Annotated in this window: 62 protein-coding genes (2 of these 62 running past the window's edge); 36 read left to right on the top strand and 26 right to left on the bottom strand. The window is 65.6% G+C overall.

Features of this window, described 5'->3' with window-relative positions:
• The 3 genes in view from VN706_02360 to VN706_02350 are tightly spaced (at most 12 nt apart) and all read left to right on the top strand, a layout consistent with a single transcriptional unit that may run on beyond the window.
• Positions 1-127, top strand: partial view of a tail fiber protein gene (locus tag VN706_02360; GenBank protein ID HXT14444.1) — the final stretch only. 398 nt of this gene lie to the left of the window's left edge; the window shows 127 of its 525 coding nt (coding positions 399-525); the start codon falls outside the window, past its left edge; the stop codon is at positions 125-127.
• A gap of 12 nt (positions 128-139) precedes the next feature.
• Positions 140-694, top strand: coding sequence for a tail fiber protein (locus VN706_02355; protein ID HXT14443.1), 555 nt, complete (start codon positions 140-142; stop codon positions 692-694).
• Position 695: 1 nt separating this feature from the next.
• Entirely contained in the window at positions 696-1,199 is a 504-nt protein-coding gene (locus VN706_02350) for a GNAT family N-acetyltransferase (protein HXT14442.1), read from the top strand.
• On the opposite strand, the gene VN706_02345 is transcribed toward VN706_02350, so the two are convergent.
• Both VN706_02345 and VN706_02340 read right to left on the bottom strand, forming a co-directional pair.
• Positions 1,196-1,492, bottom strand: coding sequence for a hypothetical protein (locus VN706_02345; protein ID HXT14441.1), 297 nt, complete (start codon positions 1,490-1,492; stop codon positions 1,196-1,198). The two genes, VN706_02350 and VN706_02345, sit on opposite strands and share 4 nt — an antisense overlap.
• 27 nt (positions 1,493-1,519) lie before the next feature.
• Positions 1,520-4,552, bottom strand: coding sequence for a prolyl oligopeptidase family serine peptidase (locus VN706_02340; GenBank protein HXT14440.1), 3,033 nt, complete (start codon positions 4,550-4,552; stop codon positions 1,520-1,522).
• A gap of 95 nt (positions 4,553-4,647) precedes the next feature.
• On the opposite strand from VN706_02340, the gene VN706_02335 reads away from it, so the two are divergent.
• From VN706_02335 to VN706_02320, 4 genes are all read left to right on the top strand, one after another.
• A complete protein-coding gene (locus VN706_02335; protein HXT14439.1) occupies positions 4,648-5,637 on the top strand; it encodes a M20/M25/M40 family metallo-hydrolase in 990 nt (329 codons plus the stop codon).
• Positions 5,594-6,973, top strand: a complete 1,380-nt coding sequence (locus VN706_02330) for a carboxypeptidase-like regulatory domain-containing protein (GenBank protein HXT14438.1) — start codon at positions 5,594-5,596, stop codon at positions 6,971-6,973. Before VN706_02335 ends, VN706_02330 begins: the two co-directional genes overlap by 44 nt.
• An 86-nt stretch (positions 6,974-7,059) precedes the next feature.
• Positions 7,060-7,479, top strand: coding sequence for an antitoxin Xre/MbcA/ParS toxin-binding domain-containing protein (locus tag VN706_02325; GenBank protein HXT14437.1), 420 nt, complete (start codon positions 7,060-7,062; stop codon positions 7,477-7,479).
• A gap of 19 nt (positions 7,480-7,498) precedes the next feature.
• Positions 7,499-8,215 carry an RES family NAD+ phosphorylase gene (locus tag VN706_02320; GenBank protein ID HXT14436.1) on the top strand — a complete coding sequence of 239 codons (717 nt, stop codon included), beginning with the start codon at positions 7,499-7,501 and terminating at the stop codon, positions 8,213-8,215.
• 57 nt (positions 8,216-8,272) lie between these two features.
• Here the strand turns inward: VN706_02320 and VN706_02315 are convergent, their stop codons facing one another.
• Positions 8,273-9,376 (bottom strand): patatin-like phospholipase family protein, encoded by a 1,104-nt coding sequence (locus tag VN706_02315; protein ID HXT14435.1) that lies wholly within the window; start codon positions 9,374-9,376, stop codon positions 8,273-8,275.
• A 201-nt stretch (positions 9,377-9,577) separates the two neighbouring features.
• A complete protein-coding gene (locus VN706_02310; protein HXT14434.1) occupies positions 9,578-9,997 on the bottom strand; it encodes a hypothetical protein in 420 nt (139 codons plus the stop codon).
• Positions 9,998-10,125: 128 nt separating this feature from the next.
• Here VN706_02310 and VN706_02305 point away from each other — a divergent pair, with 128 nt between their 5' ends.
• The 11 genes from VN706_02305 (at position 10,126) to VN706_02255 (ending at position 22,653) form a co-directional block, all read left to right on the top strand.
• Positions 10,126-11,439 (top strand): amino acid permease, encoded by a 1,314-nt coding sequence (locus tag VN706_02305; protein ID HXT14433.1) that lies wholly within the window; start codon positions 10,126-10,128, stop codon positions 11,437-11,439.
• Positions 11,436-12,626 carry an aminotransferase class V-fold PLP-dependent enzyme gene (locus VN706_02300; GenBank protein HXT14432.1) on the top strand — a complete coding sequence of 397 codons (1,191 nt, stop codon included), beginning with the start codon at positions 11,436-11,438 and terminating at the stop codon, positions 12,624-12,626. The genes VN706_02305 and VN706_02300 overlap by 4 nt, the downstream gene beginning before the upstream one ends.
• Positions 12,627-12,691: 65 nt before the next feature.
• Positions 12,692-13,567 carry a serine hydrolase gene (locus VN706_02295; protein HXT14431.1) on the top strand — a complete coding sequence of 292 codons (876 nt, stop codon included), beginning with the start codon at positions 12,692-12,694 and terminating at the stop codon, positions 13,565-13,567.
• A gap of 116 nt (positions 13,568-13,683) precedes the next feature.
• Positions 13,684-14,109: a hypothetical protein gene (locus tag VN706_02290; GenBank protein HXT14430.1), complete on the top strand. Its 426-nt coding sequence runs from the start codon at positions 13,684-13,686 to the stop codon at positions 14,107-14,109.
• Complete coding sequence (locus tag VN706_02285; GenBank protein ID HXT14429.1) at positions 14,102-14,701, top strand: class D sortase; 600 nt, start codon at positions 14,102-14,104, stop codon at positions 14,699-14,701. The genes VN706_02290 and VN706_02285 overlap by 8 nt, the downstream gene beginning before the upstream one ends.
• Positions 14,702-14,735: 34 nt before the next feature.
• Positions 14,736-15,644 carry a pseudouridine-5'-phosphate glycosidase gene (locus tag VN706_02280; GenBank protein ID HXT14428.1) on the top strand — a complete coding sequence of 303 codons (909 nt, stop codon included), beginning with the start codon at positions 14,736-14,738 and terminating at the stop codon, positions 15,642-15,644.
• A gap of 194 nt (positions 15,645-15,838) precedes the next feature.
• A complete protein-coding gene (locus VN706_02275; GenBank protein HXT14427.1) occupies positions 15,839-17,002 on the top strand; it encodes a tetratricopeptide repeat protein in 1,164 nt (387 codons plus the stop codon).
• Positions 16,999-18,069 carry a tetratricopeptide repeat protein gene (locus VN706_02270; GenBank protein HXT14426.1) on the top strand — a complete coding sequence of 357 codons (1,071 nt, stop codon included), beginning with the start codon at positions 16,999-17,001 and terminating at the stop codon, positions 18,067-18,069. Before VN706_02275 ends, VN706_02270 begins: the two co-directional genes overlap by 4 nt.
• A gap of 227 nt (positions 18,070-18,296) precedes the next feature.
• Positions 18,297-19,202 (top strand): ABC transporter ATP-binding protein, encoded by a 906-nt coding sequence (locus tag VN706_02265; protein HXT14425.1) that lies wholly within the window; start codon positions 18,297-18,299, stop codon positions 19,200-19,202.
• The gene (locus VN706_02260; protein ID HXT14424.1) at positions 19,199-19,999 is read left to right on the top strand and encodes a hypothetical protein; all 801 of its coding nucleotides are present in this window, start codon (positions 19,199-19,201) and stop codon (positions 19,997-19,999) included. Before VN706_02265 ends, VN706_02260 begins: the two co-directional genes overlap by 4 nt.
• A gap of 17 nt (positions 20,000-20,016) precedes the next feature.
• Complete coding sequence (locus tag VN706_02255; GenBank protein HXT14423.1) at positions 20,017-22,653, top strand: pitrilysin family protein; 2,637 nt, start codon at positions 20,017-20,019, stop codon at positions 22,651-22,653.
• A 110-nt stretch (positions 22,654-22,763) separates the two neighbouring features.
• Here VN706_02255 and VN706_02250 read toward each other — a convergent pair whose 3' ends face one another.
• From VN706_02250 to VN706_02230, 5 genes are read right to left on the bottom strand one after another with little or no spacing between them, the layout of a single operon-like run.
• Entirely contained in the window at positions 22,764-24,302 is a 1,539-nt protein-coding gene (locus tag VN706_02250) for an alkaline phosphatase D family protein (protein ID HXT14422.1), read from the bottom strand.
• An 11-nt stretch (positions 24,303-24,313) separates the two neighbouring features.
• Positions 24,314-25,834, bottom strand: coding sequence for a hypothetical protein (locus VN706_02245; protein ID HXT14421.1), 1,521 nt, complete (start codon positions 25,832-25,834; stop codon positions 24,314-24,316).
• The gene (locus VN706_02240) at positions 25,831-26,169 is read right to left on the bottom strand and encodes an S-adenosylmethionine decarboxylase (protein ID HXT14420.1); all 339 of its coding nucleotides are present in this window, start codon (positions 26,167-26,169) and stop codon (positions 25,831-25,833) included. Before VN706_02240 ends, VN706_02245 begins: the two co-directional genes overlap by 4 nt.
• A 13-nt stretch (positions 26,170-26,182) precedes the next feature.
• Positions 26,183-27,679, bottom strand: coding sequence for a M28 family peptidase (locus VN706_02235; GenBank protein ID HXT14419.1), 1,497 nt, complete (start codon positions 27,677-27,679; stop codon positions 26,183-26,185).
• A gap of 39 nt (positions 27,680-27,718) precedes the next feature.
• Positions 27,719-28,297 (bottom strand): cyclic nucleotide-binding domain-containing protein, encoded by a 579-nt coding sequence (locus VN706_02230; GenBank protein HXT14418.1) that lies wholly within the window; start codon positions 28,295-28,297, stop codon positions 27,719-27,721.
• Between VN706_02230 and VN706_02225 the strand changes: the two genes are divergently transcribed.
• The 3 genes from VN706_02225 to VN706_02215 all read left to right on the top strand — a co-directional run bounded on the left by VN706_02225 (position 28,263) and on the right by VN706_02215 (position 30,134).
• A complete protein-coding gene (locus VN706_02225; protein HXT14417.1) occupies positions 28,263-28,784 on the top strand; it encodes a CDP-alcohol phosphatidyltransferase family protein in 522 nt (173 codons plus the stop codon). The genes VN706_02230 and VN706_02225 overlap by 35 nt on opposite strands.
• Positions 28,781-29,254 carry a hypothetical protein gene (locus tag VN706_02220; protein ID HXT14416.1) on the top strand — a complete coding sequence of 158 codons (474 nt, stop codon included), beginning with the start codon at positions 28,781-28,783 and terminating at the stop codon, positions 29,252-29,254. Before VN706_02225 ends, VN706_02220 begins: the two co-directional genes overlap by 4 nt.
• A gap of 121 nt (positions 29,255-29,375) precedes the next feature.
• Positions 29,376-30,134: a hypothetical protein gene (locus VN706_02215; protein ID HXT14415.1), complete on the top strand. Its 759-nt coding sequence runs from the start codon at positions 29,376-29,378 to the stop codon at positions 30,132-30,134.
• Positions 30,135-30,186: 52 nt separating this feature from the next.
• Here VN706_02215 and VN706_02210 read toward each other — a convergent pair whose 3' ends face one another.
• Positions 30,187-30,453 (bottom strand): hypothetical protein, encoded by a 267-nt coding sequence (locus VN706_02210; protein ID HXT14414.1) that lies wholly within the window; start codon positions 30,451-30,453, stop codon positions 30,187-30,189.
• Positions 30,454-30,544: 91 nt separating this feature from the next.
• The gene (locus VN706_02205; protein HXT14413.1) at positions 30,545-31,399 is read right to left on the bottom strand and encodes an alpha/beta hydrolase; all 855 of its coding nucleotides are present in this window, start codon (positions 31,397-31,399) and stop codon (positions 30,545-30,547) included.
• Between the two features lie 105 nt (positions 31,400-31,504).
• Between VN706_02205 and VN706_02200 the strand changes: the two genes are divergently transcribed.
• From VN706_02200 to VN706_02190, 3 genes are read left to right on the top strand one after another with little or no spacing between them, the layout of a single operon-like run.
• The gene (locus tag VN706_02200; GenBank protein HXT14412.1) at positions 31,505-31,813 is read left to right on the top strand and encodes a hypothetical protein; all 309 of its coding nucleotides are present in this window, start codon (positions 31,505-31,507) and stop codon (positions 31,811-31,813) included.
• Positions 31,810-32,562 carry a thioredoxin domain-containing protein gene (locus VN706_02195; protein HXT14411.1) on the top strand — a complete coding sequence of 251 codons (753 nt, stop codon included), beginning with the start codon at positions 31,810-31,812 and terminating at the stop codon, positions 32,560-32,562. Before VN706_02200 ends, VN706_02195 begins: the two co-directional genes overlap by 4 nt.
• Positions 32,559-32,993, top strand: coding sequence for a vitamin K epoxide reductase family protein (locus VN706_02190; protein ID HXT14410.1), 435 nt, complete (start codon positions 32,559-32,561; stop codon positions 32,991-32,993). The genes VN706_02195 and VN706_02190 overlap by 4 nt, the downstream gene beginning before the upstream one ends.
• 19 nt (positions 32,994-33,012) lie before the next feature.
• On the opposite strand, the gene VN706_02185 is transcribed toward VN706_02190, so the two are convergent.
• Positions 33,013-33,408, bottom strand: coding sequence for a hypothetical protein (locus VN706_02185; protein ID HXT14409.1), 396 nt, complete (start codon positions 33,406-33,408; stop codon positions 33,013-33,015).
• A 78-nt stretch (positions 33,409-33,486) separates the two neighbouring features.
• Positions 33,487-35,442, bottom strand: coding sequence for an acetate--CoA ligase (acs, locus tag VN706_02180; protein ID HXT14408.1), 1,956 nt, complete (start codon positions 35,440-35,442; stop codon positions 33,487-33,489).
• A gap of 252 nt (positions 35,443-35,694) precedes the next feature.
• On the opposite strand from acs, the gene VN706_02175 reads away from it, so the two are divergent.
• The 7 genes from VN706_02175 to hemC are packed head-to-tail and all read left to right on the top strand — an operon-like array spanning position 35,695 to position 40,933.
• A complete protein-coding gene (locus VN706_02175) occupies positions 35,695-36,138 on the top strand; it encodes a hypothetical protein (GenBank protein HXT14407.1) in 444 nt (147 codons plus the stop codon).
• A 51-nt stretch (positions 36,139-36,189) separates the two neighbouring features.
• Entirely contained in the window at positions 36,190-36,939 is a 750-nt protein-coding gene (gene ccmA, locus VN706_02170) for a heme ABC exporter ATP-binding protein CcmA (protein HXT14406.1), read from the top strand.
• Positions 36,936-37,625 carry a heme exporter protein CcmB gene (locus VN706_02165; GenBank protein ID HXT14405.1) on the top strand — a complete coding sequence of 230 codons (690 nt, stop codon included), beginning with the start codon at positions 36,936-36,938 and terminating at the stop codon, positions 37,623-37,625. Before ccmA ends, VN706_02165 begins: the two co-directional genes overlap by 4 nt.
• Complete coding sequence (ccsA, locus tag VN706_02160; protein HXT14404.1) at positions 37,622-38,320, top strand: cytochrome c biogenesis protein CcsA; 699 nt, start codon at positions 37,622-37,624, stop codon at positions 38,318-38,320. The genes VN706_02165 and ccsA overlap by 4 nt, the downstream gene beginning before the upstream one ends.
• Positions 38,320-38,454 carry a hypothetical protein gene (locus VN706_02155; protein ID HXT14403.1) on the top strand — a complete coding sequence of 45 codons (135 nt, stop codon included), beginning with the start codon at positions 38,320-38,322 and terminating at the stop codon, positions 38,452-38,454. The genes ccsA and VN706_02155 overlap by 1 nt, the downstream gene beginning before the upstream one ends.
• Complete coding sequence (gene cobA / locus VN706_02150) at positions 38,451-39,986, top strand: uroporphyrinogen-III C-methyltransferase (GenBank protein HXT14402.1); 1,536 nt, start codon at positions 38,451-38,453, stop codon at positions 39,984-39,986. Before VN706_02155 ends, cobA begins: the two co-directional genes overlap by 4 nt.
• Positions 39,983-40,933 carry a hydroxymethylbilane synthase gene (gene hemC / locus VN706_02145; protein ID HXT14401.1) on the top strand — a complete coding sequence of 317 codons (951 nt, stop codon included), beginning with the start codon at positions 39,983-39,985 and terminating at the stop codon, positions 40,931-40,933. Before cobA ends, hemC begins: the two co-directional genes overlap by 4 nt.
• Positions 40,934-40,978: 45 nt before the next feature.
• Here the strand turns inward: hemC and VN706_02140 are convergent, their stop codons facing one another.
• On the bottom strand, positions 40,979-41,530 hold the full coding sequence (locus tag VN706_02140; GenBank protein ID HXT14400.1) for a PadR family transcriptional regulator: 552 nt from the start codon (positions 41,528-41,530) through the stop codon (positions 40,979-40,981).
• An 86-nt stretch (positions 41,531-41,616) separates the two neighbouring features.
• Here VN706_02140 and VN706_02135 point away from each other — a divergent pair, with 86 nt between their 5' ends.
• Together VN706_02135 and VN706_02130 are read left to right on the top strand one after the other, a co-directional pair.
• Positions 41,617-42,039, top strand: coding sequence for a VOC family protein (locus tag VN706_02135; GenBank protein HXT14399.1), 423 nt, complete (start codon positions 41,617-41,619; stop codon positions 42,037-42,039).
• A gap of 23 nt (positions 42,040-42,062) precedes the next feature.
• Positions 42,063-42,365, top strand: coding sequence for a helix-hairpin-helix domain-containing protein (locus VN706_02130; GenBank protein HXT14398.1), 303 nt, complete (start codon positions 42,063-42,065; stop codon positions 42,363-42,365).
• On the opposite strand, the gene VN706_02125 is transcribed toward VN706_02130, so the two are convergent.
• Genes VN706_02125 through VN706_02105 form a run of 5 tightly spaced genes read right to left on the bottom strand, consistent with a single transcriptional unit; the run spans position 42,362 to position 48,354 of the window.
• The gene (locus VN706_02125) at positions 42,362-43,684 is read right to left on the bottom strand and encodes a hypothetical protein (protein ID HXT14397.1); all 1,323 of its coding nucleotides are present in this window, start codon (positions 43,682-43,684) and stop codon (positions 42,362-42,364) included. The genes VN706_02130 and VN706_02125 overlap by 4 nt on opposite strands.
• The gene (locus tag VN706_02120; GenBank protein ID HXT14396.1) at positions 43,681-44,490 is read right to left on the bottom strand and encodes a DUF4249 family protein; all 810 of its coding nucleotides are present in this window, start codon (positions 44,488-44,490) and stop codon (positions 43,681-43,683) included. Before VN706_02120 ends, VN706_02125 begins: the two co-directional genes overlap by 4 nt.
• On the bottom strand, positions 44,480-46,873 hold the full coding sequence (locus VN706_02115) for a TonB-dependent receptor plug domain-containing protein (GenBank protein HXT14395.1): 2,394 nt from the start codon (positions 46,871-46,873) through the stop codon (positions 44,480-44,482). Before VN706_02115 ends, VN706_02120 begins: the two co-directional genes overlap by 11 nt.
• Entirely contained in the window at positions 46,873-47,730 is an 858-nt protein-coding gene (locus VN706_02110) for a FecR domain-containing protein (protein ID HXT14394.1), read from the bottom strand. Before VN706_02110 ends, VN706_02115 begins: the two co-directional genes overlap by 1 nt.
• A gap of 30 nt (positions 47,731-47,760) precedes the next feature.
• Entirely contained in the window at positions 47,761-48,354 is a 594-nt protein-coding gene (locus VN706_02105) for a sigma-70 family RNA polymerase sigma factor (GenBank protein ID HXT14393.1), read from the bottom strand.
• 33 nt (positions 48,355-48,387) lie between these two features.
• Between VN706_02105 and hemB the strand changes: the two genes are divergently transcribed.
• Genes hemB through VN706_02090 form a run of 3 tightly spaced genes read left to right on the top strand, consistent with a single transcriptional unit; the run spans position 48,388 to position 50,977 of the window.
• A complete protein-coding gene (hemB, locus tag VN706_02100; protein HXT14392.1) occupies positions 48,388-49,371 on the top strand; it encodes a porphobilinogen synthase in 984 nt (327 codons plus the stop codon).
• Between the two features lie 2 nt (positions 49,372-49,373).
• Complete coding sequence (locus VN706_02095; GenBank protein HXT14391.1) at positions 49,374-50,438, top strand: aldo/keto reductase; 1,065 nt, start codon at positions 49,374-49,376, stop codon at positions 50,436-50,438.
• Positions 50,435-50,977: an inorganic diphosphatase gene (locus VN706_02090; protein HXT14390.1), complete on the top strand. Its 543-nt coding sequence runs from the start codon at positions 50,435-50,437 to the stop codon at positions 50,975-50,977. Before VN706_02095 ends, VN706_02090 begins: the two co-directional genes overlap by 4 nt.
• An 11-nt stretch (positions 50,978-50,988) precedes the next feature.
• Here the strand turns inward: VN706_02090 and VN706_02085 are convergent, their stop codons facing one another.
• The 7 genes from VN706_02085 to VN706_02055 form a co-directional block, all read right to left on the bottom strand.
• Entirely contained in the window at positions 50,989-51,657 is a 669-nt protein-coding gene (locus VN706_02085; GenBank protein HXT14389.1) for a DUF1707 domain-containing protein, read from the bottom strand.
• 25 nt (positions 51,658-51,682) lie between these two features.
• On the bottom strand, positions 51,683-52,399 hold the full coding sequence (locus VN706_02080) for an aquaporin (GenBank protein HXT14388.1): 717 nt from the start codon (positions 52,397-52,399) through the stop codon (positions 51,683-51,685).
• A gap of 90 nt (positions 52,400-52,489) precedes the next feature.
• Positions 52,490-53,731, bottom strand: a complete 1,242-nt coding sequence (fabF, locus tag VN706_02075; GenBank protein ID HXT14387.1) for a beta-ketoacyl-ACP synthase II — start codon at positions 53,729-53,731, stop codon at positions 52,490-52,492.
• 12 nt (positions 53,732-53,743) lie between these two features.
• Positions 53,744-54,277: an SRPBCC family protein gene (locus tag VN706_02070; GenBank protein ID HXT14386.1), complete on the bottom strand. Its 534-nt coding sequence runs from the start codon at positions 54,275-54,277 to the stop codon at positions 53,744-53,746.
• The gene (locus tag VN706_02065) at positions 54,274-54,969 is read right to left on the bottom strand and encodes a methyltransferase domain-containing protein (GenBank protein HXT14385.1); all 696 of its coding nucleotides are present in this window, start codon (positions 54,967-54,969) and stop codon (positions 54,274-54,276) included. Before VN706_02065 ends, VN706_02070 begins: the two co-directional genes overlap by 4 nt.
• A gap of 6 nt (positions 54,970-54,975) precedes the next feature.
• Positions 54,976-55,455 carry a flavin reductase family protein gene (locus tag VN706_02060; GenBank protein HXT14384.1) on the bottom strand — a complete coding sequence of 160 codons (480 nt, stop codon included), beginning with the start codon at positions 55,453-55,455 and terminating at the stop codon, positions 54,976-54,978.
• A protein-coding gene (locus VN706_02055) for an FAD-dependent monooxygenase (GenBank protein HXT14383.1) crosses the window boundary here: on the bottom strand, positions 55,452-56,289 show its 3' portion. The gene runs 446 nt beyond the window's last position; only the last 838 of its 1,284 coding nucleotides appear in the window; the start codon falls outside the window, past its right edge; its stop codon occupies positions 55,452-55,454. The genes VN706_02060 and VN706_02055 overlap by 4 nt, the downstream gene beginning before the upstream one ends.

The raw sequence follows: 56,289 nt of genomic DNA, 5'->3' as shown, positions 1-56,289 counted from the left end.
TACCGCATACAACCAGCAGCACATCTCACCGTCGAACGGCGGGGGCCAGCCGCACGACAACAGACAGCCGCTCGTCGCCATCAACTACATCATCGCCATGGCCGGCATCTTCCCGTCTCAGTCCTAGGAGAACCACCACATGTCTGAAGCGTTTCTTGGAGAGATGCGGCTGTTCGGCTTCAACTTCGCGCCGATGAATTGGGCGCTAGCCAACGGCGCGATCATGGCGATCCAGCAGAATACGGCGCTGTTCTCGCTGCTCGGCACGAATTTCGGCGGCGACGGCGTCCGCACCTTTGGATTACCCGACGTCAGCAACAACGTGATCGTCGGCGCGGGCGACGGACCGGGCCTCTCCCCCTACGTGGTCGGCGAGCAGACAGGCGAAAACGCCGTCACGATCACGACGCTGAACATGCCGCCCCACACGCACAGCTTCAACGGCGGCAGCTTTCGCAACAATGGCGATTCGAACACGCCGGGCCCGAAGGTCGTGTATGGGAACGTGGCGGACTCGAAATGCACGCCCTACATCCCGGCGAATGCGACCCCCGCGCCGACGATGGTCCCGATGCTGCCGACCGCGCTCACGCCGTTCGGCTCCGCCTCGCCCCTCGCACATACCAACACGATGCCGACGCTCGTGATCAACTTCTGCATCTGTATCAACGGCATCTTCCCGCCGCGGCAGTAGCATGCCGCACACTCTCCGGCCCGTTCACGACGGCGACCTCGAGCTCCTCTATCGGATTTACGCCAGCACGCGTGCCGAGGAGCTCGCCGTCGCCCCGTGGACGGCCGAAGAGAAGGAAGCGTTTCTGCGCATGCAGTTTCAGGCGCAGCATCGCTATTACGCCGAGCATTACCGCGAAGGCTCGTTCGACGTGGTGCTCGTTGACGACGAACCAGCGGGCCGCCTCTACGTCTATCGCACGACGCGCGAGATTCGCATCGTCGACATCGCGCTGCTCCCGGAATTCCGCGGGCGCGGTCTCGGCGAACGGATGCTGCGCGATCTCTTCGCCGAGGCAGACCGCGCCGGCAAGATCGTGAGCATTCACGTCGAGCACCAGAATCCCGCGCGACGCTTGTATGATCGGTTGGGGTTCGTCGCCGTCGAGGACGGCGAGGAACACCCGGTCTACATTCGCATGGATCGCCCGCCGGCTGCACCGCCGGCGACGGCGACGCTCAGTTAGCCGAATACCGCCTGGAGCCGGCCGCCCCTGGCGTCCGGCAGGATGGGCACGAGGAAAATCTCGAGCGAGCCGAGGGCGCCCTCCAGACAGTAGTTCGCCTGGCCGAGCATGACGCCGGCGGGCGGCCGGAAGATCAGGCTGAACGGCGCGCGCGTGCGCCGAGCGTCGTGGTCGCCCGGCGCGCCCGAAACTTCCTCGAGCGTCAGCGGCAACGATTGGCCGTCCGGAAACCGCACGTGGAACGTGCTGCCCACGTGCGGTCGAAAGGCTTCGATGGTCAAGTCGCCGGACATTCGTTTTTTATAATTAAAGAATTAGTATCACGGATTCGGCGGGCCGCCGGCGCCGCTGCCGCCCGTCATCGGCGTCCCGATCCCGCCGCCCGGTCCGATCAGCTGCACCGGACGCGCCGCTTCGCCCGTCGGCGTCTTCTTCTTCAGGAACGGCACCCCGTTGGCGATCCAGTCCGCCGCCGGCGCATCTTTCAGATAGTGATCGTAGAACTGATGCATCCGCACTTCGACGTCGTACTGATTGTCGTAGCGCGAGAACCCGTGGCCCTCGCCCTCGTACGACAGAAAGATCACCGGCTTCTTGAGGAAGCGCAGTGCGTTGTAGAACTCCACGCCCTGCAACCACTCCGTCGATCCATCGTTCGTGCCCTGGAGAATGAGCAGCGGCGTGTTCATGTCCTTCGCGTGGAACACCGCCGACTGATCCATGAACAACTGGAGATTGTCGTACGGATTCGTTCCAAAGCGTCCCTGCCCGTTGATGTCGTAGTTGTGCTGGTTGGTGCCCGTCGTCTTCCACAGCTGGTTGAAGTCGGCGATGAGATCCACCGCCGCCGCGCGAATCGCGATCGCCGCGAACATCTTCGACGTCGTCGAGATGTACGCGCCGCCCTGGCCGCTGAAGCTGCCGCCGTGCAGGCCGACGCGCTTCGGGTCGGCGTACCCCAGCTCTTCCACCCGTCTCACGGCTGCCTCCACCGAATTGAGATGGTCGGTGTGCGTGTGGCCCGTATGCAGATACACATCCGGCAGCAGCACGAGATAGCCGTTGCTCACATAGTCGACGTACTGCGGCGCGGACGCATAGCGCGGCACCTCGTAGCGGTTCTGCTGGTCCGACAGCTTCTCGTAGTAGTACACGAGCATCGGCAGCTTCTGGCCCGGCTGATAATCATCCGGAATCGCCAGCGTGCCCTGCAGCGGATGACCGTCCTTGTCCTTGTAGTCGATCAACACGCGGTGGCCCCAGCGGAACTCCGACTGCTGCGGGTTCGCGTCGGTCAGCCGTTCGGGATTAGCAAACTTTGAATTCGTTACCCAGTAGTCCGGGAAGTCCACGAACGTCTCGCGCGTCACGAGCACGCGGTCGGCGTTCTTCGCCTTGATCGGCCGCCCGAAGTACCGGTCCTCGTACACGAGCGGCGTCAGCGTGTCGCCGTCGAGCTGATAGAAGCCGGCTTTCTTGCTGTGCGTGCCGAACGCCGTGAGCAGGATGGGCTTCGAGAGATCGATCGTCGCTGCCGCGGCCCCGCGGCCACCACGACCGCCGCCGAACCCGCCCGCCCCCGCACCGTCCTCGTTGTCCATCGCCTGATAGCGGAAGCGAATCTCGTTCCTCGTGCCGGCGCCGTTCGTCAGATTGCGCGGTGTGCCCGACCCGTCGAGCGACACCACCCACAGATCGTCGCGGTGATCGAGCACCACCGACTTGCCGTCCTTCGTGAACCCCGCGACACCGTATGCCGGCTTCTCGCCTGGATGATCGTCTTCGGCGTCGACGAAGCTCACAGGTGCCTTGGCGGTGATGTTCACATGCCGGTTCGCCGCGAGATCGTACGACCACACCTGCTTGTCCTTCCAGTACAGGAAGTACTTCCCGTCGGGCGAGAGACCGAACGTGCGCTGCTGTGCCTTGAGCAGCGGCGTGCGCTCGCCGGTCGTGGTGCTGACGCGATAGACGTCCGACATCTGCGGCGCCGAATCGTCGATGTATGCCTTGTCGTCCTGGCCGACGGCCCAGTTGCCGTCCTTCCCAACCTGCACGCGATCCATCTTCGCGTCAGCCAGCGGCACCACTCGCTTCTGCGCGAGCACCACCGTCGCGGCGTACGTGCGGTTGCGATCCTGCTGCGCGCGTACCATCTGCACGGGCTGGATGTACGGATCCTTCCAGTGCCACACGTCGACGTTGCCCACCGGCTCCGCCGCCGCCGTCGTATCGCGACGCGGCGCGGCTTCCTGTTCCTTCAATCCCACGAAAATCTTCGAGTGATCCGGGCTCCACGAGAGCGTGCCCTTGTCGCTGATCACCATGCTGTCGGCAAGCCCCTTAAGCGCCGCGCGATCGAGCACCGCCACCTGCGGTTCACCGTCGACGCGCGCGATCGCCACGAGCGCATTCTCGCGCTCCGTGAAGCCGCGACGATCGACGCCGCGGAGCGCGGCGAGCGCGCTTCCCGAATCATCCCACGTGAGCCGGCTGTAATCGGCGCGCGTGTTGTCGAGCGTGCGCCGCTGCCACGTTCCCGTCGACTCGAGGTAAATGCCGTTGCCCTCGCGATCGGCCGCCGACACCGTGAACGCCAGCAGCTGCCCGTTGTGGCTGAACTCGGCCGCGTTCACGCTGCCGACCAGCTCGTCCACGCCGTCGTGCAGGTGGCGAAGGATCATGTCCGTTCCGTCGACGCGCGCCGGCGGTGCGCCCGCGCCCCGGCCCCCACGCCCGCCGCCGCCCGCCGCGCCTCGGCCCGCTGGCGCGTCGGGGGCTTGACCGGCGCGCGCCTTGCGCACCATCAACGCCGCCGAACCTTTAGAGAACGCGAATGACGCGACGTTGTCCCATCCAACCGTTGCGCCGGTGGTGAGATTCCGCAGCTCGACACGCGACGGTCCTTGCGGCGCGCCACCGCGGCCGCCGCCTTCCGGCGCATCGCTCGGCTCCGCTGCACCGCGGCGCGACGCCGTCGCCGCGGAGACGAAGTACGCCACCCAGCGAGAGTCGTCGGAGAATTGCGGGCGATTTCCGCGCGCGATCTTCGTTTCGCCGCTCGTCGCGAGACTCTTCACGTACAATGTGTCGTCGACACTCCGCTGCTGATACGCGAACGTGGCCCACGCCCCGTCGTCGCTCAGCGACACGTCGCGAATGGAGCGCCACTTCGCGTAGTCGGCCACGGTCATGCCGCGCTTCGTGTCGTCGCGCCGCGGATTGGGCGTCGCCTTGCCCGCCTGTGAAACGCCGTTGCGATTGCCTTGCGCGGGAAGAATCGTCGCCGCCATCGACAGCGCGGTGGAGATCGCGGTCAGCGGGACGATCGTGCGGAAAAACGGGGAGCGCATGACGGAATTCTCCAGGCGTTGCGCGGGGTGTGGGGCGGGTCGATCTTGCCTTGATGACTACGGCCAGCGATCCAATTCAGTTGACGGCGCAGCTAATGTCAATCGATTCCACGAGCGGCCGTGAAAGCGCGGTGATCGATTGGCTGGACGGATACCTCGCCAGCCAGGGTTGGCGCACACAGCGCATCGCGGTCACACCGGGGCGCGATGATCTCTACGCGACCGCGCATCCGGCGCCCCTGGTGACGCTGTCCACGCATCTCGACACGGTACCGCCGTTCATTCCGCCGACCGTGGACGGCTCGCGCATTTACGGCCGCGGTGCGTGCGACGCGAAAGGCATCGCCGCCGCCATGATCGTCGCCGCCGAGCGATTGCGCGCCACCAACGCGCCGGTCGCGCTCCTCTTTGTCGTTGGCGAAGAAGTCACCCACGACGGCGCGCACGCCGCGAACGATGCGTTCGCCGCGGGGCTCGTTCCGCCGTCGAATCGCTATCTCATCAACGGCGAGCCCACCGAAAGCACGCTCGCCGTTGGTACCAAGGGCGCGATTCGCGTCATCGCGCGCACGGCGGGGCAGGCGGCACATTCCGCGTATCCGCACCTTGGCCAGTCCGCCACGCGGGACTTGGTACACCTGCTCGCCGAGCTCGACGAGCTCGAATTCCCGTCCGATACTCTCCTCGGGGAAACCACCGTCAACATCGGCGGATTGTCCGGTGGGGTGGCCGACAACGTCGTGGCGCCGTCCGCCGAGGCACGGTTGATGATCCGCCTCGTGACGCCGCCGCAGACGGTGGTGGACATCATCGAACGCTGGGCGGACGGTCGGGCAACCCTGGAGTGGGGTCCGATGGTCCCACCGGTACGGCTCGGGGTCGTTGACGGATTCAAGTCCTCGGTTGCAGCATATGCCACGGACATTCCCGCGCTGACCAACTGGGGACAGCCGTTGTTGTTCGGACCGGGTTCCATTCACGTGGCGCATCGCGATGATGAGTTCGTGGACGTCACAGAGCTGCAGGCGGCGGTGGACGCGTATGAACGAATCGTTCGCGCGGTGTTGGAGAAGGAGCTGGCGTAACGGTTCGCTGCTCGCGAGCGCCGCGGTTTCCGGCTGCATCGCGGCACACGTCGTGTCCACGCCGGTGATTTCGCGCGGCGTCGCGGGTATCGTGTACGACAGCCTCGCGCACACCGCCCTCAAAGGCGCCACGGTTCAATTCGTCGACGCCGAGCATCCGCAGGCTCGGCCAGTCTCGCTCCAGACCAACGAACGTGGCGAGTATGCCGCGGAGAATCTGCCGCCCGGCCGCTATCTGGCGACCTTCTATCATCACGCGCTCGACTCGCTCGGCCTGCGCGCGAACGCGACGATGGTCGACGTCACGCGCGGCGGGGCGTGGCTGCCGCTGTCGATTCCGTCCGCGGAGCACCTGCGAACGATCGAGTGCGGTGCCAAGGCCATCACGGATTCAGCCGGCGTCATGGTTGGCCGCGTGTTCGATGCGACGTCGCACACCGTCGCTCCCGACGCCGACGTCAGCGCGCGCTGGTCGGAGATCGACTTCACGCGGGGACGCGGAGTCACGGCGCGCCCGGTGAGCACCGCCGCTCATACGACTGACGAAGGCTGGTTCGTGCTGTGCGGCGTCCCGCCCAACGTCGAAGTCACGCTGCTGGCGGCGCGGCGCGACGACCGCACGGGGGCCGTCGCGGTACGTGTGCCCCCCAACGGCGTCGCGCAGCACGATCTGTTCATCGGCGGCCCGGTGCGCGTCGCCATTCGCGGCAACGTCGTCGGCAGCAACGGCGGTCCCATTCCGCACGCGCACGTGTCGATCGACGGTGGCGACGACCTCGCCGCCGACGACAACGGGGTGTTCACAGTGGTCGCCGGGCGCGCCGGCACGCAAACGCTCGTCACGCGCGCGATCGGGTTCTTCCCCGACGAACGGCCCGTCAACGTCATTCCCGACAGCGTGCAGTGGGTCGAGATCACGCTGCCGACGATCATGTCGGTGCTCGATACGGTGAAGATCAACGGCAAGCGCATTCGCGACATGGACAATGGCTTCGAGGCACGGCGCTCGGCCGGAATCGGCAGCTTCTTTACGGCGAGCGACCTGACGGCGATGTCGATCAGAAGCGTGACCGAGATTCTCGAACACTCGGCGCGGACGCCCATGGTACGCATGGCGAACGGCAAGCTGGGCGTGCGCATTCGCGGCGAGCCGTGCTTGCCGGTGCTGTACCTGAACGGTATGGGCCTGCCGGTGCTCGAGGACATCGACGAGCTGAATCATCTCGTGGACCTCGAGGACATCAAGTCGATGGAGATCTACACGCCGGCCGAAGCGCCGCGCGAATTCGAGCGCCGCAACCAGTGCGCGGTCATCGTCGTCTGGACGCGCCACTGACCTTCGCGGGCCATACCGTTTAGACCAATACTTGTGTTTTAGTACCAAATGGTACTATCTTGCCGCTACCGACGACGGCAGGCGACATGGTCATTCGCGCACCCAATACCGCACTCGCTCCCGAGCTGGGCTCGCTCGACCCCGCGGCCGTGGCCCGGGCCGGGCTCTCCACCTTCTATCGCATCTGCGACGAATGGGGCCTCGACGCCCCGCAACAGATGGCGCTCCTGGGCCTCACCTCGCGCACGACGTTCTTCCGCTGGAAGAAATCGGCGCCCGGCGCCCTGCCGCCCGACACGCTGGAGCGGTTGTCCCACGTGTTCGGCATTTATAAGAGTTTGCGAATACTGCTGCCCGACGCGGCCGCGGCCGTGTGGATTCATCGGCCGAACGACGCGCCGCTGTTCGAGGGACGCCGCGCGCTCGATCTCATGCTGAGCGGCGTCGCCGGATTGTTTCTCGTCCGCGCCTACCTCGACGGCGAGCGGGGCGGCGACTTTGCCTGACGTTGCGACGCCGACTGGCGTGGGTATCGTTCCGCTCACCCCGTCGCCCGACCGGCCCATCCCGGTGCGTCGAGTGCACTGGCGCAACGCGGTGCGGATCATCCCGAGCATCTTTCCGCCGATCTCGCTGTTCGAGCGCGTCGCCAGGCCCGCCGATCTCGACGCGGTGCTCGCCATCGAGTCGGCGTTCAATCCGCGCCTGCGCGATGCCGCCGGTGATCTTTCGCTCGTGCCGCGCGACGAGCGCGTCGTCGGCCCGGGCGCGGGCTACATCATGGCGGCGTTCACGCATCTCTCACCGGAAGGCAGCCGCTTCAGCAGCGGCACCTACGGCGTGTTCTACGCGGCGCAGCGCGAATCGACGGCGATCGCCGAGACGCGGTATCATCGCGAGCGGTTCATGCGCGCGACGAAACAGGCGCGCTGCGAGCTCGACATGCGCGTGCTCACGATGACGGTGAAGGCGTCGCTGCACGACCTGCGCGGTATGAAGCGGGTATTACCCGAGGTCTACCGTCTCGACGACTACACGTCGTCGCAGCTCGTCGGCGGCGCGTTGCGCGCGGGCGGCTCGAACGGGATCGTGTACGACTCCGTTCGCCAGGACAGCGGGCGATGCGTGGCGGTGTTCCGTCCGCGCGTGCTGTCGCACTGCAAGGAGCAGAAGCATCTCCGCTACATCTGGGACGGCGCGAAGATCTCGGACGTGCTGGAGATCAAGCGGCTCGGGGACTAAGCGTCATCCTGAGCGAAGCGCGGCGCAGCGAAGGACCCCTTTCGCGGCGGAGCGCTGTTACGCCGCCCCGCGCTCGCCCGCCTTGAGCGGCACGATTCGCTCCGTCTTCCTCGCGATGATCGCGTTCGTCGGACAGTACGCCACGAAGTCGCCGTCGGCCGGAGACCAATCGACCGTCTTCGTGCGCGGATACGCCTTCCCCTGCGCGTCCAATCCCATGAGGTTCGGCGCGAGCGATACGCAGAGTCCGCAGCCGACACACTTCTCGCGATCCACCTCGAGCTCGAACCGCCGTCGCGGATACACACCGCCCGGCTGATCGTAGAACGCGTCGATGTCCTCGAACGCCTTGAGCGCCGCGCGATGTCCTTCTTCGATCGTCGCGGCGATGTTCGTGAAGCTCAACCAGTCCTCGCCGCAGCGCGGACGAATGAGCACCATCGGCGGACCGTTCCAGTGCGTGAGCGGAAACTGCTGCAGCGCGTGCATCATCGTCGTCGCCGCGCGCATGTAGATGTTCGCGAAGCCGAGCGAGAGGCCGTCGTGAATCGGACGCAAGTCGGTGCTGCCCACGTCCACCGCGATGATCAAATCCGCATTCAGCGCGGCCATACCCACCGGCAGATTATCCACGACGCCGCCGTCCACGCACAGCCGCTCGCCGACGTAGCCGGGCGGGAAGTAGCCTGGCAGCGCGCACGACGCGTACACCGCGTCCTGCACGTTCACATCGCGCAGCCCGGGCGCGCCCCAGATGATCGGCGCGCCGCGCTCGAGATCCACCGTGTTCACCAGCAGCGGCTGTGGCAGATCATTGAACGTGCCCGCCGGTACGACCGCACGCGTCAAGTCGCGCAGCGGGTCCTCGAGGTAGATCGACGGAGAGCGCATGCGCTCGAGCAGCATGCCGAAATGATTCAACCGAAAGAGATCGCGCCGCCGAAGCGATGCAGCGCGCTTGTTCAGCTCGTCGATCGGCATGCCGCCCACGCGCGCCGCGGCGAGCATCGCACCGATGCTCGTGCCGGCGTAGAGCGACGGAACGATCCCGCGCTCTTCCATCGCATGCATGACGCCAATGTGCGCGAAGCCCTTCATGCCGCCCCCGCCAAGGACGAGGGCGACGCGACGCGGTTTGTGAGAGGACGAAGTACGGGTCATAGGCTGGGCGAATGGGCGAATGGGCGAATGGGCGAATGGGCGTATGGGCGTATGGGCGTATGGGCGTATGGGCGTATGATGACCTACTACAGACATTTACACTCGTGAGGAAGCAACCGTCACGAGCCATCTAAAACGTCGTTCATACGCCCCGACGCCCCGACGCCCCGACGCCCCGACGCCCCGACGCCCCGACGCCCCTCATTGCAGATACTGATACAACCCGTATAGCCCGATCACCGCTCCCCCGACCATGATGATCGTGCCGGGATCGCCGCCGATGATCGCGCCCGCGATCAGCGCCGCCGCGCCAACCACCATCATCGCACGCGATTGGCCGAGGTGCGGATTGGTCGCCGCCGCGTTCGGGATGAGCGGCCGCACGGTTTCCTGCCGATGCACGCCCGCGCGCATTCCGGTGAGCGACCCTCCCGCGACGCGATCCTCAGCTGTGCGCGGCGTCACAACCTGTGGCACCCGCGGCGCCAGTGCCACGTTCACGGAATCAGCGCGCGCGGACGACGTATCGGACATGAGAGTGAACGCGCCGGATTGCGCGCGTAACGGCGTGACGGCGGCGGCGATCAGGCACACCACCGCGAGATGAATCGAGCGACGCATGGTATTTCTCCTCGTGCGAGTTGCCGGTGACTGCGGAAGAACCGCGCCAGTACGTTACCCACCCCCAACAGCCCTCGGTCAATGGTTCAACGGTGGCGGACACACGGGGCCGCCTCTACTCTTACCGCGTGCCCCGACAAAACAACGAAGCCTCGCTGCTCCGCGCCGTCGGCGTGTGGGGATTGGCAGCCAGCATCGTCAACATCACCATCGGCGGAGGCATCTTCCGCTTGCCGGCCGCCGCCGCCGGCGCGCTCGGCGCCGCGGCTCCGATCGCCTATGTCGTCTGCGCCGTCGCCATGGGCCTCATCGTGCTGTGCTTCGCCGAGGCGGGTAGCCGCGTCTCACTCACCGGCGGCGTGTATGCCTATGTCGAAGTCGCGTTCGGACCGCTCATCGGCTTCGTCACCGGCGTGCTGATGTGGGCCGGCATCACGGCGGCGACGGCCGCGGTGTCGTCCTTCTTCGCCGACGCGCTGGTGGCGCTCATTCCGTCGCTCGCGAATGTGCGCGGAATCGCCATCACGATCATTCTCGTCGCGCTCGCGGCGCTCAACGTCGCCGGCGTGCGCGGCGCGAATCGCTTCAATGCAACCATGACGGTCGCGAAGCTGCTGCCGCTGCTGCTGTTGATCGTCGCCGGCATCGGCGCCGTGAAGCACGAGAATCTCGTCGTCGCGAGCGCTCCGGCCGCAGGCAGCGTCGCCCGCGCCTCGGCGGTGCTGATCTTCGCCTTCCTCGGTGTCGAGACCGCGCTCGTGCCGGGCGGCGAAGTGCATGATCCCGCGCGCACGGTACCGCGCGCGATCTTCATCGCCATGGCGGCGGTGACAATTTTTTATCTCGTCGTCCAGATCGTCACGCAGGGCATTCTTGGCCCCGCGCTCGTTGGACAAAAGACACCGCTCGCCGAAGCCGCGGCGGTCGCGTTCGGCGCCTGGGGACGCACGCTCATACTCGTCGGCATGGCGGTGTCGATGTTCGGCTACATCAGCGGGATGACGCTCGCGGTCCCGCGCACGCTTTACGCATTCGCGCGCGATGGATTTCTCCCCGCGCCGATCGGCGCCGTGCATGCGCGCTTTCACACGCCGCACATTGCGATCATGTTGCAGACCGTGATCGTCATCATCCTCGCGGTCAGCGGCAGCTTCGAGCGTCTCGCGATCATCGCCAACGGATCGATTCTCCTCGTCTACGCGGCCTGCTGCATCGCGGTGTTGAAGCTGCGTCGCATGGATGTACACTCGGACGGCGTGCCGTTCCGCGTTCCCTTTTCGGCCATCATACCGGTGCTCGCCTTCATCGTCATCGCGTGGATTCTCTCCACGCTCTCGGCCGACGAATGGAAAGCGCTGCTCGTCATCGTCGGCGTCGCGGTGGTGTTGTTCGCCGCGAGCATGGCGAACCGCCGCGCGGTACACGCCGAGGGCGCCGCGTGACCGATCCGCTGCTGCAGTTTCGCGCCGAGTTTCCAATTCTCGAACGTACGACGTATCTCGTCTCGAACTCGCTCGGCGCCATGCCGCGTGCAGTTCCCGAGCGACTCGCCGAGTACGTGGATCAATGGGCCGAGCTGGGTGTGCGCGCGTGGGCGAAAGGCTGGTGGGAAATGCCCGTGTCGGTGGGCGACGAGATCGCGCCGCTGATCGGCGCCGGCAACGGCGAAGTGGCGATGATTCCCAACGTCACCATCGCGCAGGCGTCGGTGCTGTCGTCGCTCGACTACGGCAATGGCCGCGACACGATCGTGATGACCGAGCTCGATTTCCCGTCGGTGCGCTACGTCTACGATGGCTTGGCACGACGGCTCGGTGCGCGCATCGTGGTCGTCCCGAGCGACGACGGCGTCGGCATCGACACGCAGCGGGTCATCGACGCGATCGATGAACGCACGCGCCTCGTCGCGATCTCGCACGTGCTGTTTCGCTCGGCCTTCATCATGGACGCCGCGGCGATCTGCCGCCGCGCGCATGACGTTGGCGCGCTCGTGTCGCTCGACGCGTTTCATTCCGTCGGCGTGATTCCGGTCGACGTCAAGGCGATCGGCGCCGATTTCCTGAGCGGCGGCGTGCTGAAATGGTTGTGCGGCGGACCAGGCGGCGCGTTCCTCTACGCATCGCCAGAGACGACGAGTGGGTTGTCGCCGGCGTTCACCGGATGGCAGGCGCACGCGAAGCCGTTCGCGTTCGATGCCGAGATGCAGTATGCCGATCACGCGTGGCGTTGGCTCAATGGCACGCCGCCCATTCCGGCATTGTTCGCCGCGATCGAAGGGCCGCGCATCGTGCGGCGGGCAGGGATCGAGCGCGTGCGCGAGAAGAGTGTGCGGCAGACGTCGCGCCTCATCGAGCTCGCGGATGCGCGCGGCTATCGCGTGACCGCGCCGCGCGATCCCGCGCGGCGCGGCGGCACCGTGGCGTTCGACGTACCGCACGCGTACGGCGTCGCGCAGGCGCTGCTGGCAAGCGACGTCATCGTCGACTATCGGCCTGGCGCGGGCATTCGTGTGGCGCCGCACTTCTACACGAGCGATGATGAGCTGGAGCGCGCGGTGGAGATGATCGATGAGATCTTGAAGGAGGAGACGTGGAAGAAGTACGAGGACAAGCGGGCGGTGGTGACGTGATGAATGTCAAAGGGCCCGAAACGCGAACCCGGTCGTCATCCCTCGACCCGCTTCGCTCGCTCGGGATGACAGCCGCGTTACTTGCCGTCTTCTCATCCACCGTCTCAGCCCAATTCACCCATGCCGACACCGCCGCGTTGCATCGCACGCTCGACGGCATCGCCAGCGCACACCATGGCGTGCTTGGCTACTCGGTGCTCAACCTCGATACCGGCGAACGCCTGTCGCTCCGCGGCGATGAAACGTTTCCCACCGCGAGTCTGATCAAGGTTCCAATTCTCGTCACGCTGTACGATCTCGCCGAGAAGCACGAGCTGTCGCTCGACGATCCGATCACGGTCCTGAAGATCGATCAAGTGCCCGGAAGCGGCGTGTTGCAGTTCATGCATTCGGGCATGAGTCTGAGCGTGCACGACGCCGCCGCGCTGATGATCGTCTTGAGCGACAACACGGCAACGAATCTCATTCTCGACAAGGTCGCCATTCGCCGCGTCTGGACGAAGATGGAATCGCTTGGCCTTCCGCACACGAAGGTGCATTCCAAGACGTTCCAGCGATTCACCAGCGTCGCGATGGACAGCTCGGTGAAGTACGGCCTCGGCGTCACGACGCCGAACGAGATGGCGCACCTCTTTGAATTGCTCGCGCAGGGACGCGCGGTCAGTCCGGCCGCGGATTCGGCGATGCTCGATCTGCTCGCCAATAACGCCGACGGCGAACAGATGCAGCGGTACGTCGAGGGTGTGAGCGCGCCGCACAAGACGGGCTCGACTGATTCGGTCCGCACCGAATGCGCCCTGTTCCGCCTGCAATCGCGCGTCGTCGCGTGCGGCCTCACGAAGCAGAATGCGGACACGCGCTACTTGCCGGACAACGAGGCGCACCTGACGCTCGGAAAGCTCGGCGCCGCGATAGTATCCGCCTGGCCCAAAAAGCCGTAAGCCGCCGCCCCGACGCCCCGACGCCCCGACGCCCATACGCCCATACGCCCATACGCCCATACGCCCGTCGTCCAATGGCCCACAGTATGCCCTTCTCGACCACAGGAGGGTAACTGATGTCACTGAAGTCACTTCGCCGCATCCTCGTCGCCGCCGCGTTCGTCGGAATCCCCGGAATCGCCAGCGCGCAATTCACGACGTTCATTCCGCCGAAGAACAAGGCCGCCGACTCGGTCAAAGCCGCGGTCGCCGTCCAGCAGCAGATGCAGTCCGACAGCATCTCACACGCGCAGATCGCCAACATGCGCACGTGGGTCGACTCGGCCGCGGGCGTCACGCCGGCGCCGGTTACCGCCGCCGATTCGCTCTCCAACGGCGCCGCGACGACGTCCGCCGCCGCCGAAACGACGACGTTCCGCAACGGCACGCGCGCGCCGGCAACAGCGAGCGATCTGCCGCTCTTCGCGCTCATCGGCACCGGCGCACTTCTGCTCGGCACGATCCTGCTGCGCGGCGGCACGCCGGCGCGCGATCGTGCGTAGACAGCTGGGCCTCGCGCTCTGCGTCTCCGGCGGCCTGATTCTCTCGGCCACCGGTGGACGCTACGCGTTCGGAGCGTATCGGGCCGACCAGGCGCGCACCGCCTGGGATGAGTCGCAGGCGCACAGCGCGGTGGCGTCGGCGCGTTCGGCTGCGTTGAATCGCGGCCCGCGCGAAATGCTCGTCGCGGGCGCGCCCATGGCGCACATCATCATTCCGCGCATCGGGCTCGATGCGATCGTGCTCGAAGGTGTGAGCGACGACGAGTTGAACGCCGGACCAGGCCACCTGCCCGGCAGCGCATACCCCGGCGAGCCCGGCAACGCCGTGATTTCGGCGCATCGCGATCGACACTTCAATCATCTCGATGCGCTCGCCATTGGCGACACCGTGGTCACGGAGTCCGATTCGCGCGTGACGACCTGGCGGATCGTCGCGAGACGCGTGATCGACAAGAACGATCCCGCGCTGTTTCGCACGCCGGACGCGACGCTGACGCTCACGACGTGCTGGCCGATTCGATACTTCGGCCCGGCGCCCGAGCGATTGATTCTCACCGCCAAACCTTTGCATCGGTCGCAGCCTCAGAGCTGAGCCGCCGAGCGAGGGGGCGCAGTACTTTCCCCGCATGAACGAACTCATTCGCGTCCTGCCGGCGATCGCCGACGCGCTCGCGCACGGACGGCCGGTCGTCGCGCTCGAGAGCTCGGTGCTCGCCCAGGGGCTGCCGATTCCGCAGAACCGCGCTGCTGCCGAGCAAATGGTGCGCGCCGTGGAGGGGGGTGGTGCCGTCGCGGCTATCACCGCGGTCGTGAACGGCACGCCCACGATCGGTTTGACTCCGCCGCAGCTGGAGCGCTTTCTCGGGCGTGATGGTGTTCGCAAAGTGTCTGCGCGCGATTTGGCCCCCGCGATCGCGAACGGCGACGACGGTGCGACGACGGTGGCTGCAACGTTGTCGCTGGCGAGTCAGGCTGGAATCGAAGTGTTTGCCACCGGCGGAATCGGTGGTGTGCATCGCGACTCGCCGTACGATGAGTCGGCCGATCTCGCGGAGCTCTCGCGAACACCGATGATCGTCGTGTGCGCGGGCGCGAAATCCATTCTCGATCTCGGCGCAACGTGGGAACGACTGGAGAGCCACGGCGTGCCGGTCGTCGGCTATCGCACGAGCGAGCTGCCGGGGTTTTTCACGGCGCAAACAGGCATTCCGCTCGACACGCGCGCCGACGACGCGGAGCGCATCGTGAAAATTTGGCGAGCCCATCGTGCGCTTGGCAGAACGCAGGCGTTGTTGGTCGTTCAGCCGCCGCCGGCGGCGTACGCGCTCGATGCGCGGGCCGTGGAGAATGCGGTCGCTGAGGCGCAAACTTTAGCGCGGCGTGAGGGCGTCGTGGGCGCGAAAGTAACCCCCTATCTACTGAGTGCCGTAACTCGTTTGACGAAAGGCACTTCGCTCGACGCCAATCTGGCCCTCCTCGAACAGAATGCGTCGCTCGCCGGACGCATTGCAACGATGTGTGCCGAGTCAGCGTGAGGGGTTCAGAGAGTCTCGATAATTGGGCCTGAAGCAGCTGAAGTGTGGAGCGTGCACCGCAACGGTGTTCCTCCCTTCATCGGTCCAAGCGCTCTCCGCTCCACACTTCGCGCTTTGCTTTGATTTGCCATTGAACTTCGCGGCTCCCTGATGGTACTATAGCAGTACCCTCATGAGCTGGAGGCTTGCTGACGATGGCCACCCCGTTCCTGAGTTCTGAGGAGTACGACGAACGCGCGCATCAGCTCTATAACGAAGGGCAGTATGACGAGGCGCTCACCGTACTTCGTGAAGGACTCACGCTCTATCCGAATTCGGTGGAGCTGCATGTAGGGGTCGGATACGCCCAGCTCGCGCGCGAGGAATACGCTTGGGCCCGCCACTCCTTCGAGCAGGCGCTCGTCCTTGAACCCGAACATGAAGATGGGCTTGCCGGTCTCGGCGAAACCCTGCTGAAGCTCGGTCAGGATGTCGCCGCCCAGCGGTGTTTCCGTCGGACGCTCGAGCTTGGTTACGCGGATGACGTCGATCTCATGCTGCAGATCGGACGGTCGCTCTTCCGCGAGGGGTCACTTCGAGAGAATCAGGGCTTCTTCGAGACCGCGAAGGAGTTCTTCGAGACCGCGTCGCAGCAAGTGCCCGACTCGGCGGAGGCGATTGCGTGTGTTGGTTACGCGCAGCATCGGCTGGGCGACGACGACGCGGCCATTGGCTCGCTCCGCCGCTCGCTGCAGCTGGATAGCGATCATGCGGAAGCGCGGATCTACCTCGCCAACATCCTGTACGATCAGGGTGAGTACGAGGCGGCGCTCTATCATTTCGAGCGCACGAATCCCGAGGATCATTGGGACGAGTTGGGCATCTGGCGGTTGATCGAGCTCAAGCGCTCGCTCTATCGCCTCGAGGAGAGCGATCCCGAGATCAAGCCGTGGGACGAGCGTCTCGCGGAGCTCGCCGGTGATCTGGACGACGTCGATACGATGTTGATGGAGCTGGAACCGCGCTCAGGCGCGGATACTGCACCGGCGGCTGAAGCTCGAGGCCAGCTCGAGCTCTTCGGCAGCTTGCTGAGCTCTCTCGCGGAGCACAAGCAGGACGAAACGGGGGAGGGAAGTGCCCTCGCTGTGCCGGAGCACCAGATCATCGCGTCAGACGGGACCCCGTTCCATGGGTCCTGGGAGGACATCGTGCGTCGTATGCGTGACGAGAAGGGCAATCCTGCGCATTCGGTGCAGGAATACATGAGCGGAGTGTCGCAACACGGCTTCCGCCAGACGGGAGTTCGCATCCCGACACACGACGCGGAGAGCTTTCTCCGCGGCAGCGCGAAGGCCGGGCTCATCCAGATCGTTCGGTGAGCCCAGGCACCACTCCCACGCAGCGAAGCGCACGCGCCGCACTCGATGCGGCGCGCCCCGCCGTCGCCCGCCTGGACGCGACGCGCGGGACTGAAGATCTCGCAGCCGATTTGATCGAGACGTGGAGCGCGGTGGAAGCCGCGCTTCGTTCGCTCGTGGGAGCAAGCGCGGCGAGCGCGCTTACGGGCCAGGCATTGATTCGCGAAGCACGACAGCGTCAAATGCTCAACTTCGATCAGGCGAACTCGCTCGCCGAGTTCGAGGCGGTGCACACGCGATTGCAGGACACCGCGTATCGCGCGACGGAGAGCGACGTCAACTCGGCGCGAAATGCGTACCTCAAGCTCGACGCGGCGTTGATGGGCGACATCGAGCCCGAGCGTAGCGCGCCGATCGGCTCCGGCTACGCCGCCGCACCGGCGGCAGCCGCAGCTGCGGCAGCCGCAGCTGCGGCTGCCGCAGCTGCGGTTGCACCGACCGAACCGGTCGTCGTGAGCACGTCGACCAGCCGGCGGTTTCCGCGCTGGCTCGTTCCCGCCGTCGTTCTCGGCGTGATCGTCATTGGGATCGCCGCGTACTTCAGCTTCGCGCCGCGCGGCAATTCGGATATGGATCAGGGCATCACGGCATATCGCGCCGGTCAGCGCGAAGTCGCGGTGTCGGCGTTCACGAAAGCGTCGCGTGACGACCCGAAGGCGCCCCTGCCGCACATCTGGCTTGCGCGCATGGCGCGCGACGTCGGCAACTTCACGCTCGCCGGCCAGGAGCTCAACAACGCGCTGCAGCTCGATCCGAACAACGCGCTCGCGCTGCGCGAGATGGGCGCGAGCCTGTTGCAGCAGGGCAACGCCGAGTTGGCGCGGCGGTTCTACGTGCGCGCCGTGCAGGCCGATCCCACGGACAAGATGTCACAGGGTTATCTGGGCTGCGCGTTGATGCGCCTCAATCGGGTGTCGGAAGGCACGACGTTCATCACTCGCGCGGGCCCCGGACCGTGGTCGAATTGTGCGGCGCCGGCGGGTGCGGTGGGACAATCGACCACGCAGCCGCCGCCGATTCCGCACTAGAAGAAAACACGGACAACATCGGAAGTGACACGGAAAGTCGGGAAACTGCGTTAGAGACTGGTAACGCCAGTTTACTTCTTTTGTGACGCAGTCTCCGGCCGATCCGTGTATTCCGGCGTGGTCCGTGGTTCTTTTTGGGATTGACGCGGAAAGGGCTTTCCGCCCCGACATCCCAGGCCTACCTTGGGCCGGTTCCGTCCGATGGCCTCCTCCCACCCCGACGGCTCGTGATTCAATTCTCCGGTGTGTCCAAGACGTACCGCAGCTGGCTGGGACGAACGGTCAACGCGGTGACGGATTTCTCGCTCACGATCAACGAAGGCGAAGTCCTGGGCCTGGCCGGTCCGAACGGCGCCGGCAAGAGCACGTTGATCGGCTTGCTGCTCGGATACATGCGTCCGACCGCGGGGAGCGTCACGATTCACGGCGTGTCGCCGCGCACGTTCATCGAGCGGCACGGCATCGGCTATCTGTCGGAGCTCGTGGCCATTCCGCCCAGCTGGCGCACCGAGAACGCGCTGCGGCGCTACGCGCTGCTCGCCGGGATCGAGCCCGCGCGCGTGCAGGAGCGCGTCGACGCGGTCGTCGGGCAGCTGGGTCTCGACGAACATCGAAAAAAACTCATTAAACAACTATCAAAAGGCAACCTGCAGCGCGTCGGATTGGCGCAGGCCATGCTGCACGACGAGCGAATCCTCATCCTCGACGAACCGACGCACGGGCTCGATCCCATGTGGACGCAACGCTTCCGCGATCTCGTGGGCGACATGCGCCGGCCCGATCGCGTGATCTTCATCGCGTCGCACAATCTGGACGAGCTGCAGCGCATTTCCGATCGTGTCGTGATCATCGACCGGGGCCGGCTGCAGCGCGTCGTGGATCTGAAGACGGCCCCGACGGCGGATGCGCACACGCCGTATCGAATCGCCGTCGCCGCGGGCGCCGAGCATGTCACGGCCGTGTTCACCGACGCCGTCGCCGCCGGTCCCGGCGAGTTCGACATCCCCGACCGGTCGCTCGAGACGCTCAACCGCGAGCTCGCCGAGCTGCTGTCGCGCGGCACCCTCGTCGTATCGGTCTCTCCGGTCCACACCGCGCTCGAACAACAATTCCGCGAGGCCGTCGCCCAATGAGCGCTCCCGCTCTCTCCACACCGCTGCCGCGCCGGCACGCCCGGCTCGGCCGCTACGCCGAATGGCAGGCGCGCGACTTCGTGATCAACATCGCAATCATCACGCTGCTCCTGTTCGGCATGCTCGGCTGGCTCATCCATCTCAACATGGACGCGAACGAAGAGATGATGCGCGCGCGCCACATGACCATGACCACGCCGATGAGGCTCGGGTTGTTCCGCGAGCTGTTCGCCATGTTCACGTACGTGGCGCCGATCATCGCGGTCAGCGGCATTTTCTCGGTGGACCGCAGCAGCGGATACACGCGCTTTCTCTTCGCGAAACCTGTCTCGCCGCCGCGGTTTTATGCGCAGAGCCTGATCGTGAAGTTCGCCGGCTTCCTCGTCGTTTCAGCGGTGTTGTTGTTCGTCTGGAGCCGGCTCCATCCGCCGGCGTTCGACTGGAAAATTCTCGCCGCTGCCGCCATCGGATTCGTTGTCGTGGGCGGCATCGTGTTCCTGACGTCGGTGTTGACGCGCTTCGACGGCTTGATCGGCATCGTGGTGCTGCTCGTCGGCGCGGTCGTGTGGGACAAGTGGGAACACGTGACCGGGTTCAAGCATTGGCTCACGTGGATCGCGCCGCCAACAAGCAAGCTCACGGAGCTGCACGATTGGGCGCTCGGGCTGAACGCGATGGGCAACCTCGTCGACTTGCCGTTTCCGACGAAGTGGGCGATGTGGAACGTCGCGTATGGAGTGGCATGCGTTCTGTTGGGATTGGTTATGCTTCGTAAGGTCCCAGTGACGAAAGCCTGAACCATTTCCCATCGCACGTGACAACCTCAGCACTCACGACGACGATCGATCCCGCATCGGTCGTCCGGACGCGGCTTCCCAACGGCCTGACCGTGCTCATTCGGCGCGACCGGTCGGCGCCCGTCGTCGCGATCGTGACGTACGTCAACGCCGGCTACTTCGACGAGACCGACGACATCATCGGCATCGCGCACGTGCTCGAGCACATGTACTTCAAGGGCACGCCAACGCGCGGCGTCGGCGAGATCGCCAAGCAGACCAAGGCCGTCGGCGGCTATCTCAACGCGGCGACGATCTACGATCACACGAGCTATTACACCGTCCTGCCCTCGTCGGGCTTCGCGCAGGGGCTCGACGTCCAGGCCGACGCCTATGCACGCTCGCTGATCGACGCCGGCGAGCTGGCCCGCGAGCTCGAGGTGATCATCCAGGAGGCCAAGCGCAAGGCGGACAGCCCCGGCGCGGTGTCCACCGAAACGCTCTACGAGCTGATTCACGACCGCCACCGCATTCGCCGGTGGCGCATCGGCCGCGAGCCGGGGCTGCGCGCGCTCACGCGCGAGGCGCTCGTCGGTTTTTATCGCAATTTTTATCATCCTGGAAATACAGTTCTCTCAATCGTCGGCGACGTCGACGTCGACGATGCGCTCGCCGCGGTGTACGACAAATACGGATCGCTGCCGTCCGGCGAGCCGCAGCGGCAGCCGGGACCGACTGAAGAAGGCGTCGGCGGATTTCGCTACCGCGAGTGGACCGGCGACATCACGCAGACCCAGTTGGCCTTCGGTTGGCGCACGCCCGGTACGACGCGTCCCGATACGCCCGCCCTCGATCTGCTGGCGGCCGTCATCGGCAGCGGACGCGCGTCGCGCCTCTACCGCGCCGTGCGCGAGCGTCGTCTGGCCTCGTCCATCACGGCGTACAACTACACGCCGACGCAGATCGGCGTCTTCGTCGTGCACGCGGAAACGCCGCCAGAGACCGCGGCTGACGCCGGCCGCGCCGCATGGGATCAGCTTCGCGCGGTACGCGACGGCGACCTGGGCGAGCTCGAGGTCGAGCGTGCAAAGCGGATCTACGAATCGCAGTGGGTGCGGCGCTTCGAGGACATGGAAGGACAGGCCAACTATCTCGCCGAGTGGGAAGCACTGGGCGACTGGCGCATGGGCGATCGCTATTTCGAGCGGCTCATGACCACGACGCGCGACGATCTGATCGCCGCCGCCGACCGGTATCTCAATCCTGACAACGCGGGCGTGGTGGTCTATCGCCCGAACGGCTCGGCGCCGGTCAGCACCGGCGCGCATGAGATGAGAGAATTGCTCGATCGCGAGCCGCGCCCTCCCGAGCTGACTCCGCCAAAGCCGTATCAGCCGCACATTCTGCCGGCGGCGCAGCGTCCCGCCTTCGAGCGTGAGGAAGCCGGCGTCCGCGTGTATCGCACAGTAAACGGCATGCCGATCCTCGTCCGTCGCAAGCCTGGCGCGCCGCTGCTGCACGTCGGCATCTATGCAATCGGCGGGGCGAGCGATGAACCAGCGAAGCTCGCGGGCCTCACGGGTCTCATGGCTCGTACCGCGACCAAAGGCACGACGTCGCGCAATGCGCTTCAGATCGCGGAAGAAGCGGAGATGCTTGGCGGCAGCGTGAGCGCCGCGTCGGGCGCCGAGAGTTTCGGATGGGCGATCTCGGTTCCGACGCACTCGGCGGCTGCGGCCGTCGAGCTCCTCGCGGACGTCGTGCAGCATCCCACGTTCAAGGACGATGCACTCGAGACCGAGCGCGCGATCGCCATCGCCGACGTCATCGCCATGCGCGACGACATGTTCCGCTATCCCATGCGGCTCGCGACGCAGGCGGCGTTTGCCGGACATCCCTACGGCACTCCGGCGAGTGGCACCGAAGACACGCTGCGTCGGATCACCGTCGATGCGGTGCGCGACTGGCACGCATCGCACGCGCTCGAGTCGGCGTCGGCGATCGCCCTCGTCGCCGACGGCGATCCGGACGAGCTCGCGCAGATCGCCGCGCGCGCGTTCGCCGACATTCGCTACACGCCGCCCCGCACGTTGGCCGCCCCTCGCTGGCCAAACACGCTCACGAGCATCGTCGAGCCGCGCGACCGCGCGCAGACCGCGCTCGCGATGCTCTTTCCCGGTCCGGCGCGCAACGATGACTCGCGCTTCGCGGCGGGCATGATCGCGAGCGTCGCCAGTGGACTCGGCGGCCGTTTCTTCGATGAGCTGCGCGACAAACGCTCGCTGTGCTACACCGTGCATGCGTTCGCGATGGAGCGGAGACTCGCCGGCACCTTCGGGGCATACATCGCCACGAACCCCGAGCAGGAGGATGCCGCGCGCCAGGGGCTGCTCACCGAGTTCCGCCGGTTGCGCGAAGAACCCGTGACAGCCGACGAGTTGAATCGCGCAAAGACGTACGCGATCGGTTCGCACGCAATTCGGCAGCAGAGCGGCGGTGCTGTGCTGGCGGACATGGTGGATGCGTTTTTGTTCGGTTCGCTGAGCGAGCTCACCACGTTCGACGCGAACGTTCGCGCCGTGACGGCGGAATCGATACGCGCCATGGCCGAGCACTGCTTCGATCAGTCGCGGCGCGTTGAAGGCGTGGTGCGGGGGACGGGAAAGGCGGTGTAAGCCCCGGCTGTCATCCTGAGCGAAGCACAGCGTAGCGAAGGATCCCTTGACTCCGAGGAGAGCGCTCTGTTGTGATAGGGGTCCTTCGCTCCGCTCAGGACGACATGACTTCAAAGTTGTGTAATCCCCGCCTTTCCATGCTCCGTTTTCCATCGCGTCGCGGTCTGAATCGGGGCGCCGGGTTTGCTCACGTACGGCACGATGCGGTAATCCGCTTCGCACACGTCGCCGTCGAACCGGCAGACGACGTAGCCGCGGCGATTGTTCTGCCACTTGAGATGCGGGTTCTCCGCGGCGAGCGCGCCGACGGCGGCGTTGCGATCGCTCCCGTCGCCGCCTGACGTAAAGCTCGTGCCCACGAACTCCGCCGCGACGATCGGCGTCTCATCGCGCGTGAAGCGCGCGTGAATCTCATTCACCCAGTTGGAGTGAATGTCGCCGCTGATCAGCACCGTGCGATTGCGCGCGTATTTGCCGATCGAATCGAGTAGACGATCGGCCGCCGCGGGATAGCCGCCCCACGAATCCATGTGATACGTGCGCGTCGGCCCGGCGGTGAGGTCGAAGGGCGCGAACATCACCTGGTTGGCGAGGATCTGCCAGTGCGCGCGCGAGCTCGCCAGTCCGCTGCTCAACCACTTCTCCTGATCGGGACCGAACATCGTGTGCTTGGGGTCAGCCCAGTCGCCGCACGGAACTGCTTGATCGCCGTCACCGCAGGGCTGATCGCTGCGATACTGCCGGCCGTCGAGCAGATGAATCCGCGCCAGCGCGCCCCAGTCGAGACGACGCATCTGTACGAGATCGGCCCACGAGTTGGAGTGCGGTACGCGCACGGGTTGATGCTCCCACCACGCTTGATATGCGGCGGCGCGGCGCGCGTGCATCCACTCCGTGGATTCCATCTCGTTCTCGCTCACGAGACCTGCGTAGTTGTTGTCGACTTCGTGATCGTCGGTGATCAGCAGCCACGGAAACGCCGCATGCGCCGCCTGCAGCGCCGGATCGGATTTGTACTGCGCGTACCGCCCGCGATACCCCTCCAGGTCCATGACCTCCGCGGTTGCATGCAGTCGCGGATTCGCGGTGTTTGGCCCGTACTCATAGATATAGTCGCCAAGGAACGCGACGGCGTCGATCTCTTCGTTCGCGAGATGTTGCTGCGCAGTGTAGAAGCCTTGCTCGTAATGCTGGCACGATGCGAACGCGAGTCTCAGCGGTGTTTGCGCGCCCTCGGCCGGCGCGGTGCGGACCCGTCCGACGCCGCTCGTCGCTTGTCCCGAATGAAAGCGATAGTAGTACCACCGATCGGGCGCGAGTCCCTTCACGTCCACGTGCACGCTGTACGCGAGCTCCGGCACAGCCGTCGCGCGCCCTTGCTGAACGATCTTCGTGAAACCCTCGTCGTCCGCGACTTCCCACGTCACCGCCGCTCGGGAGCCGTTCATTCCGCCGTGCGGGTCGAGCGGACGGGGCGCGAGGCGCGTCCAGAGCATCGCGCCGGCGGGCGAGGGATCGCCCGACGCGAGCCCAAGCGCGAATGGATCGTCGGCGAAGCGCGGGCGATGCACCACGCGCCAGTCGTTCGGAACGATCGCCGCGAGCGCGGCGATGCGAGTGAGATCGATGAGAAAATCGCGCCGTTGCATGGCGCGAAAAGCTACCGCGCCGACTCTCTCAGCGCACGTATCGCACGCATGACGAAACCGGCGACGGGCCGCAGTCTGCCGTTCGGTGCGCGCAGTCCACGCGCCTGGCCGTAGTCGCCCGCTTCGTACACGATCAACCCCTTGATCGCCGGATGGTCGGTGGCCCACGACATGACTTCCCACACCGCGTTCGTCTGGCTTCGCTCGCCGTAGGCGAGTGGATAGCCGCCCGTCGCGAACACCCAGTGTTCTTTCTTTGGCGGCATGGCACGCATCCAGCGATCCGCCGTGCGCGTGTCGGCTTGCACGCCGCCGCCGACATACGGCGTTGGGAAGAGCGAGAAGCCGACGATGTCGATCGGCGATGACGGCGACGCGGCCCACGCATAGAGCGCGCTGTCGGCCGACGAATACTTCGAGGCCGCGACACCCACGCGAATCTTGCGATCCATACTCTTCGCGACGCGCGCCGCATCCGTGAGATACGACTCCCACTGTTCCGGCGTGAGCGTGCCGACGGCGCGTTCGCCGGAGCCGTACGGGTCTTCCGCGGGAAGAATGATGTCCGGATGCAACTGCGCGATCGCGCGACGCATCGTCGCGATGCGTTCCGCGGTGTTCAACTTGGTCTTCCCGAGCTCCGGCAAGAGCGTGCCGCGATAGCCGATCGCGACGATGAGCGGACTGCTGTCGCGCCGCGCCGGATCGATGACCTTCGCGAGCGAATCGAGCGCGAGCTTGGTTGCGCCCGGTACCACGACGACGGCGATTGCGTCCACGTCGAGCGTATCGACGAGCGCGGAGTCGCTGTGAATCGCCGGCGGTGGGGGCGGCCCCTTCGCGTCGGGAAGAATCTTGAGGCCGACCGCGAAGTCGGCGTCGGGACGCTCGCGGAGCTGATCGTGCCGATGCAGCTCGTAGTTGCGCAACTGCACCACCGCGCGCGGCATGCCGACGAAGATGATGAAGCCCGTCCACATCAGCGCGTACGCCGTCATGATCAATCGGAACGTTGCCGTGAGCTTTCGAAGCGCCGGGAACGCCGGCGACACCATCGGCATGTTCAGAAAAAATGGCGACGCGAGCACACTCGACGTGCCCGTCGCGAAGACCATCGCGAGACTCTGCGCCGCGAGCAGCGCCACCAGCGGCTCGATTGGCGAATGTCCGTGCGCCACGAGGTACCGCACGACGCCGACCGTCGCGATCAGGATGTCGTAAATCGCGATGAACACGCCCCACGCGACGTTCACGAGCCCGCGCACCAAGGCGTATGTCGCCTGAATCGCGAACAGCACGAGGACGGCGGGCCACACCCAGTCCATTTCCACCACCGCTCGTCCCGTGATGATCGTGGACGTCGCAAGCGTCAGAAACAGGCCGGGAAGCAGCATCAACGCCGCCATTCCCGAAACGGATTGGAGAAACCGGGGCGCTTGGGCTTTTTGAGCGATGCGCCCCGCCAGCACGATGTCCCAGATCAGTATGATGACCATCAGCGCGAGGTGCGCCGGGGCGAACAAATTTTTCATCCGCGTCCGCGGGTATCCGTCTTGACGTCGCGCGCCGTGAGCCGGCGCGACAGGACTTCAAGGGCTTTGCGAAAGTCGTGCGAAGCTGGCGCGACCGCGTCGAACAGCAGAGTCTGCCGTTCCGGAAGCGCGTGCACCGCGAGATGGCCGTGATCGAGCAGCACCATCGCCGAGACACCGCCTGTATTATGCTCCCGGACGGTCGGCACGCCGCTCAGGCTGAACCCCGCGGCGCTGGCCGCGGCGATGAGCAATCCGCCGAGCAGTGCGCTGTCGCGCAGCTGCTCGACCGGAACGCCGATGAACTCGGCGGTCAAATGTGAATGCGAATTCACATTTCTCCGTCGCTCATCCGCCGCAGACCGGCGGCGGCGGACCAGCGGGCGCCCGCGGTGTTGGCGGACGCGGTGTTCCGCGCGGCGGATTTGGCGCGGGCATCGACGCCGCCATCGACCGCGCGCCGGTCGCACTTACGGCCCGCACACCGGCCCATTCGTCGTCGAGCTGACGGCGCAGCGTGCAGCGGGTGATGTTGCCGAGCGGAACGACGTCCTGCCACTGCGGCCAGGTGGTGCGCCGCACGAGAAGCTCGTAATTCACCGCGCCGGGTGACGGGTCCCAGCTGATCGTCCACGCCTGCCCGCCGGTGGCCGAGGCCGCGCTCGTGGTGCCTGCCGGGTCCGGGCCCGCGCGACCCTGCCGAACGGCCCGCGCATTCGCCGGGGTCGCCGGCGCCGCGGCGAGCGATCCCACCGTCGCCGCGTTCACCCGCGCGAGGTTCGCCACATAGCCGAAATTCACGTGCGAAAAGACGTCGGTGGGAAGATGCTGGCGATTATAGTTCTCTAATCGTTCGGTGAAGCGCAGCCCGGCGTCGCCGGCCATGACGTACGGTTCGTGATCGCCGCCGCGCTGAATGCGGTCGAGCCGCCACACCGGCACCACCTCGAAACTCGGCATGTACACCCGGTCGAGCGCCCACGCATAGCGCCCCAGCTCCCGGCTCGGCGAGTTGTCGGGGTCGGCGGCAAAAATGCGCATCGACGTCGAATCGGTGGTGCCGTCTTCCGTCGTCACGTTGCCGACGATGTCGTCGGTCATCCCCGCGACGATCTTGTAGCCCTGTTCGTGCAGCCGCCGCTCGAGCTGCTGCGCGCCAAGAAGCCCTTGTTCCTCCGCGGCGACGGTGACGAGGACGATCGAAGCGTCGAGCCCGCGCGGAAAGTGTTTCGAGAATACTCGCGCCAGCTCGATCACGGCCGACGATCCCGAGCCGTCATCATCAGCGCCCGGCGCCGTCGACGTGGAGTCGAACGAGCCGCCGGGTTGCGCGCACACGCACGAGTCGTAGTGGCCGCTCATCACGATCACGCGCGAGGTGTCGCGGCCGGGCAGCCACGCGAGCACGTCCACGATGTTGGCGGGGATGAATGTCGTATCGCGTCCCGCGACGCGTCGCACCTGCTGCACCTGGCCGAAGTATTCCACTTTGAGGCAGCCGTTGCAGGCGCGCGAATACTGTGAGAGCTCGGAGTAGATCCACCGCCGCGCCGCGCCGATGCCGCGGGTCGTCGACATCGTATCGGAGAACGTGTTGCGCGTGCCGAACGACACGAGCATCGAGTCGGTGTTGCGGATGCGGGCCGGACTGACGTCGGCGAGCGCGGCGGCAAGCGCCGAGTCGCGCGTGAGGCCCGCAGTTTCGTCCAATCCGCGCGCGAAGGTGACCGTCTCGACGACCGGCGGCGGCCCCGAGGCAATCGGTGTCGCAACCGTCGCCCGCGCGCCGCAGGCCGCCAAAAGCGCCCCGGCGATCAATACCTGGGCATGAGTTGATCTGAGCATCGTAGTGTGAGCTCCCCTTTGTCCCCTTCGGGACGCGGTTCAGAACATCGACATCGCCAGGAACGATCGCAGCGAGTCGTTCGTCGAGCGCAGGCGCGAGGAGAGCAGCCGCACGCAGGCCCACAGAACCTTGTGGGCCATCTCGCGATTGAAGTCGAGCAGCATCTCGAAATCCGCGCGCGTGATCGTCAGGCACGTCGTGCCGCCGTTGGAGATCGCGTGCGTCGAACGTTCGCTGCGGTCGAACACGGCCATCTCGCCGAAGAGCGCGCCCGGCTTGAGCACCGCGAGCGCTTCTTCGCCGCTGCCGGGCACGTCGCGACTGATGCGCACGTCCCCTTCGACGATGAGGTAGAGCCGGTTGCCGTGCTCCCCTTCACGAAAGATGAATTCCCCCGAGACGAACTTCTCTTCTTTGCACACTTCGGCGACCTGGGCGAGCTCCTCGTCATCCAGATCTTTGAAAATCGCCACCTTTTTCAGCAACTCGGCGACTTCTGCCATGGTGTCTCCTGGGAATGCCGAAGCTAGTGCCCGCCCGTGCGCGCTGGCAAGCGTTCGCGGCGCTCCGTTAGGATTGGAGATGGTCTCCGCCCTGCGCGCGCTGCCGAACGCCATCTCGTTCTCGCGAGTCGTCCTGGCTGTGGCGTTCGTGCTGGTCCACGGAACCGATGCGCGTCTCACGCTCGTGGCCGTCGCCGCGGCGACCGACTTCCTTGACGGGTTCATCGCGCGCCGTGCGCGAGTGACGTCGCGCTGGGGCGCGTTGATCGATCCATTCGCCGACCGCGTCTTCGCGCTCGTCGCCGTTTCGACGTTCCTGTTCGAGGGCGAGCTGTCGACCATCGGCTACTTCGTCATGATCTCGCGCGACCTGATGACGGCCGTCGGATTTCTCGTCGCACGCGTGGTGAGGTGGCTCAAGCCGGTACAGTTTCGGGCGCGCTTTTCGGGCAAGGTCGTCACGGCGCTCCAGATGATCGCGTTCATCGCGCTGCTGCGCTTTCCGGGGTGGATCACCGCATGTCTCTGGCTCGTCGGCCTGTCGTCGCTGTATTCGATCGTGGACTACACCTACGCGCTGTGGCGCGAGCGCGCGCAATGAGAGAACTCATATGGGCTGCCGCCCTGGCCGTTACGGGAACGGCGACGGTGCGCGCGCAGAACTTGCCGCAACCGCACGCCGAATACCGGATCGACTACATCAATGGCCGCGGCAACACGCTGCAGGGCGGCGCCGGCTGGTCGATGCCGGTCGGCATCTATGTGCGGATGGCGCTCGACGGGGCGGCGGGTACCACGTGGCGTGATGGCGTCGCGCACGCGAGTGGCCGCGTCGACGGAATCGCCCGATTCACCCTCGACCCGCTGCGCGAGTCGCCGATCGGATTCTCACTCGGCGGCGGCCTCTCGGTGCCGGTCATCGATGGAGAACGGGTGCGGCCCTACGCGACGGTCGTGATGGACATCGAAGGGCGCCGCCGCGGGAACTGGACTCCGGCGGTACAGATTGGGCTCGGCGGCGGGGCGCGGGTCGGGGTCGTGATTCGCGGCTCGGATCCCCATTGGCGCTGATGGGTATTCCGGTGTCATCCTGAGCCCCGAAGGCGCGAAGGACCCCTCTCGCTGCGGTGCGCTCTCCTCGGCGCACAGGGGTCGTTCGCTAGGCTCAGGATGACAGTCGCGAGAGGACCTCATGCGCCGAATCTCGTTCATCCCGTTCGCTCTAGGCGTGTTGGCGGTTGCGCCCCTCCATGCGCAGTCGAAGATCCGAACGCGCATCGTCGGTGTCTACGACGAAGTCACCGGCGAGGCGCTGGACGGCGTGGAGATCACCGATCTCGGCACCGGTCTCAAGTCGCAGACGACCAAGACCGGATCGCTCGCGCTGTTTCTGTCGGATACGACAGGAACGATGCTGCGCGTCCGCAAGCTCGGCTACGACGTGCAGTTGCTGACGATCGGTACCGCCCGCGCCGACACGACACCGATCACGCTGATGCTGCACCCGAGCGCGGTGAGCCTACCCGCCGTCGTCAGCAAAGCGCACAACAATCTCCGAGGACCGGCGGATACCGTTCGCAAGCTCGAGCTGAACGGATTCTACGACCGGCGGCTGACGACCGGCGCGCCGACGTCGTCGTTCGTGACGGCGGACAAGATCGCGCGCATGACGCTGGTCTCGGACGTCGCGCGATTGAGCGGACGACCGTTTTGCACGTCGAACCTCTATTTGAACGGCGTGCGCGTCATGGATATGGGCTCGGTCGTTCGCCAGGCGTTCGGCAAGGGACGCACGCCGAATCAGCTCAACAGCAATCCCGTCGATCAGCTCGTGATGCCCGATCAGGTGCTCGCCATCGAGTTCTATCGCACGTCGGACATGCCGGTCGAGTTCGCGGCGTCGATGCGAGGCGGTGCGGCGGGGTGCGCGACGCTGATCTGGACGAAATAGCGGCGACAAACAGAAACGCCTCCGATGGGAGGCGTTTTCTTGACGAGCTACTTCAGGCCGCAGCGGTGTCGTCGCGCTTCTTCGGCGGTTGGGAAAAGCGTTCGCCCAACTTGCGGAGCTCCTGGATCTGCTCGGCGGGCAACTCGGGATAGCGCTCGGTCATGTACGCCATCGTCTCGTTGAACCAGTCCGCTTGATCTTCAGGCGCGGATCCAACCACGCCGCACCGCATGATATGCTGGAACAATTCGTCGCGCGCTTCCTCAAAAGGCGAGGGCGTCGCCGGCGCTTTCGTCGTGCGTTTCTGCTGTTTGGCCATGTATGCAGGTTAGGGTGAGAGACACACAAATCTAACGCGCCGTACGATCCTGTGATAGCTCATTATGTGCCAACACACCGCTTTCACTCCGTCACTCCGTGCGCGCCACCATTCCGGCCGCGCCGACGAACTCCAGGATCATGTTGGTCAGAGTGTCCGGCGCTTCCTCGGGTACGAGCCGGCCCGTACCGGGCAGACGCACGAGCCGGCTGCCTGGGATGGTATCCGCCAATCGGTCGCCAAGTTTCGGCGTCACGAACGGATCCTGATCTCCCCAAACGATCAATGTCGGACAGTCGAGCTGCGTGAGGTCGACGTCGGCCATGTCGTCCTCGTCGACCGCGCGGCCGAGCGCGAGCAGGTGATTTACGCCATCCTGACCGACATAGGGCGCCAGGTATCGCGCGAGTAACGGATCGGGCATGTGCTCGGGGTTCGCAACACTCTTCTCGAGCAGCTCGCGCATGAGAGGAGCGGCGCCGAGTGTGCCGCGCGAGATGCGAAAGGCGAAGCGCGCCGTGTTCCGCTGCATCGTCTTGATGTCTTCGGCCGGCACGTCGTCGAACGCGATCGGATTGATCAGGACCAGCCGTTCGACGCGCTCGGGCCGATTGTAGGCGAGGTGCATTGCGACGGCCGCGCCCAGGTCGATGCCGACGACCGTCGCGCGCGAGAGGCGCAACGCGGTGAGCGCGCGGTCGAGGTAGTCGGATTGTGCGGCGATTCCGAACTGTGCGTCGAAGGGACGGTCAGATTCGCCGTAGCCGAAGAGGTCGACGGAGAATGCGGTGCGGCTCGCTGTCGCGAGCACCGGTCCGATCTCTCGCCACAGGAAACTGCACGTGCCGAAGCCGTGTACGAGGAGAATGGGTGCCCCGCCGTGCCCGTAGCGCTCGACGTGCATCGAGCCCGGGCCGACGGGGATTCTCAGAAGGTCTGCATCCATGTGGATCGGTAATCAGTAATCGGTAGGCGGTCGTCGCTGGTTCACTTCGGTTAGGAAGAATCGTGCGCAGCGGCGAAAACTCCAAACCGTTAGTAGCTTTCTCGCATGCCCGACGAGCAGGAACAGACGTACGACGAGGGACGCGCCAGGAACCTCGAAGCGCTCCTTCGTGCGTTGGCGGAGCGCATTCAGGAGCTCGACGGGCAGGGCCGGCTGCTGGAGCAGGCTGGTGAGCTCATGCGGCTGATCGGCGACGTGCGGAGCGAGCTCTTTCACTACGAAGTACGGGTCACATACGACACGCCTGAGATCGCGGACCACCGGCGCATCGTGAGCGATTCCGAAAACATCGACGAATCCAAATGGCAAAAAGGCGAGTGGAACCCGGACGAGGACGAAAGCCCGGAGTGGTGAAGTCGGCCAAAAAGCCGGCGGCAAATCGAGCGTTTTTCGTGATCATCGCGGTGATCGCCATCGTTGGGATCGCCGCGTTGACCTATCTGAGCACGCGGCCGAAGGCCGGCACCACGATCGGGTTCGACCCCTCGCTCCCGAAAGTGGAATCGCAGGGCTACGTGATGGGCAGCCCGAACGCGAAGCTCGAGGTCACCGAGTTCGGCGACTACGAGTGCCCGCAGTGCGGCCGCTTCGCGACGCTCACGGAATCGGACGTCCGGCAGCGATTGGTGAACACGGGCGAGATTCGCTACCGGTACATCGACTTTCCGCTGGACATGCACCGGAATACCTGGAACGCCTCGATCGCCGCCGCGTGCGCGGACAAGCAGGGCAAGTTCTGGGAGATGCACGACGCGATCTTCGCGTCGCAGGATCAGTGGGACGGCGAAGCGACCGACAATCCCAACAAGGTGCTGAAGCAGGTTGCCGCGCGGATTCCGGGCATCAACACGGATTCGTTCAACGTGTGCCTCGACACCAAGCAAACACAGCCCAAGGTGCAGGCGCACTATCAGCTGTCGATGGCGCGAAAGATCGCGGCGACGCCGACGTTCTTCATCGGCACGCAGAAGTTCGAGGGCTTTCTGCCGTACGACGAGTTCAAGCGCCACGTCGAGGAAGAGCTGGCCAAGACCGCTCCGGGCGCCGGCAACGTCGGCGGCGACTCGACCAAGTCGGCGCCGCTCAAGAAGCCCGGCACATGACCAAGCGCATGTGGATGGCGCTCATCAGCGTGGCGGGGCTGCTGCTGGGCATCTATCTCACGCTGTACAAGTTCGGGTTCATCGGGACGCTCGCGTGCGGTGTGACGTCGTGTGAGACGGTCCAGACGAGCCGCTGGTCGGTCTTCCTCGGCCTTCCCGTGGCGACGTGGGGCGCGGGCTTCTACGCCACCATGCTGATTCTGACGATCGCGGGTCTGCAGGAGCGGTACGTGGACTCGCGCGGACTCGCGCTGGCGATGATGGTGCTGACGGGTTGGGGCGTCCTGTTCACCGCGTGGCTGAACTATCTCGAAGGCTTCGTCATTCATGCGTGGTGTGAATGGTGCCTTGGGAGTGCCGCCATGGTGTTGCTGTTGTTCGTGCTTTCGGTGCTCGACTTTAGGGAGTTGCGCGAGGTCGGAGAGGAGTAGCGGGCGGCGGTGAGGCCGTCTACGCTCTCTTTACCGTACGCTGTCCGCGCCCTTGAGATGCATCATTCAGCCGGAGCTTGGGCTTGTCCTCCGCCGGACCCTCTGTCGCTCCGCTATCCACCGCCCGGCGGCGATACGGCACCAGATCCTGACCCAGCACCACCAGCGTCCGCGTCGCGACGACGCTCGCGAGGGGCTCAGGGATCGCCATCTCCCTGATGTAACTGTCTATCGCGCGGTCGAAGGTTAGGTCCTCGGCCAGCGTATCCACGAACATCAGCGCGTTATCGACATGCGCCCGAATGATCGCCTCCTCGGCACGCGCCTGCGCGAGACGAAGACGGCGTTCCGCGGCGGGCTCGAGCTTGCGGCGGAAGATGCGTTCGGGAAAGAAACGGCGGAAGAATCCAAACATGGGGCATCACGGTTGAGAGACACTCGCCTACGGGGCACGACTCGTACCACCCAACGCCCAACACTCAATGCCCAGCGCTCACGACTCCTGCGCTTCGTACTGGTCCTTCAATGAAGCTACCACGTTCGGGTCGGCCAGAGTGGTCGTATCGCCCAGCGCACGGCCTTCCGCGATGTCTCGCAGCAGCCGGCGCATGATCTTGCCCGAGCGCGTTTTCGGCAGATCCGCCGAAAACAGAATGTCGTCGGGCTTGGCGATGGCGCCGATCTTTTCGGCCACGAACCCGCGCAGCTCTTCGCGCAGCTCGGAGCTGTGCTTGAATCCCTCACGCAGCGTCACGAATGCCGCGAGCGCCTGGCCCTTGATCTCGTGGGCCTTGCCGACGACCGCCGCTTCAGCGACCGCGGGATGCTCGACGAGCGCCGATTCGACTTCCATCGTTCCGATCCGGTGCCCCGCGACGTTCAACACGTCGTCGACACGGCCCAAGATCCAGTAGTAGCCATCGTCGTCGCGCTTGGCGCCGTCTCCCGGGAAATACAGATCCGGGCGATTCGGCCACTTCGTGAAGTACGTCTGCACGTATCGTTCATCGTCGCCCCAGATCGTTCGCAACATCGATGGCCACGGCCGAGTGAGCGCGAGCAGTCCGCCGCCCACCTGAATCTCCTTGGCGTTCGCGTCCAATAACGCCGCGCGATAACCGGGCAACGGCATCGTCGCGCTGCCTGGCTTCGTTTCCGTGAGGCCCGGCAGCGGCGAGATGACGATCGCTCCAGTCTCCGTCTGCCACCACGTATCGACGATCGGACATCGATTGCCGCCGATCTTCTCCTGATACCACATCCACGCTTCAGGATTGATCGGCTCACCTACGGAGCCCAGCAGGCGAAGACGCGACAGGTCGTGCTTCGCCGGCCACTCGTCGCCCCACTTCATGAAGGCGCGAATCGCCGTTGGTGCCGTGTAGAGAATCGTGATGCCGTACCGCTCGCAGAGCGACCAGAAGCGATCCTTCTCCGGCCAATCGGGCGCGCCCTCGTACATCACGCACGTCGCGCCGTTGGCTAACGGGCCGTACACGAGATACGAGTGACCCGTCACCCAGCCCACGTCCGCCGTGCACCAGAAGACGTCGTCCTCCTTGAGATCAAAGACGATCTTCGTCGTCGTCGTGACGCCGGTGAGATATCCGCCCGTCGTGTGCACGATGCCCTTCGGCTTCCCGGTCGTGCCCGACGTGTAGAGGATGTACAACACATCCTCGGCATCCATTTTCTCGGGCTCGCACTTGGCTGACTCATGCTGCATGAGCCGGTGCCACCAGTGGTCGCGGCCGTCCTTCATCTCGGCAAATGCTTCGTCGCCGCCCGCGCCGGGCCGTCGCTGTACGACGACGACGTTCTCGATCGACGGACACTCCTCGAGCGCCTTGTCCGCATTCCGCTTGAGCGGCACGATCGAGCCGCGGCGATAGCCGCCGTCCGCGGTGATGAGCAGCGTGCACTTCGCGTCGTTGATGCGGTCGCGCAGCGACTCAGGTGAAAAGCCGCCGAAGACCACGGAGTGAATCGCGCCGATGCGCGTGCAGGCGAGCATCGCCACCGCGACTTCGGGAATGAGCGGCATGTAGATCGCCACGCGATCGCCCTTCTTCACGCCGAGTTTTTTCATCACGTTCGCGAACTTCTGAACCTCGACGTAGAGGTCCCAGTACGTGAGCGTGCGGCGGTCGCCCGGCTCTCCTTCCCAGATCAACGCCGCCTTGTTGCGTCGCGCGGACGTGACGTGCCGATCGACGCAGTTGACGGAGACGTTCAGCGTTCCGCCGATGAACCACTTGGAGTGCGGCGGTTTCCAGTCGCAGACCTGTTTCCACTTGGTGAACCATTCGAGCTGGTTCGCTTCGCGCTCCCAGAACGCTTCGGGATCTTCGTCGTACGCTTTGGGATCCGAGATCACCGCGTTTTTCCGAAAATCCTTCGGCGGCGGGAACTTTCGATTCTCTTGGAGGAGGGCGTCGATTTCGGTCATAATGGTGATAATACGGGGCGCTGCCCGCTCGAACAATTCTCTTACGCCGAGCTCGTTGACTCTTCAGCTTGGCGGCGCAATCGTTCATTCACAATTCATCCGACCGCGATTCCGGGACAGGGGCCTTCACTCGAAGGTGCGTTCTGGACGCTGAAAGAGCGGTTCCCTGGCCGCACACGTGCCCGGGATTCCGCTCTGTTTCGTTTTCGGGCACTCCGTCGCCGCCGCCAGCTCTCAACCCGGAGAACGCCCGTGAACATCCTCATCGTCGTCCTGCTGTCGCTCGCCGCAGCGTGCACCACGGTGCAGCTCGAGCCCAACTCGTATGCGTTCGGCGGCAATCGATTCGACGCTCCAGAGCACATTCGCGGATTGCACGCCCGCGGAGATAGCTCCGGTGCGCCCATCCGCTATCGCGCCGCCGGGCAGCCGGATCGCCTGTTCTATCTCTGGGCGCTGGACACGGAGCTCGACGGCGTCGAGCGATACGACCGCGTCGCCGCGAGTCTTCTCGACGACGTCGGCGACGTGCCGGAAGGTCTGATTCCGATCACACCGGCGATGATTCACCACGTCCCCGCGCTGCCGGCCGCGCTGCCAGACCTTCGCATCATCGTGCCGGTCTTCGACGGCGACCTGAAACACGTTGCCGTCTGCATCGAGGCGCTGCCGGATACGCGGTCGCCGCTGTTCTAAGCTGTTCTATGAGGTCGCGGTGTAAGCGTTTGTAATCGCTTATCTTGTGGCATGCCCGATTCCCCCGTGGCGGTCGAGCTGTCCGGCGTCGTCCGGACCTTCGGCCGCCGCCGCGCCGTCAACGGCGTGGACCTTTCCCTCATCTCCGGTGAATGTCTCGCGCTGTTCGGGCCGAACGGTGCGGGAAAAACGACGCTGCTGCGTGTAATCGCCGGGTTGCTCAAGCCGAACGCGGGAACGGTGCTCGTGAGCGGGCAGGCGTTGCGCGACAACGCGCCGGCGCGCGCGATGATCGGCCTGATCTCGCATCAGAGCATGCTCTACCGCGCACTCACCGCACGGGAGAACGTGGCGTTCGCCGCGAAGCTGTACGGTGTGCCAAAGCCAATGGACGCCGCGCTGCGCGCCCTGGAGCGCATGCGCATCGCCGATCGTGCCGACGCGCCGGTGCGTGCATTGAGCCGAGGCCTGCAGCAGCGCGTCTCGATCGCGCGGGCGATCGTGCACGAACCGTCCGTCGTGTTGCTCGATGAACCGTACACCGGCCTCGATGCGGCGGGTGGCGCGGCGCTCACCGACATGCTCCATGTGCTGCGCGCGTCGGGGGCGGCGCTGCTCCTCGTCACGCATAACGTCGACGAAGGATTGGCCGTTGCCTCGCACGCCGCGGTGATGCTCGACGGCCGCATCGTTCGCGTCGACGACGCATCGCAGATCGACGCGCGCCGCTACTTCAACGAATATCGCGCGCTCGTGCTTGGCGGCGCGGGAGCGCGGTCCGCGGTGGACGTGTTGACGTGACCGCTGCTCCGGGCACGCTCGCCGCCGCGTGGTTGATCGCGCGCAAGGATCTCTCGATCGAGTTTCGCACGCGCACGGCGTTCTTCTCCGCGGTCGTGTTCGCGGTGCTCGGGCTCACGATCTTTTTCTTCGCGTGGGATTCGACCGTCGTGTCGTCGCTCGATCTCGCGCCCGGTGTGTTGTGGGTGATTCTCACCTTCTCGGGGCTGCTCGGTCTTCAGCGCTCGTTCAGCGTCGAGGAAACGGATCGCGCGATCGACGGATTGCTGGTTTCTCCGGTCAGCCGCGAAGCGGTGTACCTTGGCAAGGCGATCGGGAATCTGCTGTTCGTCGGCGCGGTGCAGTGCATCACGATCCCGGCGCTCGCGCTGTTCTACAATCTGCCGTTCGGAAAACCGCTGCTCGTCGTCGCCGCGATCGCCGTCCTGGCGATCGTGGGGCTGGTCGCCGTCGGGACCCTCTTCGCCGCGATGGCGGTCAACACACGGCTCGCCGAGCTGTTGTTGCCGATGCTCAGCCTGCCGTTTTTTGTTCCAATTGTGATGTCGGCGGCGCAGGCGACGGCGCGGGTCCTTGCCGGCCGGCCGCTCGCCGAAGCGTGGCCGTGGTTGAAGATCCTGGTCGCGTTCGACATCGTGTTCCTCGTCGCCTGCACGTTGGCGTTTCCCTTCACGCTCGAAGAATGAGCTCCATTCAAGTTCCAGAACGGCGTCCGATCTTGGGACCGTGGTTCGCGGTCGCGGCGATTCTCATGATCGGCGTCTACATTCGCGCCATCTTCTTCACGCCCGCGGAAGCGACGCAGGGATTGGCGCAGAAGATCTATTACATCCACGTGCCGTCGGCGATCAGCGCGTATCTCGCGGTGAGCATCACGGCGCTGATGTCGATCGTGTACCTCTGGCTGCACGAGGAGCGGGCCGATCGTCTCGCCGAGGCGTCCGCGGAAGTTGGCTTGGTATTTCTATCGGGCGTGCTGATCACCGGACCGCTGTGGGGACGGTGGATCTGGGGGACGTGGTGGACGTGGGACGCCCGGTTGACGCTGACGCTCTTTCTGTGGTTTCTCGTCGCGGCCTATCTCGTGATGCGCGGCGCGATCGAAGAGGACGCCATGCGCGCCCGCTACTCCGCGGTGCTCGCCGTGCTGGCGGCGATTCTGATTCCATTCATCCATCTCAGCGTCTACATGTTCCGCACGCTGCACCCCATGCCGATCGTGCTCAAGCCAAGCGCGCCGTCGTTGCCGCACGAGATGCTCGTGACGTTGTTGTTCAGCATGGCGTCGATGGCGTTCCTCTGTGTGGTCCTGATCGGCGCGCGCTATCGGTTCGGCATCGTGCGCGACGCGGCGAGACTCGAGCTCACCGGAGGCGCGTGATGGATACCTCGACTCCGTATCACATCGCGTACACCGTGATCGCCGTGCTGTACGGCGGCTACGCGTTCAGCTTGTGGGTGCGTGCCAGGCGGCTTCGTCGTTCTGCGCGCGCCTTCCGTTCGGGCTCGGAATGACCGGCATCGTGTATCTCGTCGGCGCCGGTCCGGGCGATCCCGGATTGCTGACACTGCGCGGCGGCGAGTTGCTCATCAGCTGCGACGCGATCGTCTACGACGCGTTGGCAAATCCGGCATTGATCGGCCTCGCGCAGGTGCAGGAGCGCGAGACGCCGCTCGAGTTGTACGACGTCGGCAAGCGCGGCGGCGCGTCTGATTCCGCGCGGCAGGACGAGATCAACGCCCTGCTCGTGCAGCTCGGACGCGACGGCAAGCGAGTCGTGCGCCTCAAGGGCGGCGACCCGCTGGTGTTCGGACGCGGCAGCGAAGAAGCGCAAGCGCTCGCGGCCGAAGGCATTCCATTCGAGCTCGTTCCCGGCGTGACGGCGGGAATCGCCGCGCCCGCGTATGCCGGTATTCCGGTGACGCATCGCGGCCTGTCGACGACGGTCACGTTCGCGACCGGCCATGAGGATCCTCTCAAGGACAGCGCCGCGGCGGTGTCGTGGTCCGCGCTCGCGAAGGCCGGTGGTACCATCGTGCTGTACATGGCGGTGAAGACGCTGCCGAACATCGTGCAGGCGCTGATCGAGGGCGGCCTGTCGGCGGACACGCCCGCGGCGGCGATTCAGTGGGGCACGTATCCCAAGCAGCGCACCGTCGATGCGACGCTCGCCACGCTCGCGGACGAGATCACGCGGCACGAGCTCACGGCGCCCGTCATCACGGTGATCGGGCCCGTGGCCGCGCTGCGCGAAGAGATCGCGTGGTTCGATCGCCGGCCGCTGTTCGGAAAACGCATCGTGGTGACGCGCGCGCGGTCGCAGGCGGGTTCGCTGACGGGTGCGTTGATCGCGCGCGGCGCGGACGTGCTCGAAATGCCCGCGACGCGCATCGAGCCGCTCGACGATGCGCCATTGCGCGGCGCGCTCGCGCGCATGAGTGAATTCGGCTGGGCGATCTTCACGAGCCAGAATGCGGTGAAGATTTTCTGGGACGCGCTGCGTGATACGGGCCGCGACGCGCGTGCGTTCGCCGGCATGAAGATCGCCGCCGTTGGGCCGGCGACGGCAGACGCGCTGCTGGCGCGCGGACTCGCGGTGGACGTCGCACCCGATCGCTTTGTCGCGGAGGCGCTGCTCGATGCCCTGCGCGATCGGCGCGACGTGCGCGGCGTTCGCGTGCTGTATGCCGCGGCGCAAGGTGCGCGCGAGACGCTCGAGGATGGCTTGACCGAACTTGGCGGTATAGTCGAACGCGTCGAGACCTATCGTTCGACGATTGATGAAGAGGGCGCCGCGGCGCTGCGCGACGAGCTGGAATCGAGCGCCGTCGATCTCATCACGTTCACCTCGGCGTCGTCGGTGAATGCGTTCGTCGCGGCGGCCGGTGAAGCAATCGCGCGCCGGGCGCCGGCGGCGTCGATCGGACCGATCACGACGGCCGCCGCGCGCAACGCCGGCATCGACGTGATCGTCGAGGCGGACCAGTCGACGATCGCCGGGCTCGTGGATGCGATCGAGCGGCACTATGCGGCGGTGCCGGCGTGACGTTTCTCATCGCCACGCGGGCATCCGAGCTGGCGCTGCGCCAGGCGCGGATGGTGCAGCACGCGCTGGCGCTGGCGGGTATCGAGGCCGAGCTCAAGACGTACAAGACCGTGGGCGACAAGCGACTCGACGAGCCCCTGAGCGCGATCGGCGCGAAGGGATTGTTCACGAAGGAGCTCGAGGCGGATCTCGCGAACGGCAAGGTGCAATGCTGTGTGCATTCTCTAAAGGACCTGCCGACGGAGATGCCGCACGGACTGGAGATCGTGGCGCTCTTGCCGCGCGAAGATCCGCGCGACGTGCTCATTGCGAACAGCATCACGGGCGCGAGCTCGCTGGATGAGCTGGCGCCGGGAAGCCGGGTCGGGACATCGAGCTTGAGGCGCCGCGCGCAGCTGCACGCCGTACGGCCCGATCTCGAGGTCGTCGATTTACGTGGCAACGTGCCGACGCGCGTGAAGAAGGTGGACGAGGGCCATGTGCACGCCGCGATTCTCGCGGCGGCGGGGTTGCATCGGCTCGGCGTCTCGCAGCGTATCACCGCGTACCTCGATGCTCCTGCCTGGCTACCGGCGGCGGGGCAAGGTGCGATCGCCGTTCAGATTCGCACCGACGATGAGGATTCTCGAAAGGTCCTCGCGCCGCTCGCGGATGAGCCGACGATGGCGGATACGCGCGCGGAGCGGGCGTTCCTGGGCGCGCTCGAGGGCGGATGCCAGGTGCCGATCGGGGCGCTCGTCGTGCGAGACGACGAGCGGACGGAGCTCCATGGATTCATCGCCGATGTGAAGGGAACGCGGGTGTTGCGCGGATCGATCCCGCTCGATGAGTCGCAGCCGGAGTTGAGCGGCGTCCGCTTGGCGAACGAGCTTCGGCACCGAGGGGCGTCTGATATTCTGGAATCGCTTCGGCGCGCGGAGCATTTGCCGTCTCCGCAGCCGGAGTAGGGGACACCTTCGTCCCCGGGTACGCTCCTTCTCTAACAGCTCGAGCTATCCGGGTCGCTGGCGCGCCTCGACCTCCGCGAGCCACTCCAGCTCCGTGACGAACTGCCTGATCGAGAGCCGTACCACCATCGCCGCGTCCGAGGTCGGCGACGTCTCCTCGATCACGGCGTCGAGCGCCGCCGTGTCTTCCTCGATCTGCCGCTCGATGAACTTTCGGCGGCGCGCGATCTGAGCCTGGAAATCACGCGGGCGCGCCTGCCATGACAACACCATCCATGTGAGGAACGGGTCGGGGGGACGCTCTGTCGCCCAGCGTGCGTGAGCCAGCGAGCTCGCGAGCAAACGCCGTCCGTCGTCGCCCGGCTTGTAGACGCGGCGCTCGGGACCGAGTGATTCGTCGTTCTCGATCGCCTGGATATGGCCTGCCGCATCCAGCTTGCGTAACGAATAGTAGACTTGCGCTTTCGTGATACTCGCCCACTTCTCCACTTGCCGCCGCTCCAACTCGGCCCACAGCTCGTAGCCGTGCATCGGCCGTTCGGCGAGCATGGAGAGGACGACGAGATCGGCGAGGGTGACACCAGCGGGGCGGGGCATTGACGGGCAATCTAGTCTTAATTATACTAGCCGTCAACCGAGACTAGTATTAATTATACTAGTCGCTACCGCGAGGGACGGATCATATGACGGGCATTCCGGAGGCAACGATGGCGGCAACACTCAAGGCGCTCACGCCGGTTCTCATCGTCGACCACGTCGAGCCGTGTGCGGCGTTCTGGGTCGATCGGCTGGGCTTCACGAAGTCCAGCGAAGTACCGGGTGACGACGGAACGCTCGTCTTCTGCATTCTGCAGAAGGACGGCGTCGAGATCATGTATCAGACGAAGGCGAGCGTCATCGCGGACGCCCCCAGTCAGGAAGCGGACCTGGTCGGCCACAGCACGGCGCTCTTCATCACCGTGCCGAGCATGGACGATCTCGACGCGATCGAGCACGCGCTCGCCGGCGTGCCCGTCGTGAAACCGCGCCACACGACCTTCTACGGATCGACGGAGTTCTATGTACGCGAGCCGGGCGGGAACGTCGTCGGCTTCGCGGCATTCTGACCCTTCTACGCGAGGACACGCTCATGCCCAAGCGACTCGCCAAATCGCGCGAGAACGTCTTCGATCTCGAGCAGATCCCGAACGTCGGTCCGCGCATCGCGGCCGACTTTCGGAAGCTCGGGCTCGATCATCCGCACTCGCTCGCCGGCGCGAATGCGTACGCGCTCTACGATCGGCTCAACGCGCTCACCGGCGTGCGACACGATCCCTGTGTGCTCGATACGTTCATTGCCGCGATTCGGTACATGGAAGGCTCGCCCAAGCGAGCGTGGTGGCACTACACCGCGGAGCGGAAGCGAACGTTGGCGGCGGTCGCGGGCGGCTAATCGTTGATGAACGGATAGTAGAGCCGATCTCGGCGCCCGAGGATCGCGTCGAACGTGACCATCCACGCCTGCGCGCGGCGCGCCGGATCGGTGAGGCTGGCGATGGCGGCGCGGCCGTGCGCGATGGCGCGTTGGTGCGCATCGGGATAGTCACGCGCGTACTCGGTCGAATCAACGAGCTCGCCGTAGCCTCCGTGCGCGATCGCGTAGACGTCGGCGTACGCCTGTGCGAGCGCGAGATGCACCATCGCCGTATCGGCGGCGTGCGTCGCGAGCGCGCGCTCGCCGGCGTCGATGACGAAGCGCGGCTTCCGCGTGTCGCCCGTGGAGTCGACCGTCACTCCGTCGAACAGCGCGGCAAGCAACGCGCTTTGTCCCGCCCGACTCCTCGGAGCCGCCGCGTACGCCGCGCGCCGAACGTTGTGTGAGTATTCCATCATCGCGTCCGGCTCGTCGTTCCAGTACACGGCGCCCAAATGCTCGTATGTGGCGCGTCGTGCGGCGGAGCGCGCGCGGCCGACGCTGTCCCGGGCCGCGAAGAACTGCGACGCCGCGAGACTCATCATGAGATCCGCCGAGCGCAGCGCGGCCGCTCGCTGCTCGGCGGTGCGATGCGCGGTATCGGTGCTCAGGATGCGTATCGCGCGCACTACGACGGAATCACTGTCGGCCGTCACGACTGAGTCGTGCGAGATTCGCTCGGCGACGACCGCCGCCTCTCGCAACGAATCATCTCCGGCGATATGAAGCATCGAGTCGAGCAGCGCGCCAGGTCGGTCCGCCGACGGGAACACCGTGCCGATCATGCCGTGGGGATCGTCAGCGCCGTAAACGCGCAGGGTATTCCGGACGCGAAGGACGCGGCCAATCAGCACATGATAATCGGGATCCACCGCGCCGAATACGCGCTGCAGCGAGTCGAGGGCGATGATCGACCTGGTCGAGTCACTTCCCACGACCCGGATGACGACCGCGCGCAGCCGACAGTGTCGCTCGGCGAAGCGCGTCGTATCCGCGTCGAGCGTGAAGTCGCGAGGCGGCATCGGCGGATCGAAAACCGCGGCGTGGCGAACGACGAGCCCTTCGATCGTGTCGTTGCCGATGGCGACGAGGCACTCGGCGTCAACGTCCCAGGACGGTGCATCCGAACGGAGGGAGTCAGCGGGATGCGAACGCATCCACGCGTCGGGCGACACCGACGTGTCGACTGTGAGCAACGCTCGCAGACTGGCCGGCGGCGTGTTGCGCGCGCGTCGTTCGGCGCATGCGGCGATACTCACGGCAGCGGTCGTGAGCACGATCGATCGCGCGAGTCTCACTTCACCGCGAGTTGCTTGGATACGATTGGCACGAGCGAGCCGAAAACTCCCAGGGCGCCATCGAGGTGCTCGATCACGCCAGCGCCGCTGAAGAAGTCGCTGCTGCGGCGATAGTAGTCATAGTAGTTGCCGTCCACGGCGCTAACGATGACGCGATAGGGCGTTCCCTGGCCAGGTGTCCCGACAAAGGGAAACAAGTCGTCACCGAACATATTGCTCGATTGTCCGGTCAGGGCAATCGAGGTGTCGGCGAAGATCGCGGTCGGTCCCCGCACCGAGACCACGGAGACCTCGTACGATCGCGCGCCGGACACGCGCGACCAGGACAATCGCAGCGTGTCGCGAAGGAGCGTAAAGGGTTGCGACGACTCGGGCGTGGTGACCGGTGTCGTCGATGGAACCGTCGTTTGGCCGGTCACGACGCGTCCATCCGGCACGGCCACGCGAAGCTGGTAGGTTGCGCCGGGTACGACGGTGAAGCCAAGCTGATCGAGCGAGAAGTGGTAGATCGTCGTGAGGCGTGGCGCGTCGAACGAGGCGATCGCGTGCACGCTGTCGCGTTCCTCCGCGGCGCGCACGTTCCGCCCGTCGGGCAGCGACAGCGTCACGACGGCGCCGGTCACACCGGTCGCCGACGCCGTTGCGCCATTCGTCGATTGGACGACGACGTATTGGTCGCGCGCGGACGCGTCGAGCACCGCGTGCACGACCAGCGCGTGCGCGGCGGGTTCAGTCGGAGATTTCTCGACGCATGCCGCAAGGCTCGACGCGGCAACCAACGCGATTGCCGCGCGTTCAATACGCAACGGTCACCCCGAACGTCGGAACGAATGGAAGGTTGGGGAACGTGGTGCGCGTTGGGTGGCCCTTGAAGTCGTACAGATACGCCGCCGGATTCTTCGCGTTGAGCAGGTTCACCACACTGAGATACGGTGAAACCGTCGAGCCGCGAATGTGTCCGACGCGCGTCACGCCGACATCGACACGCCCGTACCACGGCAAGCGTGCGGAGCTCAGCGGCGCGGAGATGTTTTGCTCGATGTCGCCCGGCTCGGGAAGCCATCGCTGGTTCACGGGGTCATAACGCTCGCGGACGAACTTGCCGAGAATTGGCGTCGTCGGGAGGCCGCTGGCGACGTTCATTCGCGCCGACAGCGTGTAGGCGGCGGCCTGCCAGCGGCCCACGAGATTCAGATTGTGACGACGATCTTGCCCGGGGAAGTAATGCACGCCATCCGCGCCGATGCGCGATGACACGGCATACGAGTACGCGAGCCAGCCGCTGAACGGTCCACCCTCGAGTTGCCGCAGCAACACGTCGGCACCGTAGGACGTCCCTCTCGCGGTCGTGAACTCGTCGCCGTGTACGCCCGGGTCGCTGTATGGGTTGGGCACGAGCAGGTGGTCGTAGCGCTTATAAAAAGTCTCAATGTGCAACAGGCGCCGCGACGACAGCCAATGCTCGAAGCCGACGACCGCGTCGCGTGAATGTGAGACGGCGAGCAGCGAATCGCTGGCGACCCAGAACTGCAGCGGCTCGAGCGGCTCCTCCTCGCGACCAAGCGAATGCATCCACTGCGCATACGTGCCGGCGGCGAAGGTGAGCGCGGCGTCCGGCGTGACGAAGTATTTGATCGACAGGCGCGGGGACAGTCCGCTCCACCGCGCTGCTTCAACCGCATCGAACCGCGCGCCGGTCTCGATGAGCAGCGACGGTGTTGGGCGCCACGTCTGATCGGCGAACAGCGAGGCCACGCCCGACCGCTGCCTGAGTGAATCGAATGGGAAGAGATCGGCGATTCCTGGCAGCGCCGAATTCGCCTGATACTCGAGGCGCACGGCGGACACTTCGTACCCGATCGTATGAGACAACGTCGGGCGGTAGGTCGTGATCGATCCGCCGGCGCGCTGATCGGTGACTTGATCGGCGGCGTGATAAAAGCTGTTGAGAACGTCGACATTGGAACCGAATCGCGTGAGCGACACGCGTTGAGCAACGACGACGCTGTCGCCAAGCGACATGCCGAATAACGTGGGCCGCGCGTCGAAGTTCCTGGAGAGCGTCGCACCGAGCACGCCGTTGCCCCAATGCACGTTCGAGTCGTTGCTTTTGTCATCTTCACTGACGTCAGCGCCGATGTATCCGGTGACGGACAGCCGCATGCCCGAGCCGAAGGTGCGTGCGAGATGCGCTTGCCCGTCCTCGAAGTGATAGGGGAACGCACCGGGCTTGAAGAGATCGACGATGGCGTCAGCGTAGGTGCGGCGCGCGCCAATCATCCACGATCCCGATCCGTCGCCGAACGCGCGGCCGAGCGACGCCGTGGCGGACATGAGAGAGACCTCGGCACGGCCGCCGAGCGATGTGCTCGTCGCGTCGGCCGACTGCACGTCGAGCACGCCGGACAAACGTCCGCCAAACTCCGCGGGAAGTCCCCCGCGACGCATGTCGACGCGGCCGACCATGGGGTCGATGAACGTGCTGAACAGGCCGCCCAGGTGGTATGGATTATAGATCGGATATCCGTCGAGCAGCACGAGATTCTGATCCGCTTCGCCGCCGCGCACGTTGAAGCCGGCGGAATAATCGCTGCGCGCGGCAACGCCAGGCATCGTTTGCACCGCGCGCAACACGTCGGGCTCGACGAACAGCGGCGCGGATTGCAGCTCACTGCGAGTGAACGAGACAGCTCCGATCGTCGCCGTCGTCGCGAATGCGCGGCGTTCCACGCGATCGGCTTCCGACACGACGACGGGCAGCGTGACAGGGCGGGTCGTGCTGTCGGCGGTCGACGCACGGCGCGCGGGAATCTCCGGCGACGCGTTGACGACGACGATTTGTCCCGCGGCCGACACACGCACGCGGAGACGCGCCGCCTGCGCGATCTCGAGCAGCGCGACCGACGCGGTTCGCGAGTGAGATGGAATCGTCACGTGCGTGGCGAGACCGGACAGCTGGGGATCGAAGGTGATGTTGAGGCGTGCGGCAAGGACCACCGCGCGCAACGCGGCGTCGGCGGGCTCGTTGGCGAACCCCATCATGACTATTGTGCGCAGTGCCGCGACACCGTTGCCCTCGGCGCGCAAGTCGCTGAACGACGAATCGACGACGCGCGGCGTCTGCGCGAGGCCAGCGTGCGCGAGCGCGATTGCCGTAACGCCGGAGAGAACGTGATGACGCGCGTTCATCAACGCGTCCTCGGCGTGAACGTGATGGTGTCTCCGTGCTGCGCGTGATTGAAGCTGGCCGCGGCGGCGAGTCCATCGAGCACGCCCGCGAGCGTGGGCGCGCTGTAGATCGCGGTGACGTGTCGCTGCGCGAGCCGCGTATCCGGGATCGTGATGACGACGCCGAACCAGCGCTCGAGCTCCGCCGCGACTCGGGCGAGCGATGCGTTGTCGAAGCTCAACGCGCCCGACGTCCAGCTTGCGTACGTCGACGCGTCCGCGGAATGCACCTGCACGGGCGCGCCACCTGGCGCGACGACGCCGAGATGTCCGGCGGTGATCGTCGTCAACACCGCAGGATGCAACGTGTCCGAGAGCGCGACTGCTCCCGACGTGACGGCGACGCTCACGAGCGAATCTTCCGGATAGGCTCGCACGGTGAATTCCGTCCCGACGTCCCGCGCCGTCGCGGCGCCGGCGCGGACGATGAATGGCCGCGCATCGTCGTGGACGACGCGGAAGGCGCCGAGTCCGGTGAGCGACATGTCGCGGCCGCGGCGCGATGAGGAGATGCGCAGCGAACTTGCCGGCCCGAGCGTGGCGATGGATCCGTCGTCCAGATGAATGACGAGTCGCTTCCCCGCGGCGGTCGCATACGTGCGTCCGCGGGATGCATTGTCGACATGCCTGGTAACGAGCAGCGTCGCGGCGGCCGCGATCAGCACGGCGGCGGCAACCGCATACCAGTGTACGCTAGCACGCTTCGCCGGCGCATGGCTGCCGGCACCTGTGATGCGCTCGGAGAGCCGTGTCCATTGTTCGTCGGTGCGCCACGCGCGGCGCGGTCCGGGGCGTGCGTCGAGTTCGTCGTCCGTCATGCGAGTACGACGCGTTGGTTGTGAAAAACCCTACCCTCGGGTGTCGGCGGCGTCGTCCGCGGCAGATCCGACGAGCTCGCGCAAACGGACTTTCGCGGACGCGAGCAGTTTTTCGACGGCCTTGATCGTGACACCCATCGCCTGCGCGATGTCGGCCTGGGACATTTCATGGTCGAGCCGAAGGATCAAGGCGGTACGACACCGGACCGGCAGGCGGTCGATGGCGCCGCGCAACAGGCGCGTGCGTTCATCGATCTCGAGCGAATCGTCGATCGGCGTCGGCCCGCTCACGGTGCGATTGACGCTTTCGTCGCGCATGGCGCGCTCGGTCCAACGGCGAATGACCGAGCGATGCCGAAGATGCGCGAGCGCACGGTTCCGCGCCGCCGTGAACAGGTAGGCCCGCGCCGACGATTCGATGTCGAGTTGCTTCGCGTTGATCCACACTGTGAAGAAAAGCTCCTGAACGATCTCCTCGGCGATGTCCTGCGACCGAACGAGCGAATCGACGACTTCGCACAGCGGTGCGTGCAGCGCGCGAAAGAGCCGCTCGAACGCGACCGCGTCGTGCGTGCGCACACGGCGCACGAGCATCTCGATGTCGGCGTTCGAAAGCGTCGCCATGCGGAGCCGTAAGTTCCCGGTTAACTTTGACGCGTGCCGTCATTTCCGTCCTATCGCCCGCGCCGCTTGCGACGCACGGAGCCGCTGCGGCGGCTGATTCGCGAAACGTCGCTCCTGCCGTCGCAGCTCATACTACCGCTATTCGTACGTCCGGGATCCGGAATCCGCCAGCCGGTGGAGGCGATGCCGGGCGTATTTCAGACGACGGTCGACGAAATGCTGCGGGACGCCCGGCAGGCGTCCGACCTTGGCGTCGGCGGCGTGATCCTGTTTGGCATTCCTGAATCCAAGGACGCGAACGGGTCGCAGGCCTGGAACGACGACGCGCCCGTGCAGCAGGCGGTGCGCGCGCTCAAGCGTGAGCTGCCGGAGCTCGTCGTGATCACCGACGTCTGTCTCTGCGAGTATACCGATCACGGGCACTGCGGCGTCATCCACGACGGCGACGTGGACAACGACGAAACGCTCGAAGCGCTGGCGCGCGAAGCGGTCTCGCACGCGCGCGCCGGGGCCGACATCGTGGCGCCGAGCGACATGATGGACGGCCGGGTGGGGCGGATTCGCGCGGCGCTGGACGCGGAAGGGTACTCGACCACGCCGATCCTGAGCTACGCGGCGAAGTTTGCCGGGCCGTTCTACGGTCCGTTCCGCGATGCGGCCGAATCGACGCCGAAGTTCGGCGATCGCCGGAGCTACCAGATGGACTCCGGTAATTCGGATGAAGCGCTGCGCGAGGTGCGGCTCGACATCGAGGAGGGCGCGGACATGGTGATGGTGAAGCCGGCCGGGCCGTTTCTCGACGTCATCCGGCGCGTGAAAACGGAAACGGGCTATCCGCTCGCCGCGTACCAGGTGAGCGGGGAATACGCTATGATTCAGGCAGCCGCGGAGCGCGGCTGGATCGACGGCGAGCGGGTCATGATGGATTCGTTGCTGGGCATCCGGCGGGCCGGGGCCGACGTCATCATCACATACTTCGCGTGCGACGCGGCGAAGCTGCTTACTTCACAACGCTGATCATGAAGTACCGTAATTTTCCCGGCACCGACGTGCGCGTGAGCGAAGTCGGCTTCGGCACGTGGACCATCTCCACCGGCTGGTGGGGCGACAAGACGGACGCCGAAGCGGTGGCCATGCTGCGCCGCGCGCTCGACGATCACGGCGTGACGTTCTTCGACGCGGCCGACGCGTACGGCAACGGCCGCGCGGAGCGGCAGATCGCCGAGGCGTTCCGCGGCCGCCGTGACGAGGTCGTCATCGGCACGAAGGTTGGTTATGATATTTATAATGAGGAAGCTCAAAAGTCCCGGCGCGGACAGAGCGAGCTTCCCATGCGCACCGATCCGGCGTTCATTCGCTACGCGGTCGATCGCTGCCTGGAGCGTTTGGAGACGGATTACATCGACGTCCTCCAGCTCCACAACGCCAAGATGGAGCACGTGCGCGACGCCGAGCTGTGGGGCACCATGCGCGAGCTCCAGCGCGAGGGAAAGATTCGCGCATGGGGCGCCGCGTTCGGCCCCGCGATCGGGTGGCTGTACGAAGCCGTGGAACTGGTCGAGCGCGAGCGCGACATCAACACCATCCAGATGATCTGGAACGTGCTCGAACAGCATCCAGGCACCGGCATGTTGAACGCCGCCAAAGAGCACGCGCCAAATTGCTGCTTCAACATTCGCGTGACCCATGCATCGGGCATGCTGGAAGGGAAATACACCGAAGACACGGTCTTCCCCGAGAACGATCATCGCCGGCATCGGCCACGCTCGTGGTTGATCAACGGCGTGCGCAAAGTCAAGACGCTCGACTTCTTGACGCGCGACATGACGCTCGGCCAGGCGGCGCTCAAGTGGCTGCTCGCCGAGCCGCGCGTGGTGACGGCGCTGCCGAACGTGTACGACGACGAGCAGCTCGCGGAGTTCGCCGGGGTGAGCGACAAGCCCGACCTCACGCGCGAGCAGATGGAGCGCGTCGACGAATTGAACGAGACGAACTTTGGCATCGGCGAAGAGCCGATGTCGTACAAGGGCACGATGTCGCGCGATGACGCCCAGCGCCCAGCGCCCATCGCCCATCGCGCATGATCCACTACTGGCACGACCTCCCTCCAGGTCCCCATCCGCCGGAGGAGATCACGGCCGTCATCGAGATTCCCTTCGGCAGCCGCAACAAGTACGAGCTCGACAAGAAAACCGGCATCATGAAGCTGGACCGAGTGCTGTACTCGGCGGTCCACTATCCGGGCGACTACGGACTCATTCCGCGCACGCTGCACGAAGACGGCGATCCGCTCGACGTGCTCGTCCTCGTGAAAGAGCAGACGTTTTCAGGATGTCTGATCGACGTCCGTCCGCTCGGCGTGCTGCGCATGCTCGATCGCGGTGAGCCCGACGACAAGATTCTCGCCGTGGCGCTCAGGGATCCGTACTACGAGGAATTCTTCGACATCGCCGACATTCCACAGCATCTGCTGAAGGAAGTCGAGTACTTCTTTTCCACCTACAAGGATCTCGAAGGCAAGCGCGTGCAGATCCTGGGATGGGAGAAGAGCGAGTTCGCGATGCGCGTCATCAACGAATCGATCGAACGCTACGACGCCGAGTACATGCGCGTCGGGCCGTAACGACAATCCAATCAATCGTCGTCGGGCAGCGGCTCTTCGCGCCGCCGCACCTTCACCTTGAAGTCGGACATGAACGCCGTGCCGGTCAGTCGAATGACTGGCGTGCGCGCGGACGCAACCGTGCCGGGCACCATTGCGTCCGCGCTGTTCCGCATGTCGGACATGAAGGCGTGCATGTCGTTGATGACGTGCATGTCCGGTGACACGATCACGCGAAATGACGCCATGATCGACGTGATCTCGATGTTTACCACGCCGCCGACGGGCAGCACCGCCGTCGTGAGATCGAGGCGCGAATCGCTCCACAACGCAAAGACGTGGAGATCGCGTGGCACCGTCCAACGGCCGACGCGGCGATGCGAGCTCATGATCGACAGCAATCGCCCGCGCGGCGCCTCGATCGCCGGGGACGGCGCCACGATCAAATTCGCATCACGAGCAACGTGCGCGATTCGGTCCGCCGGCGCGAGCGCCGCTCCGCCGTTCGGCACGCCGGCGACCGACGTCAAGTCCGCCGTGATCGCGTCCAGCTCGGCGACCGAGATCGCTTTGTAGACGCGCTCGATCCGCCGCTCGAGATCCTCGAGCGACAGATCGTCATTCGCGAAATGCTGCGACAGCTCGCTGATCTTCTGTTCGCGAGCACGCGACAGCGACGGCGGCGGTAACGGTTCGGGCACGACTACATCATACGGACGAATGCCCCTACGCGTTTTGCTCTGGCCGAACGGCGCCGTGATCCACCGGCTCGGGCTCGCGCGGCAGGAACAAGCGGTCGTAGATCAGCGCCGCCGCGATGCCGCCGAGGATTGGACCGATCCAATAGGCGCTCTGGCCTTCGAAAATGCGGGTCACGACGGCGGGGCCGAAGGACCGCGCCGGGTTCATCGAGCCGCCCGTCAGCGGGCCGATCGCCAGAATGTCGGCGGCGACGGTGAGGCCGATCGCGAAGCCGCCAACCTTCGGCGCGCGCGGATCGACCGCCGTGCCGAACACGACGAACACCAGGAAGAACGTCGCGATGAACTCGAGCACGATCGCCTGAATCAGCGACACGTCCGCCGAGATGTTCTGGCCGCCCAGGCGCGTGTTGGTCGCGATGACGGCGGGAAAGAGCCCCTTGAGCGCGTACGCCGCGAGAATGGCGCCCGAGAATTGCGCGATCCAGTAGACGACCGCCATCATCGGCTCGATACGCCGCGTGACGAGGAAGCCCGCGGTGACGGCGGGATTCAGATGTCCGGAGATGCGCATCGTGGCCGTGACCATGATGGCGAGAATCAACCCGTGAGCGAGGGCGATGTTGATCACGACGGCCTGCATCGAGATCAACGGGCTCGTGATGATCGCGCCGCCGCCCACGAAGACGAGCGCGAACGTGCCAATGAACTCGGCCGTGAAGTGACGCCAGGCGTCTTTCATTGTTGATCGGGGCTGGGGTTTGGGATGTCCGACACGACTGCGAACGTCCAGCGCCGACCAACGACCTCACGACCTCACAACCTCACGAGGTCAATCGGCGCGCTTCAACACTAACGCGGCGTTGATCCCACCGAAACCGAACGAGTTGTTCATCATGTAGTCCACGCGGGCGGTTCGGCCGCTGCCGGGAATGTAGTCGAGATCGCAGCCGTCGTCGGGATTCTCGAGGTTGAGCGTGGGCGGCAGCCACTCGTTCTCGAGCGATAGCGCGCAGATCGCGGTCTCGATCGCCCCCGAGGCGCCGAGGGCGTGGCCGTAGTAGGCCTTGGTGCTGCTCACCTGGAGCTTGGAGGCGTGATCGCCGAACACGGACCGAATCGCGCGCGTCTCGGTGGGATCGTTGAGCGGCGTGCTCGAGCCGTGCGCGTTCACGTAGCCGATTTCGTGCGGCGCGACACCCGCATCCTTGAGCGCACCGCGCATGGCCCGCGCGGCCTGGGACCCGTCGGGCCGCGGCGCGGTCATGTGATGCGCGTCGTTGCCGTACGCGTATCCCACGATTTCGCCGTAGATATGCGCACCGCGCGCTTTCGCGCGGCCGAGCTCCTCGAGCACGAGCACAGATGCCCCTTCACCCATCACGAAGCCGTCGCGCGTACGATCGAACGGACGCGACGCGCGGTCCGGCTCGTCGTTGCGCGTGGACATCGCTCGAATGATCGCGAATGCGCCGAAGCATACCTGGCTGAGAGGCGCTTCGGCGCCGCCGGAGAGCATGACGTCGGCGTATCCATCTCTGATCTGGCGAAAGCCTTCGCCGATCGCCATGGTGCCGGACGCGCAGCTCATCGCGTTCGTGCAGTTTGGTCCCTGCACACCGAACTCGATGGCGACGTTGCAGCTCGCGGCGCCGCCGAAGACGTTCGTCGCCAGCGTCACGGCGACGTTCTTGATCCCTTCGCGGAGGAAGACGCGGAGCTGCTCTTCGGCGAAGCCGACACCGCCCAGCGCCGTGCCCATCGTCGAACCGACACGCTCGCGATCCTCGGCGCCGAGATTCAGTCCCGCGTCTTCGATCGCGAGCCGCGCCGAGGCCACGGTGAACTGCCCGAAGCGATCGAGCCGCTTGGCACGACGTTCTTCGATGAAGTCCGAGGTATGAAAATCGATTTCCGCCGCGATTTGACTTCGATAAATCGACGCGTCGAAACGCGAAATCGGCCGCACGGCCGAACGCCTGCGATGCAGCCCTTCCCACATGGCGGGATGCGAGATGCCGATCGGAGTGACTACCCCGATCCCCGTGATCGCTACCCGCCGACGCTCAGCCACCGCTACTCCGCTTCAAGAGACATGACCTGTCGTACGTTCGGCGGCGTGCGCCAGACCTGCAAGGGTGCGCGACGCGATTCCGTGTACGAAAATCGGTCCGATGACGGCACGCGCCGCCAATAGACTTATCAGCGGCCACCCCGGTCCGTTCCAAACGTGTACGATGCGCACGAGCGTTTCGGATGGACCGCGTTCGTGGAAGCTCCATTCGACGTCCATGCCGGTCGTAATGCCGTGGATGTGCCGAAATCGAATCGAGGCCGGCTGCGTTCCGCCGGGCGTCGTCACGCTCATGACCGACGTCCACCAGGTCGGCCAGCGTAGCGGACCGAACGGGCGATTCGCCGACATCTCGACAGTGCCGCCGCCGTCGCCGCGGCGGTCGTGGAATCGCACGAATCGATAATGCGGGAGGTGGTCAGGCCAATGCTCCACGTCCGCCGCGATGCGGAAGATCACGGGCAGCGGAGCACGCACGAGATGCTCGTCGATCGTCGTCATGCGGCGATCGGTCGGCATGGGACCAAGATCCAATGGTGCGGTCATGTCGTCGGCGCCCAGCGCGCGATGAGTCGAAATCCAAGACGCCGCCGCACGCGCGGCGTGTTACCCGTGGCCGCGCGCACGAGACGCGTGAGATCCTCGGCGGTGAAACCGCGCAGCACGGAGACGACGCCGTCGTGTCGGGTAACGCGATGAAAGCGCAGGGGGAACGAGACGAGCCAGAAGCCCGCCGCCGCGATCCAGCTCCGCCGCAAATCGGCGACGATCGCGGCGTGGCGCGCGACGCGGTTCATCTCGCGAATCAGCGCGACCGCGCCGGCATCGTCGAAGTGATGCAAGACCTGCGAACAGATGACGACGTCGATCGATCCATCGCGAAACGGCAGCGCGAGTGCGTCGGCGCACACGGGAAGGTCGAGCCGGTCGCTTGCCGCGCCGAGGAGCGAAAACGCTTCGTCGACGCCGACGGTGGTCAGCGTGATGCCGCGATCTCGCGCGGCCGAGCGAACCGCGGCTGGAATGTCGGCGAGGCCCGCGCCGATGTCGAGCATCGTCACCGCGCCGCGATCCGGGAGCGAATCGAGAATCTCGAGCACTTCACGAACCGCGGCGCGCAGTCCCCCGAGCAGGCGGTTGCTGCGCGTGACGTCGCCGATTGAACGGCGGCGCACATCCGTGGGCACGTTCGGGTCGTCGAGAATCTCGAAGCCGCGCCGCCGTGCGGGGGTCAGCACCGCTGCTCAGCGCTCCAGCTGCGCGTAACCGCCGCGGTAATACAGCAGCGGCCGCCCGTCCGCCGCCGCGGGCTCGGCGCGGTCGACCTCGGCGATGAATATCGTGTGGTCGCCGGCGTCGTGGTGCCGTACGACGTGGCACTCCATGTGGGCGAGCGCGTCCTCGAGGAGCACGACACCGTTGTGACCGCGGTGGAATGCGATTCCCTCGAACCGATCGTCCTCTTCGGCGGCGAAGCGCCGGGAGTATGCTTCCTGGTCTGATGACAGTATGTTAATACCAAAACTGGGATGCTCGAGCATCAGCGGGTGCATCGACGCGTCGTGATCGATGCACACCAGCACGAGCGTCGGGTCGAGGCTCAACGAGCAAACGGCGCTGGCGGTCATGCCGTGATCCAGGCCGGCGTCGTCGCGCGCCGTGAGGATGGTGACACCCGACGCGAACCGCCCGAGGACCGCGCGAAAGGTCTCGGCGTCGATCATCTTGCGGCCTCGGCGACCCGTCCGTTTCGCGACGGGACGACTGGGACAGTTCGCGACGTTGGTCCGAACACTTTCCACAAGTATGACAGTCTCACTACCTCTCGGGCGGGGACAAAGTCTCCGGTGACGCCGATGAGCAAATCGGCGAGATCCTTTCGCGCCGCGAGATTGCGCGCGGCGCGGTTGATGAGCGACGGCCGAGCGACCACGGCACCGACGACTCGCTCGACGAACCATTTGCCGGCCATCTCGCGCCGGCGCGACTTGTCGTACGCGGCAAGCTCGCGATCGGCGAGAGAGGCTGTCGGAGCCTTGAGTGCCGCGCAGAGCCTTGGCGCCAGCATCTCGCCGCCGCGCAGCGCCGAATAAATCCCCTGACCGGTAAATGGATCGAAGAAATCCGCTGCATCGCCGATGAGTGCCGCCCCTGAGGACCACGCGCGCCGTGCGTGCGCCGCGAATGGTCCCGTGGCGACGATCGGCGTTGCGCGCTTCGCGTTCGCGAATCGAGGACCGACCGACGCACGCGAACGAAGCCACTGCTCCAGGAACGCCGCCCGATCGGCCGAAATCTCGCGCCCGCGAGACGCGGGCACCACCAGCGCGACGGTCGTCAGACCGTTTCCAACGTCGGCGATGCCGACGAACCCGTCACGTGAGACGTGCATCTCGCCCAGGTCCCCGACCTCCGACACGCCGCGATAGTGCGTGACGAGCGCGATGCGCCGCGGCCATCGGTATGAATGCGCGAGTCCAAGGCGGCGCGCGACGATCGAACGCAATCCGTCCGCGCCAACGATGAGTCGCGCGCGCAGCTCGCGTGCCTCGCCCGCG

It is taken from the genome of Gemmatimonadaceae bacterium (genome assembly GCA_035606695.1).
Classification (GTDB): domain Bacteria; phylum Gemmatimonadota; class Gemmatimonadetes; order Gemmatimonadales; family Gemmatimonadaceae; genus JAQBQB01.
The sequence above is the reverse complement of the archived record's forward strand: the minus strand, read 5'-3'. Positions and strand labels throughout refer to the sequence as shown.

Bases quoted from the DNA above. Each gene is read 5' to 3' on its own strand.
- VN706_02200 (HXT14412.1), top strand. From the start codon at position 31,505: ATGCCCGACGAGCAGGAACAGACGTACGACGAGGGACGCGCCAGGAAC.
- VN706_02215 (HXT14415.1), top strand. From the start codon at position 29,376: ATGCGCCGAATCTCGTTCATCCCGTTCGCTCTAGGCGTGTTGGCGGTT.
- VN706_02325 (HXT14437.1), top strand. From the start codon at position 7,060: ATGGTCATTCGCGCACCCAATACCGCACTCGCTCCCGAGCTGGGCTCG.
- VN706_02275 (HXT14427.1), top strand. From the start codon at position 15,839: ATGGCCACCCCGTTCCTGAGTTCTGAGGAGTACGACGAACGCGCGCAT.
- VN706_02220 (HXT14416.1), top strand. From the start codon at position 28,781: ATGAGAGAACTCATATGGGCTGCCGCCCTGGCCGTTACGGGAACGGCG.
- VN706_02135 (HXT14399.1), top strand. From the start codon at position 41,617: ATGACGGGCATTCCGGAGGCAACGATGGCGGCAACACTCAAGGCGCTC.
- VN706_02130 (HXT14398.1), top strand. From the start codon at position 42,063: ATGCCCAAGCGACTCGCCAAATCGCGCGAGAACGTCTTCGATCTCGAG.
- VN706_02355 (HXT14443.1), top strand. From the start codon at position 140: ATGTCTGAAGCGTTTCTTGGAGAGATGCGGCTGTTCGGCTTCAACTTC.
- VN706_02290 (HXT14430.1), top strand. From the start codon at position 13,684: ATGTCACTGAAGTCACTTCGCCGCATCCTCGTCGCCGCCGCGTTCGTC.
- ccmA (HXT14406.1), top strand. From the start codon at position 36,190: ATGCCCGATTCCCCCGTGGCGGTCGAGCTGTCCGGCGTCGTCCGGACC.
- VN706_02315 (HXT14435.1), bottom strand. From the start codon at position 9,376: ATGACCCGTACTTCGTCCTCTCACAAACCGCGTCGCGTCGCCCTCGTC.
- VN706_02060 (HXT14384.1), bottom strand. From the start codon at position 55,455: ATGATCGACGCCGAGACCTTTCGCGCGGTCCTCGGGCGGTTCGCGTCG.
- VN706_02070 (HXT14386.1), bottom strand. From the start codon at position 54,277: ATGACCGCACCATTGGATCTTGGTCCCATGCCGACCGATCGCCGCATG.
- VN706_02140 (HXT14400.1), bottom strand. From the start codon at position 41,530: ATGCCCCGCCCCGCTGGTGTCACCCTCGCCGATCTCGTCGTCCTCTCC.
- VN706_02105 (HXT14393.1), bottom strand. From the start codon at position 48,354: ATGGCGACGCTTTCGAACGCCGACATCGAGATGCTCGTGCGCCGTGTG.
- VN706_02185 (HXT14409.1), bottom strand. From the start codon at position 33,408: ATGTTTGGATTCTTCCGCCGTTTCTTTCCCGAACGCATCTTCCGCCGC.
- VN706_02090 (HXT14390.1), top strand. From the start codon at position 50,435: ATGATCCACTACTGGCACGACCTCCCTCCAGGTCCCCATCCGCCGGAG.
- VN706_02225 (HXT14417.1), top strand. From the start codon at position 28,263: ATGGTCTCCGCCCTGCGCGCGCTGCCGAACGCCATCTCGTTCTCGCGA.
- acs (HXT14408.1), bottom strand. From the start codon at position 35,442: ATGACCGAAATCGACGCCCTCCTCCAAGAGAATCGAAAGTTCCCGCCG.
- VN706_02190 (HXT14410.1), top strand. From the start codon at position 32,559: ATGACCAAGCGCATGTGGATGGCGCTCATCAGCGTGGCGGGGCTGCTG.
- VN706_02235 (HXT14419.1), bottom strand. From the start codon at position 27,679: ATGCTCAGATCAACTCATGCCCAGGTATTGATCGCCGGGGCGCTTTTG.
- VN706_02280 (HXT14428.1), top strand. From the start codon at position 14,736: ATGAACGAACTCATTCGCGTCCTGCCGGCGATCGCCGACGCGCTCGCG.
- VN706_02345 (HXT14441.1), bottom strand. From the start codon at position 1,492: ATGTCCGGCGACTTGACCATCGAAGCCTTTCGACCGCACGTGGGCAGC.
- VN706_02295 (HXT14431.1), top strand. From the start codon at position 12,692: ATGACAGCCGCGTTACTTGCCGTCTTCTCATCCACCGTCTCAGCCCAA.
- VN706_02310 (HXT14434.1), bottom strand. From the start codon at position 9,997: ATGCGTCGCTCGATTCATCTCGCGGTGGTGTGCCTGATCGCCGCCGCC.
- ccsA (HXT14404.1), top strand. From the start codon at position 37,622: ATGAGCTCCATTCAAGTTCCAGAACGGCGTCCGATCTTGGGACCGTGG.
- VN706_02080 (HXT14388.1), bottom strand. From the start codon at position 52,399: ATGAAAGACGCCTGGCGTCACTTCACGGCCGAGTTCATTGGCACGTTC.
- VN706_02110 (HXT14394.1), bottom strand. From the start codon at position 47,730: ATGACGGACGACGAACTCGACGCACGCCCCGGACCGCGCCGCGCGTGG.
- VN706_02260 (HXT14424.1), top strand. From the start codon at position 19,199: ATGAGCGCTCCCGCTCTCTCCACACCGCTGCCGCGCCGGCACGCCCGG.
- cobA (HXT14402.1), top strand. From the start codon at position 38,451: ATGACCGGCATCGTGTATCTCGTCGGCGCCGGTCCGGGCGATCCCGGA.
- VN706_02335 (HXT14439.1), top strand. From the start codon at position 4,648: ATGTCAATCGATTCCACGAGCGGCCGTGAAAGCGCGGTGATCGATTGG.
- VN706_02210 (HXT14414.1), bottom strand. From the start codon at position 30,453: ATGGCCAAACAGCAGAAACGCACGACGAAAGCGCCGGCGACGCCCTCG.
- VN706_02330 (HXT14438.1), top strand. From the start codon at position 5,594: ATGAACGAATCGTTCGCGCGGTGTTGGAGAAGGAGCTGGCGTAACGGT.
- VN706_02245 (HXT14421.1), bottom strand. From the start codon at position 25,834: ATGAAAAATTTGTTCGCCCCGGCGCACCTCGCGCTGATGGTCATCATA.
- VN706_02350 (HXT14442.1), top strand. From the start codon at position 696: ATGCCGCACACTCTCCGGCCCGTTCACGACGGCGACCTCGAGCTCCTC.
- VN706_02250 (HXT14422.1), bottom strand. From the start codon at position 24,302: ATGCAACGGCGCGATTTTCTCATCGATCTCACTCGCATCGCCGCGCTC.
- VN706_02155 (HXT14403.1), top strand. From the start codon at position 38,320: ATGGATACCTCGACTCCGTATCACATCGCGTACACCGTGATCGCCGTG.
- VN706_02115 (HXT14395.1), bottom strand. From the start codon at position 46,873: ATGAACGCGCGTCATCACGTTCTCTCCGGCGTTACGGCAATCGCGCTC.
- VN706_02095 (HXT14391.1), top strand. From the start codon at position 49,374: ATGAAGTACCGTAATTTTCCCGGCACCGACGTGCGCGTGAGCGAAGTC.
- VN706_02205 (HXT14413.1), bottom strand. From the start codon at position 31,399: ATGGATGCAGACCTTCTGAGAATCCCCGTCGGCCCGGGCTCGATGCAC.
- VN706_02340 (HXT14440.1), bottom strand. From the start codon at position 4,552: ATGCGCTCCCCGTTTTTCCGCACGATCGTCCCGCTGACCGCGATCTCC.
- VN706_02230 (HXT14418.1), bottom strand. From the start codon at position 28,297: ATGGCGTTCGGCAGCGCGCGCAGGGCGGAGACCATCTCCAATCCTAAC.